Origin of the sequence: Rathayibacter sp. AY1D9 (genome assembly GCF_002932395.1) — a bacterium.
GTDB lineage: Bacteria > Actinomycetota > Actinomycetes > Actinomycetales > Microbacteriaceae > Rathayibacter.
On the sequence record NZ_PSVQ01000006.1, the window covers coordinates 1 to 57,671 of the forward strand.

Consider the following 57,671-nt stretch of genomic DNA (forward strand, 5'->3'; position numbering starts at 1 on the left):
GGCGGGGGCGCCGGGTCGGAGGGAGCCGGTGGGGTCGAGCAGGAGCGCGCCCTCGGCGGTGAGCGAGCCGGCGTCGGCGCCCGCGGGGAGCACGGCGGGCAGCAGCTCGCGCAGCGGCTTCACGGCGCCGGCCGCGCGCTCGTCGTAGAGGTCGACGACGCGCTGGTCGTAGTCGCGGGTCGCCGGGTCGGTCGGGACCATGCCGGAGGCGTCGCCGACTCCGAGGACCTTCTCGCCGGTGAGGCGCCAGTGCACGTAGCCGGCGAGGGTGGTGAGGAAGTCGATCCGCTCGACGTGCGGCTCGGAGTCGAGGACCGCCTGGTGCAGGTGCGCGAGCGACCAGCGCAGCGGGATGTTGGCGCCGAACAGCTCGGTGAGCTCGGCCGACGCGGGACCGGTGCTGGTGTTGCGCCAGGTGCGGAAGGGGACGAGCAGCCCGCCGTCCGCATCGAAGGGGAGGTAGCCGTGCATCATCGCCGAGACGCCGAGCGCCCCGACGGAGGAGAGCTGCACGCCGTGGCGCGACGAGGCGTCGGCGACGAGGTCCGCGTAGGCGGCCTGGAGGCCCGCGTGGACGGCGTCGAGGGAGTAGGTCCAGCGGCGGTCGACGAACTGGTTCTCCCACTCGTGGCTGCCGACGGCGAGGACCACGGACGGGTCGGCCGCGTCGACCAGGCACGCCTTGATCCGGGTGGAGCCGAGCTCGATGCCGAGGGCGGTGGCGCCGCTCGTGATCACGTCGGCGGGGGTGGGCCTGCGCTGGTCCATCATGCTCCTCGCTCGGGCGATGTGACCGTTCACAAAGCCCCGGGTCAGCGTAGGCGAAACGGCTCGGGGTCGGCAAGCGAGGGGCCGCCCGACGGGGTCCGACTGCTCCTCCTCCGCCGCAAGCCCCTTCCGCCGGGGCCGCCCGCTTGGTCGCATGAGGCATGCGTGAGATCGGACTCGTCAGACTCGTCACCCGCCTCGAGAACGCCGCCGCCCTCGATCCGCTCGTCGGCCGGGTGAAGCGGGCCGTGAACGCGGTGGTCCGGCCGCAGCCGGTGCGGGACGTGCTGCACGGCGTCCCGGTCGGCCACCCCGTCCATCCGCTGCTCGTCCTCGTGCCCACCGGCGCCTGGGTGTCGGCGGCGGTGCTCGACCTGCTGCCGGGGAACCAGCGCGCGGCGAGGACCCTCGTCGGCGTCGGCGTGATCAGCGTCCTGCCGACCGCCGCTTCCGGCTTCACCGACTGGTCGGAGCTGCACGAGCAGCAGACCCGCGTCGGGCTGGTGCACTCGGCGGCCAACGTGGTCGCGACGGGCCTCTACGCCGCGTCGTGGGTGCAGCGCCGCCGCGGGCGCACCACGAGCGGGAAGGTGCTCGGGATGCTCGGGCTCGCCGTAGTGTCAGGCGGCGGCTACCTGGGCGGCCACCTCAGCTACCGGCAGGCGGCGGGGGCGAACCACGCGGAGGACGTGCCGCACCGCTTCCCCTCCGGCTGGCAGGAGCTCGGCGCCCTGGCGGACCTGCCGGAGCGCACGCCGGTGAGGAGGGAGGTCGCGGGCCTCCCCCTGCTCGCCTTCCGGCGGGGCGAGCGGATCGACGTGCTCTCGAACGTCTGCAGCCACCTCTCGGGCCCGCTCGACGAGGGCGAGGTCTCGGCGGACGGCTCGGGGGAGGCGTGCGTCGCCTGCCCGTGGCACGGCAGCACCTTCTCGCTCGAGACCGGCGAGGTGCTGCGGGGGCCGGCCACCTCGCCGCAGCCGCGGTTCGAGACGCGGGTGCGCGAGGGGCGCGTGGAGGTGCTGCTGCCGCACGCGGGGTGAGGCGGGGGCCGGTGCTGCTCAGGCCTGAGCCGTCGACGCACGCTCCACCAGCACCGGCGGCACCGGGCGGTCGACGGCGGGCTCCTCGCTGCGCAGCTCCGCGAGCACGACGCCGATCGTGCGGCGGCCGACTTCCGCGAAGTCCTGGCGGATGGTGGTCAGCGGCGGCTGGTAGTGCGCCGCCTCGGGGACGTCGTCGAAGCCGACGACGCTGAGGTCCTCGGGCACGCGCAGTCCCCGCTCGGTGCAGGCGTGCAGGAGTCCGAGGGCCATCTGGTCGTTGCCGACGAACACCGCGGTCGGCAGAAGCGCGGCTCCGAGGAGGCGGAGGCCGGCGCGGTAGCCGGACTCGGCGCTCCAGTCGCCCTCCACGACGGCGACGGGGTCGAGGCCGGCCGCGCTCATCCCGGCGCCAAAGCCCTCGAGCCGCGCCTGCGCCTCCACCCAGTGCTGCGGACCGGCGAGGTGCGCGATGCGGGTGTGGCCGAGGCCGACGAGGTGCTCGGTCGCCAGTCGCGCTCCGGCCGCCTGGTCGACGAGGAGCAGGGAGTCGGCGCCGCGGTCCGTCGCGCCGAGCGTCACCGAGGGGACGCCGATCGCGAGGCTCTCGATCGCCTCCAGCGCGCGCTCCTGCGGGGCGAGGACCACGATCGCCTCCACCGACTCCCGCTGCAGGTGGGCGAGACCGTCGGCCAGCGACTCCGCGTCCGGCGCCGCGTTCACGACCGGGACCCGGTAGCCCGCGTCGCGCGCCGCCTGCTCGATCGCGGCCATCGCGGTGGCGGTGCCGTAGAAGCTGTGGCTCTCGGCGGCGAGGATCCCGATCAGGCCGGAGCGGCTCGTCGCCAGGGCGCGGGCGGCGGCGCTGGGGCGGAAGCCGAGGTCCTCGATCGCGGCGAGCACGCGCTCCCGGGTGCGCGGCCGCAGCTGGGGGCTGTCGTTGAGCACGCGCGAGACCGTCTGGTACGACACTCCGGCCCGCACCGCGACGTCGCGGATGGTCGGCGCGCGGTCGAGGGGCATGGCGACACCGTAGCGGTGCGTGCGCCCCCGCCCCCTCCCGCGAGACGCCTCCCGGGTGCGGGTTCGTCGGCGGGTCGCGTACCGGAGTGGCGTCCCGCGGGCGCGGGTCAGGGGCCGCCGAGCCAGTGGTCGATGCGGTGGTGGTCGGGGGTGAAGCCGTGGTCGACGCCCCAGAGGACGGCCTGCGTGCGGCTGGTCGCGCCGATCTTGCCGTAGACGCTGCGGATGTAGGACTTCACCGTGTTGGGGCTGAGGTAGGTGAGCGCGGCGACGTCGGCGTTGCTCTTGCCCTGCGTGATGAGCGCGAGGATCTCCGACTCCCGGTCGGTGATGCCCTCGTGGCGGCCCGGCCAGTCGAGGCCCGGTGCGCTGCCCGCCCGCCGCGGAGGATCGCTGACGACGACCTCGCCCGCCGCCACCCGCTCGAGCGCGGCCACCAGCTCCCGCGCCGGCAGGGTCTTGGAGAGGTAGCCGTGGACGCCCTGCTCGAGGGCGTCCGCGATGAGCGTCGGCGCGAAGTTCCAGGTGTAGACGACCACGTGCTCGGCCCGCTCGTTGCGCACCAGCTCCGCGATCTCGTGGTGGTCCGACTCCGGCTGGGCGAACGAGTCGTAGAGGACGACGTCGATCCGATCGGAGAGGGAGGCGTTCGCGTCGATCTCGGCGACGACCACCCGATCGCGGTAGTGGTCGAACATGTGCGCGAGGCCCGTGAGGACGACGTCGTAGTCGTCGACGAGCGCGACGGTGAGGGGCGCGCGGCGGGTCATGGTCGGACGCTACCGCACGACTCGTCGGGGCGAGCACACCCCCAGGGGTGTACCGCCGCCTCCTCCGGGGTGGTTGCGTAGCCACCGGTCCCGCAACCGCGGAACCGATCAGCGGGCCCCCGCCCGCACAACGGAAGGACGACCGCCATGCTCGGTCTCATCATCAGCCTCATCGTCGTCGGACTCATCGCAGGAGCGCTGGCCCGGCTCATCGTCCCCGGGAAGCAGAGCATCAGCATCGGCATGACCATCGTGCTCGGCATCGTCGGCTCGTTCGTCGGCGGCTTCCTCGGCTTCCTGATCTTCCAGCACGACCCGATGGACGGCTTCTTCCAGCCCGCCGGCATCATCGGCTCGATCATCGGAGCGATCATCGTCCTGCTCGTCTACACCCGCTTCGCCGGCCGCTCCGCCGCGCGACGCTGACCCGCAGTGCACGGCGACAGCGAGGTCGCTGCCGACCCGCCCTCCGCGGGCGTGCAGGCACCACGCTGACCGGCGGCCCCGGCCCGGCTCCCTCCACGGGCCGGGCCGTCGTGCTGTCCGCGGGGTGCCCGGGCGTCGTCCGCGGTCTCCGACGCTGCGTCCGCGGGTGCCGACGCTCCGTCCGCGGAGCCCGCGCCGCGTCCTCCGACCTCCGCGGATCAGCGGCGGAGTCCGTGACTGTCGCGTCGGTGGCTGCCGAGGCCGTCGCCGCAGAGTCCGCAGCCGCGCAGTCCGTCGCCGCCCAGCCGCCGCGCACCGGGGTGCGCGATGCTCGGGCGATGCCGCTCGTCGTCCCCGATGCCCTCGTCCCGCTCGCGCTCCGGCTCGCCCGCGCGAACCGCACCTTCGTCAGCGCGGAGGGAGCCCGTCGCCGCATCCGGGAGCGCGCGCTCCGTCCCGCCTCCTACGGACCGCCGCCCCGCCTCCGGCCCGGCGTGCGCGTCGACGTGGAGCAGGTCGGCTCCTGGCCGGTCTACACGATCCGCCCGCGGGTGATCCGCGGCGGCGTCGTCTACGTCCACGGCGGCGGCTGGGTGAACGAGATCGCGCCCCAGCACTGGTGGCTCGCCGCCCGCATCGCCGACGAGGCCTCCGTCGCGGTGACCCTCCCGATCTACCCGCTCGTGCCCTTCGGCATGGCGCTCGAGGCGCGCGACGGTGTCCGCGCCCTGGTGCTGCGGAGTCTTGAGCGGCACGGGGCGACCTGCCTCGCCGGCGACTCTGCGGGCGGCCAGATCGCCCTCTCGACGGCCCTCGCCCTGCGCGATGAGGGGGTGGTCCTGCCGCGCACGACCCTCGTCTCGCCCGCGCTCGACCTCTCCTGGAGCAACCCGCGGATCCCCGAGGTGCAGCCGACCGATCCCTGGCTCGGCACCCCGGGCGGTCGCGTCCTCGCCGAGAGCTGGCGCGGCGCCCTCGACCTGCTCGATCCCGTGGTCAGCCCGCTGTTCGGCGACCTGGCGGGCCTCGGCCCCCTCACCGTCTTCACGGGCACACGTGACGTCCTCAATCCGGACGCCCACGTGCTGGCCGAGCGGGCGGCGGCCGCCGGGGTCCCGTTCGAGCTCCACGAGGCCGTCGGGCAGGTCCACGTGTACCCGCTCGTGCCCACGCGGGCCGGCCGCGAGGCGCAGCACGACCTGGTCGAGGGGCTCCGCGCGGCGGTCTGATCGGAGGCTCGCCCGGGCGTCCGGCAGGCTCCTCTCAGTCCGTCTTCCGGACGGCGGACGGCGCCTCCGCCCGCTCGTCCACGACGTCGAGGCGAGCCAGCGCGTTCGCCGTCCCCCGGCGGCCCCGCGTCGCGACCAGGCCGATCAGCGCGGCCGCCGCGAGGACGAAGGCGAGCAGCGACCAGAACCCGCCCTCGACGGCGAGGAGGGTCGACCAGCCGCCCGATCCCGCCGCCCAGCGCACGAGCCGCTGCCAGAGGAACGGTCGCGGCTCGGGACGCAGGCGCACCACCGTCTCGCCGAGGGTCCGCCCGGACCGCAGCACGATCACCAGCTGGAGCAGCGGAGCGACGAACGGCAGGGCGCCGAGAACCACGTCCCCGGGGCTCGAGCGCGTGTCCACCCCCGCGAGCACGAGGCCGACCCCGGTGATCGAGACGAGCGCGCCCGTGATGAGGCTCAGCGCGAGCACGTCGCAGAACATGCCGAACGCGCGGCGGCGGATCGTGACCGGGCGGGCCCGCTCCGGCACCGCGCCCTCGGTCCGGCGGGTGAAGACGACGAGCACAGGGGAGAGGAGGGTGCCGAGCAGGGCGCCGGCCGTGTTGGCCAGCAGGTCGTCGACGTCGAAGAGCCGGTAGGCGCACGGGTAGAGGAACCAGTCGCCCGTGAGCTGCGTGACCTCGATGAGGAGCGAGACGGCGAAGCCGGCGACGGTGCCGCCGATCAGCCCGGCGACGAGGCGCCCGCGCAGAGCGAGGTGTCGGACGAGCATCCCGAGGGGGACGAAGAAGACCACGTTGAGGAGCACCTGCGCGGACGCGGGGTTCGTCAGCAGCGCGCGGGGCCCGTCGATCCCGCCCTCCTTCGCGATGTCCCCGACGAAGGCGAACAGGCGCAGCTGCGGACCCGATCCGGTGCGGCAGGCGGCGGCGACCGTCGCCTCGTCGGGCAGGGGGAGGAGCGTGTAGGTGACGAGGGCGAGCGCGTAGACCACGGCGGCGAAGGCCAGCACCGCGTTGCCGATCCCGAGGACGCCGCGGCGCCGGTACTGCAGGGCGGCCCAGGGCACGAGGCCCACGAGGGCGACGGCGGAGCCGAACAGGAGGGCGAGCACGGCGGAGGTCATGCGTCGACAGTAGGAGAGCGGAGGCCGATCCCCACCGACAGGCGCTCCGGGGATCTCCGCCAGCGCGATTCATCCCTCCCCAGCGCGGGATCCGGGCGCTCCTCCAGGGATCCGAGCGATCCCCGCCCGCCGCCTCCACGCCCTGCTAGCGTTTCCTGGGTCGCGTCCAAGAAACGCCTGCACCCCCGACCCCTCCACGAAAGACGTCATGCCGCTGCGCTCCCGCCTCCTCGCCCTCCCCGCCGCCGTCGCGGCCGCCGCGCTCCTGCTCAGCGGCTGCACCGCCGAGACGCCCGACGCCTCCAGCACCCCCGTCGACGGCGGGACGCTGACCTACGCGTCCGGCGACGCCGAGCCCACCTGCCTCGACCCGCACGTCGGCGGCAACTACCCGCAGGCGCTCCTCGCGACACAGGTGCTCGAGTCGCTCGTCTCGCGCGACGCCGACGGCACCATCACGCCGTGGCTGGCCGAGTCGTGGACCGTCTCGGACGACGCGCTCAGCTACGACTTCACCCTGCGCGAGGGTGTGACCTTCACCGACGGCACCGCCCTCGACGCGGAGGCGGTCGCCGCGAACATCGCGCACCTGCAGGACCCGGCGACCAAGTCCTCCACCGGCTACCTCGCCGTGGCGAAGGTCGCCTCCGTCACCGCGGTCTCGCCGACCGTCGCCCGCTTCACCCTGACCGCGCCGGACAGTGCGCTGCTCGAGTCGCTCGCGCAGCCGTGGACCGCGATCGAGTCGCCCGCCGGCATCGCCCGCGGCGAGGAGGCGAACTGCGAGGCGCCCGTCGGCACCGGCCCCTTCACCGTCTCGGAGTGGGTCAAGCAGGACCACGTGACCCTCACCCGCAACGAGGCCTACGACGCGTCGACCGGCCCGACCGGGGACGGCCACGAGGGCCCCGCGCACCTGGCGAGCATCACCTGGCGCTTCATCCCCGACTCCGCCACCCGCTACGCGGCGCTGCAGTCGGGCGAGGTCGACGTGCTCGACAACGCCCAGCCCGACACTCTGAAGGCCGCGACCGGAGCCACGGACCTCGTCGAGCTCGACGCGCCCCGGCCCGGCTCGGTCAACCGCCTCGAGCTCAACTCCGGCCAGGCGCCGTTCGACGACGAGTCCGTCCGCGAGGCGTTCGTCCGCGGCGTCGGCGTGAACGACGCGATCGACTCGCTCTTCTTCGGCACCGCCGAGCGCTCCTACTCCCCGCTGTCCAGCCGCGAGGCGACCGCGTACTCCGACCCGTCGCTCTTCGAGGACGCCGGGTCCGACTCCGAGACGGCCGCCGCCGAGGACCTGCTCGAGAAGGCCGGCTGGGTGGACTCGGACGGCGACGGCATCCGCGAGAAGGACGGCACGCCGCTGACGCTGCGCTTCCCCGTCAGCACCAACCAGTCGATCCCGGCCGAGCAGTCGCTGTTCGAGCAGATCCAGGCCTCGGCGAAGACCCTCGGCTTCGACGTGCGGATCAGCCTGCTCGACCTGTCGAGCTGGTACACCGCCCTCGCGTCGAACGAGTACGAGCTGGTGAGCGCCCCGTACACGAAGGTCGGACCCGACGTTCTGCGGATCCTCTACTCCTCCTCGGGCATCACCCCCGCGCCGAGCGGCTACTTCGCCAACCACGCGCAGATCGCCGACCCCGCGCTCGACTCGCTGCTCGAGCAGGCGAGCGCCACGACCGACGAGGACGCCCGCGCCGACCTGTACGAGCAGGCGCAGCGGATCGTCCTCGAGGGCTACTGGATCCTGCCGCTCTACGACCAGCAGAACCACTACCTGCACCGGTCGGCCGTCCAGGGCCTCGTCGCCCTCGACACCGTGTCGACCCCCTGGTTCGCCGACGCCTGGGTCTGACCCGGCCCCGGAGAGCCGCCTGCACCGATCGATGAGCGGACGCACGCCGGTCGAGTAGTCGCCGCGGCGGCGCATCAAGACCCCGCGATCGGGATGGGCGGAGCTCGAGACGCCCGCTCCGCGGGCTGCTCGATCAGCAGGGGTCCGTCCTCCATGCTGGTCGAGTAGCCGCCGTCGGTCGCGCATCGCGTGCTCCGGAGGGAGCGGACCTCGACGACGCCCCCCTCCACCGCCCCGACCAGAGAGGACGCCCGCCCGCATGATCCGTCGCGTGCTCCTCCGCCTCGGTGGCGCCCTCGTGGTGCTGTGGGCCGTCGCGACCGCCGTCTTCGTCCTCATCCGCCTCGTCCCCGGCGATCCGGCGCAGGCGATCCTCGGCGGTCCGGGCTCGCAGGCGTCGCCCGAGGCGCTCGCCGCGGTGCGGGAGCAGTACGGCCTCGACCAGCCGCTCCTCGTGCAGTACCTGGTGCAGCTCGGCAGGCTCGCGCGCGGCGACCTCGGCACCTCCTACTCCCTGCGCACTCCCGTCGCGCAGATCCTCGGCGAGCAGCTGCCCGGCACCCTCCTGCTCGCCGTGCTCGCGCTCACCGCCGCATGGATCCTGGCGCTCGCGACCGCCCTCTGGTCGACCCGGGGCGGCCGCCTCGCCGCCGCGGTCGGGTCCGGCCTCGAGCTCACGGCGGCCGCGCTCCCGCACTTCTGGCTGGCGACCGTGCTGATCGCCGTCTTCGCGACCGCGCTGCGCTGGCTGCCCCCGGTCAGCACAGGGTCGCCCGCCGGGCTGGTGCTGCCGACGCTCACCCTCGCGATCCCGCTGGCGGGCTTCCTCGGCCAGGTGATGCGCCGCTCCCTCCTCGACGCGCTGGAGTCGCCGTTCGTGCTCGCCGCTCGGGCGCGCGGCGAGGGCGAGCTCGGCGTCCGCGCCCGCCACGCGCTGCGCCACGCGGTGCTGCCAGGGGTCTCGCTCTCGGGCTGGGCGTTCGGCTACCTGATCGGCGGGGCCGTGGTGGTCGAGACGATCTTCGCGAGGCCGGGGCTCGGCCGGACTCTGCTCGCGGCGGTGACCGTCCGTGACGTGCCGGTGGTGACGGGTGTCGTGCTGGTCACGGCGCTGGCGTACATCGTCGTGACCCTCGCCACCGATCTGCTGACGCGCGTGATCGACCCGCGGCTGGCCCGGCGGGAGGCGGTCGCGTGAGCGAGCTCGAGCTGCGCGCCGCCCGCCCGCTCCGCCGGGGTCCCTCCCGCCTCCGCGCCGGCGAGGTGCTGGCCGCGGTCTTCGTGGTGCTGCTCCTGCTCGCCGCCGTCGCGCCCGGGCTGCTCGCCCCCTCCGATCCGCTCGCCGTCGCCCCGCGCGACGCCTTCACCCCACCGGGTGCCGCCCACCTGCTCGGCACCGACGAGTCCGGTCGCGACGTCCTCAGCCGCCTCATCGCGGGGGCGGGCGCATCCCTCCTGATCGGCGCCAGCGCCACCGCGATCGGCCTCGTCCTCGGCGCGGTGCTCGGGGTGGTCGCGGCGTTCGGCGGCCGCGTCGTCGACGGCGTGATCGGCCGCGTGCTCGAGGTGCTCTTCGCCTTCCCCGCGCTCCTGCTCGCGCTGCTCGTGATCGTGGTCACGGGTCCCGGAGTCGTCCCCGCCACCATCGCGGTCGGCCTCTCCACCGCGCCGGGGTACGCCCGCATCCTGCGCACGCAGCTGCTCGGCATCCGCGACTCCGGCTACGTCGAGGCGGCGCGCGTGCTGGGGCACGGGCCCGTCCGGATCCTCGTCCGGCACGTCCTCCCCAACACCTTCGGGCCGCTCGCCGTGCTGGCGACCCTCGGCGTCGGCCAGGCGATCGTCTGGGCCTCGGCCCTCAGCTACCTGGGCCTGGGCGCCGAGCCGCCCGCGCCGGAGTGGGGCGCGATGCTCTCGGCGGGCCGCACCTACCTCTCGAGCGCGTGGTGGCTGACCGTGTTCCCGGGGCTGGCGATCGTGCTGACCACGATCGCGACGACGGTCCTCGGCGGGCGTCTGCGGGGTGCGCGGTGAGCGCGGTCGTCGTCGAGGGGCTCCGGGTCGCCTTCGACGGAATCGAGGTGGTGCACGGGGTCTCGTTCCGCGTGGAGCCGGGGGAGTGCGTCGCGATCGTCGGCGAGTCCGGGTCGGGCAAGAGCGTCACCGCGCGAGCGCTGCTGGGGCTGAGCGGAGGCGCCGTGACCGGGAGCGTCCGCGTCGGCGGGACCGAGGTGGTCGGAGCGGGCGAGCGGGAGCTGCGGCGGCTGCGCGGCGGATCCGTCGGCTTCGTCCCGCAGGACGCGCTGCTCTCGCTCGACCCGCTGCGCCCGATCGGCCGCGAGATCGGCGACGTGCTCCGCCTCCACGGCCGCCTCCCCGCGGCCGAGCGCGCGCAGCGGACGGTCGAGGCCCTGGCGAGCGTCGGCATGCCGGAGCCGGCCGAGCGGATGCGGGAGCGCTCCGGCGACCTCTCCGGCGGTCTCCGCCAGCGCGCCCTCCTCGCGGCGGCCGTGGCGCTCGATCCGCCGCTGCTCGTCGCCGACGAGCCGACCACCGCGCTCGACGTCACCGTCCAGGCCCGCGTGCTCGAGCTCTTCGCCGAGCAGAAGGCGCGCGGCCGGGCGCTCGTCCTGGTCTCGCACGACCTCGCGGTGGTGGCGGGCCTCGCCGACCGCATCCTCGTGCTGGCCGACGGCCGTGTGGTGGAGGAGGGGACCGGGGCCGAGGTGCTGCGCGCGCCCCGCAGCTCCGAGGCCCGCGCGCTCGTGGCCGCCGTCCCCGCCGGGCGCCCGCGCGGCTCCCGGCTCACCGACCCGACCGCACCGGCGACCCCGCCCGAGACTCCCGGCGAGGTCGTGGTCGCGGCCCGCGGACTCGCCGCCCGCTTCCCGCTGCCCGGCGGAGGAGTGCGGGTCGCGGTCGACGACGTCGACCTCCGGCTGCGGCGCGGCGAGACCGTCGGGCTCGTCGGCGAGTCCGGGTCGGGCAAGAGCACGGTGGCCCGGCTCGTGCTGGCGCTGCGGCGTCCGGACGCGGGCGCCGTCGAGCTGTTCGGCGAGCCGTGGTCGGCAGCGACCGAGCGCTCCCGCCGTCCCCGCCGCCCGCGGATCGGCGCCGTCTACCAGGACAGCCTCTCCTCGTTCGACCCGCGCTGGAGCGTCGGCCGCCTCCTCCGCGACGCCGGCGCCGCCTCCGTGCCCGCGCTGCTCGAGAGCGTGGGGCTCGACCCCGCCCTGGAGCGGCGCTCGCCGCGGACCCTCTCCGGCGGTCAGCGCCAGCGCGTCTCGATCGCCCGGGCGCTGGCGACGCGCCCCGACGTGCTGATCTGCGACGAGCCCGTCTCGGCCCTCGACGTGTCGGTGCAGGCGCAGATCCTCGACCTGCTCGACGACCTGCAGCGCCGTCACGGCCTCGCCCTCCTCCTCATCTCGCACGACCTCGGCGTGATCGCGCACATGAGCGATCGCATCGCGGTGATGCGCGAGGGCCGGATCGTCGAGGCTGGGCCGGCCGCGTCGCTCCTCGCCGCACCGCAGGAGGAGTACACGCGCCGCCTGCTCGCCGCCGCCCCTCGCCTCGAGCGCTGAGCCGTCCGCGGCGCGGCCCCCGCGCAAGCCCGCGCCGCGAATCCGCCGCACCTCCACCACGTGTCGGACCTGCGGCGTAGCGTTGCCGAGGTGATGCGCCCGACGACCCAGACCCTCGGCCAGCTCCGTGCCTCCGGGCACGTGCAGAAGAGCCTCCGCACCGAGATCCGCGACAATCTGCTCGACGCCCTGCGCGAGGGCCGCGATCCCTGGCCGGGCCTGCACGGCTTCGCCGAGACGGTCATCCCGCAGGTCGAGCGCGCCGTCATCGCCGGTCACGACATCGTCCTGCTGGGCGAGCGCGGCCAGGGCAAGACCCGCCTCCTGCGCACCCTCGTCGGCCTGCTCGACGAGTGGACGCCCGTCATCGAGGGGTCCGAGCTCGGCGAGCACCCCTACGAGCCGATCACCACGGAGAGCCGCCGCCGCGCGGAGGAGCTGGGCGAGGACCTGCCCGTCGCGTGGAAGCCCCGCGAGGAGCGCTACGTCGAGAAGCTGGCCACCCCCGACACCAGCGTCGCCGACCTCATCGGCGACGTCGACCCGATGAAGGTGGCCGAGGGCCGCAGCCTGGGCGACCCGGAGACCATCCACTTCGGCCTCATCCCGCGCAGCCACCGCGGCATCGTCGCGATCAACGAGCTGCCGGACCTGGCCGAGCGGATCCAGGTCGCCATGCTCAACGTGATGGAGGAGCGCGACATCCAGATCCGCGGCTACGTCCTCCGCCTCCCCCTCGACGTCCTCGTCGTCGCGAGCGCGAACCCCGAGGACTACACGAACCGCGGCCGGATCATCACGCCGCTGAAGGACCGCTTCGGCGCCGAGATCCGCACCCACTACCCGACGGCTCTCGTCGACGAGGTCGCCGTCATCCGGCAGGAGGCGGACCTCGTCGCGACCGTGCCCGATGCGCTCATCGAGATCCTCGCCCGCTTCACGCGGGCCCTGCGCGAGTCGAGCTCCGTCGACCAGCGCAGCGGCGTCAGCGCCCGCTTCGCCATCGCCGGCGCCGAGACGATCGCCGCCGCCGCCCTGCACCGCGCCACCCGCCGCGGCGAGGAGGAGGCGGTCGCCCGCCCCATCGACCTCGAGACCGCCGTCGACGTGCTCGGCGGCAAGATCGAGTTCGAGTCGGGGGAGGAGGGCCGCGAGGACGAGATCCTCGACCACCTGCTCCGTCAGGCCACCGCCGAGACCGTCCGCGCCCACCTGCGCGGCGTCGACCTCGGGCCGCTCGTCGAGGCGGTCGAGAACGGCGCGATGATCACGACCGGCGAGCAGGTGACCGCCCGCGAGTTCCTGGCCGGCCTGCCGCTGCTGGGCGAGGCCCGCGTGTACGACGAGGTCGCCGAGCGCCTCGACGCCGTGGGGGAGGGGCGCCGCGCCGGAGCGGTCGAGCTCGCCCTCGAGGGCCTCTACCTCTCGCGCAAGCTGAGCAAGGAGACGGGCGGGGGCGAGGCCGTCTATGGCTGATGCTCCGCGCGGCAACCGGCGGCTGAAGCGCGACGCGCGCTACGCGAAGTACGACGGGGGACCCGATCCGCTCGCTCCTCCGGTCGACCTGAAGGAGGCCCTCGACGCGATCGGCGAGGACGTGATGGGCGGCACCTCGCCCGAGCGCGCCCTGCGCGAGTTCCTCCGCCGGGGCACCCGCGACCGCGAGGGCCTGGACGACCTGGCAGCCCGCGTCGCCGAGCGGCGTCGCGAGCTCACGCAGAGGAACAACCTCGACGGTACGCTCCGCGAGATCCGCGAGCTCCTCGACAAGGCCGTCCTCGCCGAGCGCAAGCAGCTCGCCCGCGACACGCAGATGGACGACGGCGACCGCGCGCTCGCCGAGATCCAGCTCGACAGCCTCCCGCCCTCGCCGGCCGCGGCCGTCTCGGAGCTCCGCGACTACCGCTGGCAGAGCCCCGAGGCGCGCGCCGACTTCGAGCGGATCCGCGAGCTCCTGGGCCGCGAGATGCTCGATCAGCGCTTCGAGGGGATGAAGCAGGCCCTCGAGAACGCGAGCGACGAGGACCGCGCCGCGATCGACGCGATGCTCCGCGACCTGAACGAGCTGCTCGAGGCGCACGCGCGCGGCGAGGACACCCCCGAGCAGTTCGACGCCTTCATGGAGCAGCACGGCGAGTACTTCCCCGAGGGCCCGGAGTCGGTGGACGAGCTGATCGACGCGCTCGCCGCCCGCGCGGCCGCGGCTCAGCGGATGCGCAACTCGATGACCGCCGAGCAGCGCGCCGAGCTCGACGCCCTCGCCCAGGAGGCCTTCGGCACGCCGGAGCTCATGCAGTCCCTCGGCCGCCTCGACGAGACCCTGCGGGGGCTCCGTCCCGGCGAGGACTGGGGCGGCTCCGAGCGGATGGACGGCGAGCAGGGGCTCGGCCTGGGCGACGGGACGGGCGTGTTCCAGGAGCTGGCCGACCTCGACGCCCTCGCCGACCAGCTCGCGCAGACGGACCGCTCCTCCCTCGACGACCTCGACCTCGACCTGCTGGCGAAGCGCCTCGGCGAGGACGCCTCCGTCGACGCGCAGACGCTGAAGCGCCTGGAGCGGGCCCTGCGCGACTCCGGGACTTTGCGCCGCGGCTCCGACGGCCGCCTCGCCCTCAGCCCGAAGGCCATGCGCCAGCTCGGCAAAGCGCTCCTGCGCGACATCGCCGAGACCGTCTCCGGCCGTCAGGGCGCCCGCGACGTCCGGCGCACGGGCGCGGCGGGCGAGCGCTCCGGAGCGACGCGCTCGTGGGAGTTCGGCGACACCGAGGCCTGGGACATCCCCCGCACGGTGACCAACGCCCTCACCCGCACCGCCGGCGAGGGCCGGCCGGTCGGCTCGGGGGTGCGCATCCTGATCGACGACGTCGAGGTGCAGGAGACGGAGGCGCGCACGCAGGCCTGTGTCGCGCTCCTCGTCGACACCTCGTTCTCGATGGCGATGGACGGCCGCTGGGTGCCGATGAAGCGCACCGCGCTCGCCCTGCACACCCTGATCAGCAGCCGGTTCCGCGGAGACGCGCTGCAGCTCGTCGCCTTCGGCCGACGCGCCGAGGTGATGGACGTCGAGCAGCTGGTGGGCCTGGACGCCGAGTGGGACAAGGGCACGAACCTGCACCACGCGCTGCTGCTGGCCAACCGGCACTTCCGCAAGCACCCGAACGCGCAGCCGGTGCTGCTCATCGTCACCGACGGCGAGCCGACCGCGCACCTCGAGCCCGACGGCGGCGTCTTCTTCGACTACCCGCCGGACCCGCTGACGGTCGCCGTCTCGGTCCGCGAGCTCGACGCGTCGCTCCGCCTCGGCGCGCACACCACGTTCTTCCGCCTGGGCGACGACCCGGGCCTCGCGCGCTTCATCGACTCGCTCGCCCGCCGGGTCGGCGGCTCGGTGGTGAACCCGGAGGCGGAGGACCTGGGAGCGGCCGTCGTCTCCTCCTACCTCGGCGCTCGCGGCGCGGGTCCGGGAGGCGGCGGAGCGCCGGGCGAGGAGCTGTTCGGCCGCGGCTGGAGCTTCTGAGCCGCTCAGGATGCAGGAGGGATCCGCTCCCGCGCCTGAGGATCAGCGCGTCTCCGCCGCACCGGAGGCGTTCGTCCTGAGTTCTGACCGCGCCCGGCTCAGAACAGCGGCCAGGGCACCGCGGGCATCCCGCCCCGCGGGCCCGGGAAGCGGCCGAAGGAGCCGAGCCGCTCGCAGCGCTTCGCGAACGCGGCGACCTCGTCCTCGGTGAGCAGCTCCGAGAGCGCCTCGCCGAGCGGTCCGTCGATCTGCGCGCGCAGGAGCGCCAGCGCCGTCAGCTCCTCCTCGAGCAGCGGTTCGCCGATCCAGCCCCAGAGGACCGTGCGCAGCTTGTGCTCGGAGTGGAAGGTGAGGCCGTGGTCGACGCCGTAGCGGTGGCCGTCGGGCAGCGCGAGCACGTGCCCGCCCTTCCTGTCCGCGTTGTTGGCGACCACGTCGAACACGGCCATCCGGCGCAGCGCCGTCGAGTCCTCGTGCACGAGGGAGATGTCGCGGTCCTCCTCGTCGCTGCCGTCGAGGACGTGCCGCCATCCGTCGGGCACGGCGTCGGCGGGCACCAGGTCGACCGCGTCCTGGTCCGGATCGATGTCCTGCCAGAGCTGGACCATGCCCGGCCCGAGCGGACCGTCGCGGAGCCACGTGCGCGGCACCACGTTCCAGCCGAGCGCCTCCGAGACGAGGTAGGCGGCGACCTCGCGGCCCGCGAGCACGCCGTCCGGGAAGTCCCACAGCGGCTTCTCGCCCGAGATCGGCTTGTAGACGACGGACGTCTCGCCGAGCTGCGCGAGGAACGTCGCGTTCGAGGCGATCGTGATCCGGCCGGCCAGCTCCAGCTCGCCGTCGAGCCCGCCCGGGTCGCTCATGCGAGCGGGCAGTCGTGCCCGTCGGGATCCATCGGCTCGCCGCAGCGGGGGCAGAGCGGACGTCCGGCGCCGACGACCTCGAGGGTTCGCTTCGCGAAGGCGCGCGCCGTGCCGACCGGGATCTTCACCTGCAGCATCTCGGTGGGCTCGGGCTCCTCCTCGGAGTCGTCCTCCGCCTCGGTCAGCGGGTAGGCCTCGATCACGATCTGCGCGGTGGACGGGTCCCAGCCGAGGCTGAGACCGCCGACGCGGAACTCGGGCTCCACGGGCTGGTCGAGCGGGTCGTTGTCGACGAGCTCCGGGGGAGTGCCGGCGGGGACGCTGACCGGGTTGCCCTGGGCGGTCATCAGCTGGTCGAGGATCTCGTCGATCTTCTCGGCGAGGAGGGCCGACTGCTGCTTCTCGAGGCCGACGCTGACCACGCGGGGCCCGGTCTTGGCCTGGAGGTAGAAGGAGCGCGAGCCGGGTGAGCCGACGGTCCCCACGACGACGCGATCGGGCCAGTCGAATCCGTGCACGATCGGAGGCATGCCCCCAGTCTACGAGCGCCCGCCTCCGCAGTGGCTGCGCGCGTCGGGCTCGGGCGGCCTGCTGATCGAGCAGCCGTCTCTTCTGCTGGCCGAGCCCCCCGCGGAGCGGGCGCATCGAGATCCATCGTCGGCGAGCACCCGCATCCCTGCCGCTCGATCGAGCCCTGAAGCGGCCCTACTGAACCGCGCCTACTCGTGCCCCGCCCCGCCCCCCACGGCGGCGTCCGCCACGGGGGCCGCCTTCCGCAGCCAGCCCAGGTCCCCGGCGTCCGTGTTCATCGAGACGACCTCGGGCCGCCCCGCGCCGTAGCGGATGATCGACACCGACGCCGGTCCGACGCTGAGCCTCTGGAAGAGGTCGAGGTGCATGCCGAGCGCGTCCGCGAGGATCGCCTTGATCGTGTCTCCGTGGCTGACCGCCGCCCACACCGCGCCGGCCCCGTGCTCCTCCGCCACCGCCGCGTCGTGCCGGCGGATCGCCGACACGGCCCGGGCCTGCATCGCGAGCATCCCCTCGCCGCCGGGGAACACCACCGCGGAGGGCTGGTTCTGCACCGTCGCCCAGAGCGGCTCCGTCGCGAGATCCCGCAGCGAGCGCCCCGACCAGTCGCCGTAGTCGCACTCGGTGATGCCCTTGTCGATCACCGTCGCCGGCGATCCCGTCTGCCGCTCGAGGACGAAGCGCGTGGTCTGCCGGCACCGCTCGAGCGGGCTCGACACCACGGTCGCGAGCTCGACCGCCGCCAGCCGCTCCCCGGTGCGCGCCGCCTGCGTGCGTCCGACGTCGTCGAGCCGCACTCCCGCGGTGCGTCCGGCGAGGATCCCCGCGGTGTTCGCGGTGGTGCGTCCGTGCCGGACGAGGAGGAGCGTGGGCATGGGGCCAGCGTAGGCGGCCGTGCTCCGCCCCGCCCCGTCGGACCACCGGGGCCGCACCGGCGCGTTCAGCGCGACTCCATCGCGGGACGGATGCCCCGGCCGCAGCGCCTGCCTAGGGTGGAGGAGCGGCCGCCCACCGCGGCCCGGAAGGGACACACATGGACGGGACGACGCCCCCCGGCATTCCCCAGGACGGCACGGACACCGAGAGCCCCGCCGCGCGCACCGCCGCCGACGGCACCGCTGCCGAGCACACCGACTCCGCGCTCACCGACTCCGCGCTCACCGACTCCGCGACCCCCGCGTGGGCCGCCCCCGAGGCCTCCGGCCGCCACGGCGAGGTCGCCCTGCGGATCCGCGGCCTCCGCAAGCGCTTCGGCGACAAGGAGGCCGTGAAGGACATCGACCTCGACGTCCCCGCCGGGTCCTTCTTCGGGCTCGTCGGCCCCAACGGCGCGGGCAAGACGACGACCCTCTCGATGGCCACGGCCCTGCTCCGCCCCGACAGCGGCGTCGTCACGATCCACGAGGTCGACGTCTGGAAGGACACCCTCGAGGCGAAGCGGCTGATCGGCGTCCTCGCCGACGGCGTCAAGCTGTTCGACCGCCTCACCGGTCTCCAGCTCGTCACCTACTACGGCCTGCTCTGCGGGCTCGAGCGCTCCGTCGTCGTCGAGCGGACCGACGACCTCCTCGCCCTGCTCGGCCTCGATCCGGCCGACCGCACGCTCGTCGTGGACTACTCCGCGGGCATGACCAAGAAGATCGCGCTCGCCTGCGCGCTCGTGCGCGCCCCGCGCCTCCTGGTGCTCGACGAGCCGTTCGAGTCGGTCGACCCGGTCTCGGCGGCGAACATCCGCGACATCCTGACCGGCTTCGTCGCGTCGGGCGGCACGGTCATCGTGTCGTCCCACTCCATGGACCTCGTCGAGCGGATGTGCGACCGGGTCGCCGTCATCGCCGACGGCCGCGTGCTCGCCTCCGGCACCCTCGAGGAGGTCCGCGCCGGCTCCAGCCTCGAGGAGCGCTTCGTCGAGCTGGTCGGCGGCCGCACCCACCAGGAGGGACCGGCATGGTTGCGCATCTCCTGAGGCTGCGGCTGCTCCTGCTCCGCAACTCGCTGACGCGGAACGTGTGGCAGCTGATCGGCGTGATCCTCGGCGGTCTCTACGCGATCGCGGTGCTCGGCCTGGTCGCGGCCGGCCTGGTCGCGCTCGGAGGCACGGACCCGGCGTTCGCGAACGTCGCGATCGTCCTCGGCGGCTCCGCTCTGATCCTCGGCTGGGTGCTCGGGCCGATCTTCCTGTCCGGCTCCGACCAGAGCCTCGACCTGCCCACCCTCGCGACGTTCCCGATCCCGCTGCGGACCCTCCTCCTGGGGCTCGCCGCCGCGGGCCTCGCGGGCATCCCCGGCGTGGTGACCACGCTCGGGGCGCTCGCCTCCGCCGCCGCCTGGTGGAGCCGTCCGATCGGCATCCTGCCCGGCCTCGTCGCCGCGGTGATCGGCGTCGCGACCTGCGTGGTCGCGTCCCGCCTGATCGGCGCGCTCACCACGGGCCTGGGCTCGAGCCGCCGCTACCGCGAGGTGATCGGCGGCGTCGTGCTCGTCGTCGTCATCCTGCTCGGACCGCTCTTCTTCGGCCTGACCAACGTGATCCGCGACGGCCTGGACGTCCTGCCCGTGATCGCGGGCGCCCTCGGCTGGTCGCCGCTCGGCGCGATCTGGGCCGTCCCCGGATCCGTCGTCGCGGGCGACTGGGTCGCGGCGATCGCGCGCCTGCTGATCGGGCTCGCGACGCTGGCCGTCCTCGTCTGGGCGTGGGCCCGGGCGCTGCGGCACGCGCTCGCGGAGCCCGCCGCGTCCGGCGCGCACTCCGCCTCCGGATCCGCGGGCCTCGGCCTGTTCGGGCGCTTCCCCGGCACCCCGACCGGCGCCGTCGCCGCGCGTGCCCTCGGCTACTGGTGGCGCGACCCGCGCTACAGCCGTGGGCTCCTCGTCATCCCCGCCGTCGTCGTCCTCGCGGTGTTCTACTCCGCGATCGGCAGCGGCGGCGACACCTTCGTGCTGCTCTCGGCCGTGCTCGTCGGCCTGATCTTCGGCGTGACCCTCTGCGCCGACGTGTCGTACGACGGCACCGCCTGGGCGGCGCACGTCAGCTCCGGAGTGACGGGGTCGGCCGACCGCGCCGGTCGCGTCGTCGCCGCCGCGATCATCGGCGTCCCTGCGGTGGTCGCCGTGGCGGTGGGCACCGCGCTGTACGCGGGACGCGCCGACGCGATCCCGGCCGTGCTGGGCATGGCGCTGGCCCTCGTTCTCAGCGGGTTCGGAGTGTCGAGCGTCGCCTCGTCGCTCGTCGTCTACCCCGTGCCCGGGCCGGGGGACAGCCCGCTGAAGACGCCGCCGGGCTCCGGGATGATCTCGAGCGTCGTGATGCTGGGGAGCATGGCCGCGACCGGTCTGCTGGCGCTCCCGTCGATCGTCCTCGGCGCGATCTCGCTCATCGGCGGCGACCCGGCCTTCGGCCTGATCGGACTGGCGGCCGCCCTCGTGCTGGGCACCGTCTTCGCGCTGGTGGGCATCCGCGTCGGCGGTCGGATCGTCGACCGCCGAGCGCCGGAGCTGTTCGCCGCCCTCGTGACGATCGGCTGACGCGGGTGGCGGGGCGCGGGTGGGCGGTGCCCGCCCGCTCCCCGTCTCCGCCCCGCTCCCCGCCACCGCGAGTGCGCGGAAGTCGTCGCACTCGAGCTCGAGTGCGACGACTCCTGCACACTCGCGGGAGCCGGCGAGGACCGCGCGCACCCCGCGAGTGGCCGCGCGCCCGCGAAGGCCCGCACACGGGAGCCGCGGCAGAATGTGGACATGCGCAGCCTCGAAGTCCTCCTCGATCCGGAGTCGGAGGCTCGCGTCCGCAGCCAGTGGGAGGCGCTCGAGGCGGCCGGCATCCCGAGCCTCGCGCTGCACACGTCCGCCAGCAACCGCCCGCACCTCACCCTGGTCGCCGGGCTCGAGCTGACCGCCCCGGAGCCGGGCGCGCTCGGTCCGCTTCCGGCGACGGTCGACCTGGGTGCTGTCCTCCTCTTCCCGCACGCCGGGCGCTTCGTCCTCGCCTGGGGAGTGGTCCGCTCGCCCGCCCTCGACGCTCTGCACGACCGGGCCACGCGCCTCGTGCCGGGCGGCGTCGACACCTCGCTGCCGGACGCCTGGACGCCGCACATCAGCGTCTCGCGCCGCCTCCGCGCCGAGCAGCTCGGCGACGCCGTCCCCCTCCTCGGCGAGCCGTTCACCGTCGGCCTCGCGGGCGTCCGCTTCTGGGACGGCGACACCCGCACCCTCACCGACCTCTGATCCGGGCGCCGCAGAAGACCCCCGACCTCCCCGCAGCCGCCTCCCCAGCTCCCTCCCTGCGGCCCTTCTCCACAGTTCCCCGGACCCCCGGGGCGGCGTCGGAGGCGGCGGGTAGAGTTCCCCGGGTGACAGAGCCCACCGCGACAGCCCTCCCCGCCCCGCCGCTCGCCGACCCCTCGGCGGAGTCCCGCGGCGGCGTCCGGAGCGACGCGGCGAGCGGCGCTGCGGGCTCCGGATCCTCCGAGGCGCAGGCGATCCTCGAGAAGGTCTTCGGCTACGGCTCCTTCCGCGGCGAGCAGCAGGCCATCGTCGAGCAGGTCATCGGAGGCGGCGACGCCGTCGTCCTGATGCCCACCGGCGGCGGCAAGTCGCTCTGCTACCAGATCCCCGCCATCGTGCGCCCCGGCACCGGCGTGGTCGTGTCCCCGCTCATCGCGCTGATGCAGGACCAGGTCGACGCCCTCCGCGCGAACGGCGTCCGCGCCGAGTTCCTCAACTCCACCCAGGACGCGGGCGAGCGCAGCCGCGTCGAGCGCGCCTACCTCGACGGCGAGCTCGACCTGCTCTACGTCGCCCCGGAGCGCCTGGGCAACGAGGGCATGAAGCAGTTCCTCGCCCGCGGCCGGATCGCCCTCTTCGCGATCGACGAGGCCCACTGCGTCAGCCAGTGGGGCCACGACTTCCGCCCCGACTACCTCGCACTGGGCGAGCTCGCCGAGCGCTGGCCCGACGTCCCGCGCATCGCCCTCACCGCGACCGCCACCGAGGCGACGCACCGCGAGATCACCTCGCGCCTGCACCTCGGCGCCGCCCGCCACTTCGTCTCGAGCTTCGACCGCCCGAACATCCAGTACCGGATCGTCAACAAGGTCGAGCCGCGCAAGCAGCTGATCGACTTCCTGCGGCGCGAGCACGCGCACGACGCGGGCATCGTCTACGCCCTCTCCCGCAAGAGCGTCGAGGCGACGGCCGAGGCGCTGCGCTCGGCGGGCTTCGACGCCGTCGCGTACCACGCGGGCCTCGACTCGCGGGTGCGCGCCGCCGCCCAGTCGCGGTTCCTCCGCGAGGAGGGCGTCATCGTCTGCGCGACCATCGCCTTCGGCATGGGGATCGACAAGCCGGACGTGCGGTTCGTCGCGCACATCGACCTGCCCAAGTCGGTCGAGGGCTACTACCAGGAGACGGGTCGCGCCGGCCGCGACGGACTGCCGTCCACCGCCTGGCTCGCCTACGGCCTGCAGGACGTGGTGCAGCAGCGCCGGATGATCGACGAGTCGCCGGGAGACCTGGCGCACCGTCGGCGGATGTCCGCGCACCTGGACGCGATGCTCGCGCTCTCCGAGACGGTCCAGTGCCGCCGGGTGAACCTGCTCGCCTACTTCGGCCAGGAGAGCACCGCCTGCGGCAACTGCGACACCTGCCTCGAGCCGCCCGCCTCCTGGGACGGCACCGTCGCGGCGCAGAAGTTCCTGTCGACGGTCGTCCGCCTCAAGCGGGAGCGCAACCAGCAGTTCGGCGCCGGACACATCATCGACGTCCTCCGCGGCAAGACCACGCCGCGCACCACTCAGCACCAGCACGACGGCCTGGCCACCTGGGGCATCGGCGCCGAGCTCAGCGACACCCAGTGGCGCGGAGTCGCCCGCCAGCTCCTCGCGCAGGGCCTTCTCGGCGTGAACGACGACGGCTTCGGCACGCTCGTGCTCACGCCCGCGTCCGGCTCCGTCCTCAGCGGCGAGCGGAAGGTCGAGCTGCGGCAGGAGCCGGAGAAGCCGGCCCGCTCCAGCGGATCCTCCCGCTCCGGGCGGTCCACCGTCGCCGAGCTGTCGGGCGAGGCTCAGCCGCTGTTCGAGCGGCTCCGGGAGTGGCGCGCCGCGCAGGCCCGCGCGCAGGCGGTCCCGGCCTACATCGTCTTCAACGACGCGACCCTCCGCGAGATCGCGACCGCCGAGCCGGCGACGATGGACGCGCTCAGCATCATCGGCGGCGTCGGCCAGAAGAAGCTGCTCACCTACGGGGAGGCAGTGCTGGCCGTCGTCGCGGGGGAGAGCCCCGAGATCGCCGTCCCGGAACCGGGTGAGGAGGCTCCCGCTCCCCGCCGCGCGCCGGCCGCCCGTGGCGGGGCGTCCCGCTCGCAAGGGGCGAAGCCCTCGTTCGGCCGCGAGTCGTCCGGTCCGCCGGTGTCCGCCGCGCAGCCGCCGGAGGACGACTGGGTGCCGCCGGACGAGCCCGACTGGGAGCCCGGCTGGGACAGCTACTGATCCGTCGCTGAGGCGCGCGATTAACCGCCCGCGACGGAGGCGGGCGCCGGCGCGGGCGATCGTGTTCCGGGCTCCGCGTCGACGATCGTGCCCACCTCGGCACCGACGCGAGCGTCCTCGGTCCGAGGCGCCGGCGAGCGCCCTCAGCCGCCCGCGCCCGTCGACGCCATCCACCCGCCGAGCAGCGTGCAGCAGAACGACACCGCGAGACCCGCCACCGGCACCCAGAACGCGATGCGCCGCCGCACCAGCAGCACGATCGAGACGACCAGCGCCGCGAGGAACGGCACCCACACTCCTCCTGCGGCGAGGACCATCCCGCCCTCGATCAGCCCGATGTCGCAGGCGTTCGATCCGCCGCACGAGTCGCTGGCCATCGCGAAGAACAGCCCGAAGAACGACAGCAGCAGCGTCACCGCGGAGGCCACGAGGATCAGCACGATCGTCAGCACCAGGTCCCAGACGCGGACCGGACGCCGATGCGGCACCCCGGATCCCGGAGTCCTGGTTTCCGGCACCCGGTATTCCGGCGCGGCGGGAGGCCCTGCCGCGACGTCCGAGGGCGGCGCACCCGGAGTCCCGAGAGACGCGGGCGAGCCGACCACGGGCGGCCCGGCCGCCGGCTGTCGGGCGGGCGGAGGGGGAGGCAGCGGCGGCTCGCTCATGCCGAGAGACTAGCGAGGCGGCCTTCGGTGCGGCGTCGCTCCTCTGCTGGGATCCGCAGGGACAGTCCGTTCAGCACACGGACGAGCCGCCCCCTCCTCCGCTCCCGTCGGCAGGGACAGCCCCAGCGCACAGACGAGGCGCCCCGCCCCCGCCTGGTCGGTTCCGACAACGCGCTTCCGCCTCCGCCCGGCGCTGTTTGTGCCCGGGCGACGGAACGTTTCCGCCGCGCCGCCGCGCGACCTACCGTGCGAGGACCGCCTCCGCTGCCGCGCCCGTCGGCACACGACGCACCGGGAGCGGCCCGAACCGCAGACGGTCGAAGGGACACGAACACCATGGTCAGCACCGCTCCCCACCCCCGCTCCGCCGCCGACGCCGCCGACCGGGCGGCCACCGGACGCACGCGGGCCCGGCGCTCCCGCTCGGGCTCCATCGCGCCCACGCCGCCGGTGGACTCCCTCGGCTCCGAGGTCGACGCGCGCCTGGACGAGGACGGCGCCCCCGCCGTCGACGTCGCCGCCCTCGGCGAGACCCTGCTCGGCGCCTGGCGCGAGCAGCGCCTCGCCAGCCGCGCCCTGACCGCCCGCCCCGAGCTGCACCGCACCGACGGCCTCCCGATGAAGGAGCACCGCCTCCGCGTCTCGGAGCAGATGCGCGTGCTCGCGGCCGAGGGCGGCGTGCACCGCGCCTTCCCGGTCGACCTCGGCGGCGAGGCCGACCACGGCGGCAACATCGCCGGCTTCGAGGAGCTGGTCACCGCCGACCCCTCGCTGCAGATCAAGTCCGGCGTGCAGTGGGGACTCTTCGGCGCCGCGGTCCTGCACCTGGGCACCCGCCCGCACCACGAGAAGTGGCTGCCGGGGATCATGAGCCTCGAGATCCCGGGCGCCTTCGCGATGACCGAGACCGGGCACGGCTCCGACGTCGCGTCGATCGCCACGACCGCCACCTACGAGGACGGCGAGTTCGTGCTGCGGACGCCGTTCCGCGCGGCCTGGAAGGACTACCTCGGCAACGCGGCGGTGGACGGGCGTGCGGCGGTCGTCTTCGCGCAGCTGGTCACCCTAGGGGTGAACCACGGCGTCCACGCCTTCTTCGTCCCGATCCGCGACGAGCAGGGCGCGTTCCTGCCCGGCGTCGGCGGGGAGGACGACGGCCTCAAGGGCGGTCTGAACGGGATCGACAACGGCCGCCTCCACTTCGACGGGGTCCGCGTCCCGCGCGAGAACCTGCTGAACCGCTACGGCGACGTCGCCGCCGACGGCACCTACTCCTCGCCGATCGCGAGCCCGGGCCGCCGCTTCTTCACCATGCTCGGCACGCTGGTGCAGGGCCGCGTCTCGCTCGACGGAGCCTCGGTCGCCGCGGCGAAGATCGCGCTGACGGTCGCCGTCACCTACGGCGACCAGCGCCGCCAGTTCACCGGCGGCGGCGAGCGGGAGGAGGTGCTGCTCGACTACCAGCGGCACCAGCGCCGCCTCCTGCCGCGCCTGGCCACCACCTACGCCGCCGCCTTCGCGCACGAGAAGCTGCTGACGGCGTTCGACGAGGTCTTCTCCGGCGCGAACGACACCGAGCAGTCGCGGCAGGACCTCGAGACCCTCGCCGCGGGGCTGAAGGCGCTCTCGACCTGGCACGCTCTCGACACGCTGCAGGAGGCGCGCGAGGCCTGCGGAGGCGCGGGCTTCCTCGCGGAGAACCGGCTCACGCAGCTGCGCGCCGACCTCGACGTGTACGCGACCTTCGAGGGCGACAACACCGTGCTCCTCCAGCTGGTCGCCAAGCGCCTGCTGACCGACGTCGGACGCCGCTTCAAGGGCGCCCAGCCCGCGGAGCTCGCGCGGTACGCCGCCTCGCAGGTCGCGGGGGCGACCGTCGACAACTCGGGTCTGCGCCGTCTGGCCCAGGTCGTCGCCGATCGCGGATCGACGGCCCGCTCGGTCGGCCAGCTGCGGGAGGACCAGCGCGAGCTGCTCACCGGCCGCGTCGAGAGCATGGTCGCGGGGATCGCCTCACGGCTGCGCCCGGCGTCGAAGCTGCCCTCCGACGAGGCGGCCCGCCTGTTCAACGCGCACCAGAGCGAGCTCATCGAGGCGGCGCGCGCGCACGCCGAGCTGCTGCAGTGGGAGGCGTTCACGGAGGCGCTCGCCGGCGTCGAGGACGCGGGCACGCGCACCGTCCTCACCTGGCTCCGCGACCTGTTCGGCCTGGGCCTGATCGAGAAGCACCTCGACTGGTACCTCATCCACGGGCGCCTGTCGTCGCAGCGAGCGGTCGCGGTGACGTCCTACATCGACCGGCTGCTCGCCCGCATCCGCCCGCACGCCGCCGACCTGGTCGCGTCGTTCGGCTACGGGCCCGAGCACGTGCGCGCGGCGATCGCGACCGGCGCCGAGGCGGAGCGCCAGGAGGAGGCGCACGCCTGGTACGAGGCCGCCCGCGCCTCCGGCACCCTCCCCACTCCGGAGAAGCGCCGCTGAGCCCCTCCTCGAGATGCCGCTCCGGTACGCGACACGTCGCGCGAGGCGCACCGGAGTGGCATCCCGTGGCGACAGGACGGGGAGGGGCGCGTCAGGACGCGAGGAACGCCAGCGCCTGGTCGCGCTCGGCGCGCAGCTCGAGCACGGACTCGTCGATCCGCGCGCGGGAGTGCGCGTCGATCTCGAGCCCCTCGATGATCCGCCACTCGCCGTCGACGGAGCGGACCGGGAACGAGGAGATCAGCCCCTCCTCCACCCCGTAGGAGCCGTCCGACTCGACGGCGGCCGAGGTCCACGACGTGCCGTCGACCCAGTCGCGCACGTGATCGATCGCGGCGGAGGCGGCGGACGCGGCCGAGGAGGCTCCGCGGACCTCGATGATCTCGGCGCCGCGCTTGGCGACCCGCGGCTCGAACTCCGTGTGCAGCCACTCCGCGTCGACCAGCTCGGGCACCGGCCGTCCGCCGACGGTGGCGTGCGTCGCGTCGGGGTACTGCGAGGCGGAGTGGTTGCCCCAGATCGCGACGCCCTCGATCGCGTCGACGGGGGCGTCGAGCTTCGCGGCGAGCTGCGCGACCGCCCGGTTGTGGTCGAGGCGCGTCATCGCGGTGAAGCGGCCGGCGGGGATGTCCGGGGCGCTGCGCCGCGCGATCCAGGCGTTGGTGTTGGCCGGGTTGCCGACGACCAGCACGCGGATGTCGGAGGCGGCGTGCGCGTTCAACGCGGCGCCCTGGGGCCCGAAGATGCCCGCGTTCGCGGCGAGCAGGTCGGCGCGCTCCATGCCCGCGCTGCGCGGCCGGGCGCCCACGAGGAGGGCGACGCTCGCGCCGTCGAACGCCGCGGCCGGGTCGTCCGTCGCCTCGATCCCGCGGAGGAGGGGGAAGGCGCCGTCCTGCAGCTCGAGCGCCGTGCCCGCGGCCGCGCGGAGGCCGGAGGGGATCTCGAGCAGGTTCAGGCGGACGGGGACGTCCGGCCCGAGGAGCTGACCCGAGGCGATGCGGAAAAGGAGCGCGTAGCCGATGGCGCCTCCCGCTCCCGTGACCGTGACCGTGACCGGAGTGCGCTGCTGGTTCATGCGCCGAGCGTATTCCCGCCGGCTGGGGGAGGGGGAGGAGTCAGCCGGACGGCGGGCCCTCGGCGGGAGGCGCCGTCGACCCGCGGAGCACGAGCTTGTTGCGCAGCCGCACGTGCTGCTCGGCCACGCTCCCGCCGTCGATCAGCGTCAGGAGCGCCCGGGCGGCCGCGCGCCCCACGCGGTGCAGCGGCTGCCTCACCGTCGTGAGCGCGGGGACCACCCGGGAGGCGTCGGGCACGTCGTCGTAGCCCACGACCGACAGCTGCCCCGGCACCGAGAGGCCCAGCGCCCGGGCCGCCTCGATCACGGCGATGGCGGAGGCGTCGTTCGCGGCGAGGACCGCCGTCGGGCGGTCGGGCAGCAGCAGCAGCTCGTGGGCGGCGGCGAGGGAGGGGTCGTGCCGGTAGTAGCCGACCCGCACGAGCGCGGGGTCGTAGGGGAGGCCGGCGTCCGCGAGCGCCCGCTGGTAGCCGGCGCCGCGCCGGTGCGACGACTCCAGGTCGGGGCGGCCCGCGACGAAGCCGATGCGGCGATGGCCGAGCCCGATCAGGTGGCTCGTCGCCAGCTGCGCTCCGCCGAAGTCGTCGGTCGCCACCGAATGCAGCTCGGTCTGCGCGGTCAGCGGATCCACGACGACGAGCGGCAGGTCCGACGAGGGGATCACGCCGGAGGGAGTCACCAGGATCGCTCCCGCTACGTGCGCCTCGGTGAGGCGCCGCAGGGACTCCTGCTCCCAGCCCGCCCGGCCCCGGCGGCTCGCCCCGCTGCCGGCGAGGAGGTCGAACCGGGTCCCCCGGAGCGCCGTCGCCACTCCCTGCAGCACCTCCGTGCCGAACGGCTCGAAGTCGCCCAGGAGCACGCCGATGACGCCCGAGCGCTCCGCGCACTCCGTCGTCACGACCTCCTGCTCGGCCTCCGCCGTCGCCGCCCCTGCGGACATCCTCGTCCCCTCCCGCCGTCCCCGCCCGGCCGCGGCGGAACGCGGTGATCGCCTCGCTGCGCTGCTCCGGACGGTTGAGAACACGTCCTTGCAATCGGGAATGTTCCCGGTAACATTGCCCGCAAGACTAGCTGAGGGAAAGCTCAGCAGTCGAGAGAGACGAGTGTCGGGCAGCCTTTCTCCCCTCAGTGCTGAGGGGGTCGAGAGCTGGAGCTCGCGTGGCCACGCTGTGGAAGCCGCCGCGCACGAGCCGTCCGCCGCTCTCCGCGCGTCCTGCGCTCCAGGCGCGGCCGAACGCCCCTCGGGCTGCGCCGCGCTCCGTCCTCTCGCGGCCTCGGGCCGCGCCACCACTCCGCGCCGTCCGGCGCTCGACCTGATCGGCGACGATGCCGATCGAGTGAGGAACACCATGTCCACGCGACGCACCCCCCGACCCCTCTGGCTCGTCCGCTCGGGCGCAGCTCTCGCCGGCTGCCTGCTCCTGTCCGGCGTCGCGGCCGCGGCCGCGGCCGCCGACACCGAGTACGGCTCCGACGACGTCGACGTGAACGTCAGCATCGAGGAGCTGGAGCAGCCCGGCGCCCTCTCGATGTCGATCGACGGCACCTCCGCCACGCTCGCCGAGGAGGGCTCCACCCCGACCGTGCGCGCCTTCACGGGGCAGCTGCCCGACGTGACCGTGACGGACACCCGGACCGTCGACGAGATCCCGGCCGGAGCCGGCTGGTACGTCCTCGGCTCGGCGAGCGCCTTCACCGGCGACGCGGACCAGGAGGACATCTCCTCCGACCACCTCGGCTGGACGCCGGTCCTCGTGGACGGCGGCGAGTCGGGCCTCGTGTCCGAGGGCGACCCGGTCGACACGATCCTCGACGAGGGTGCCGACGCCGTGGGCCTGTTCGACCAGGAGCTGCTCGCGCTGTCGCTCGACTCGCAGGAGACCGCGACGGACGGGTCCTGGACCGTGTCCGCGGGCCTCACCCTGAAGACCGAGGCCGACGTCGCCCCCGGCGACTACTCCTCCGTCCTGACGCTGTCGCTGTTCGAATGACCCCGATGCGCGCAGTCGCCTCCACGGCGATCGGCGCCCTCCTCGCGGCGGGCCTGCTCGCCTCCGGCGCGGCTCCGGCGACCGCGGCCGGCGCCTGGTCGCCGAAGGCCTCCTACACGTCGACGGACCGCGGCGACGGCACCTACTCCGTGCCGCTGCTGAACGCCGACGTGCCCGACGTCAGCGTCGAGCGCGTGCCCGCGTCCGAGAACGACGAGGGCCGCGACATCTACTACATGATCAGCACCACGATGCACCTCAGCCCGGGCGCCCCGATCATGAAGTCCTACGACCTCGTCAACTGGGAGATCGTCAACTACGTCTTCGACCGGCTCGAGATCGGCGACCGCTTCTCGCTCCGGAACGGGCAGAACTCCTACGGCAACGGCCAGTGGGCCTCGTCGCTCCGGTACCACGACGGCCGCTACTACGCGGTCTTCAACACCAACAACCTCGGCGGCTCCTACCTCTACTCGACCGACGACATCGAGGACGGAGCCTGGACCCGCACGGCCCTCGGCCGCGCCTTCCACGACCCGTCGCTCTTCTTCGACAACGCGGACGGCGGCACGCCGTACATCTTCTACGGCTCCGGATCCACCAGCGCCGTGAAGCTGAGCGAGGACCTGACGACCGTCGTCGCCGAGTACCCGAACATCCTCCGCACCTCGGACTACCCGGGAGCCGGCTACCTCGGCGGCCTGTTCGAGGGCGCGCAGGTGCAGTACATCGACGGGCAGTACTACATCGTCATCATCACGTGGCCCTCGGGCCAGGGCCGCCAGGTGTCGCTGTTCCGCTCGTCCGAGCTGCTGGGCCGCTACGCGACCGCCGACGGCAGCAACCCCTACGAGGGCAAGGGCGTGCTGAACTCCAGCGGGTTCGCCCAGGGGAGCCTCGTGCCGATCGCGAAGGAGGACGGCTCGACCGCCTGGCACGGCATGTTCTTCCGCGACAGCTTCCCGACCGGCCGCATCCCCGGGCTCATCCCGGCGACGTGGAAGGACGGCTGGCCGACGTTCGGGACGAACGGCTCGGTGCCGGTGGGCGGGAGCTTCCCGAAGCCGATCCGCCTCAGCCCCGAGGAGGAGCTGTTCGAGCGGCAGAAGAGCATCGTCGTCTCGGACGACTTCGACAACGACGCCCCGGTGAAGGCCTACCAGGACGAGTCGTGGACGATCCCGCCCGCGCCCGCCTACGACGCGTCGCTGCTCGGCGTGCAGCTGCTCCAGAACCCGGGAGCGGAGTCGGGGACGGCGCCGTGGGCAGGCCAGTTCGGCGCGACGCTGTCGGCCGACACGACCGACCCGGCGTCCGGCACCGCCGCGCTCCGCGTGGGCACCCGCACGCTCAACGGCTCAGGCCCGAGCCAGGTGCTCGCGAACAAGCTGCAGCGCGGCGTGACCTACACCGTGTCCGCGAAGGTGAAGTACACGACCGGCCCCGCGTCGGTCCGCTTCAACCTCTGCGCCGACTTCGGCGCGGGACCCGTGACGATGGCCTCCGCCGCCGTCACGCAGGGGCAGTGGACGACGATCACGGGGACCTACACGGTGCCCGAGACCGCGAACGTCGGCAGCGTGAAGTTCGCCGTCGAGACGCCGTGGGGCAATCCGCAGCCGGCGTCCTCGAGCACCGAGTACCTGCTCGACGACGTCTCGCTCGTCGGCGCCGCTCCCACCCTCGAGCGCCCGACGGCCGCCGAGATCGAGCCGAACGGCTCGACCCTCGCCCTCCCCTGGCAGTGGAACCACGCCCCCGACAACCGCTACTGGTCGCTGACCGAGCGCGAGGGCTGGCTCCGCCTCACCAACGGGAAGGTGCTCAGCGGAACGGCCGCGCACACGCGTCTCTCGGGCTCGCCCGAGATGACGTACCTGGAGGAGGCGCGCAACACGCTCTCCCAGCGCATCGTGGCTCCGAAGCAGTCGGCGGAGGCGGCGTTCGACGTCTCCGGGATGAAGGACGGCGACGTCGCCGGGCTCGCGGCCTACAACCGCGGCTTCTCCTACGTCGCGGTCAAGCGCGTGGACGGCGTCACCACCGTCGGCGTCGTGAACCGCAGTCAGCCGTTCGCGACCACGTTCGACCAGGCGGCCGTGGAGTCCTTCCTCCCCGGCACCGCCGCCGCCCTCGGCGACGCCTCGCAGGTGCGCCTGAAGGCCGACCTCGAGCTCTCGGCCCCGGCCGGACAGCTCTGGACGACCTTCTCGTACAGCCTCGACGGGACGAGCTGGACGAAGCTCGGCAGCCGCGTCGGCCCGCAGACCCTCGACGGTCAGCTCACGCACTTCATGGGCCACCGCCTCGGGCTGTTCAGCTACGCGACGAAGACCGCCGGCGGCCACGTCGACGTCGACGAGTTCCTCCTGAGCGACACCCTCTCCTCGGAGGGGAAGGCGCTCGACCGCTCGCAGCTCGACGCGGCCGTCGCTCACGCGGCGACGCTCCGCTCCGACGACTACCCGGCCGACGCCTGGTCCGACCTCCAGTCGGTCCTCGCGAAGGCGCAGGCGGTCGGCACCGCGGGATCGCAGAACCAGATCGACGCCCCGGAGCGCGCGCTCAGCTACCAGCTGGCCCGCCTCGGGACGCTGAAGGAGGCGTCGCTCGATGTGACCGCCGCCGCCGCGACCCGCTGCATCGCGGGGAAGGTCGTCGTGACCGTGCGGGCGACCAACGCCGACGACGTGCCCGTCGCCCTCCGGATGGAGAGCGCCTCCGGCACGAAGACGGTCGCCGCGCTCGCACCCGGCGCCACGACGAGCCACGCCTTCACCACGCGGGCGGCCTCGGTCCCCGCCGCCGAGGTGGTCGTGACCGCGACCGCCACCCTCGACGGCGAGCCGGTGACGACCACGGTGAGAGCGCCCCACCCGGCCGCGTCCTGCGGCTGAGCACTCCGGGGGCGGCCCGCGCGGCCGCCCCCGCCCCCGAACGCGTCAGCGGCACCCGTCGCCGACGATCTCCTGCACGACACGATCAAGGAGGATCCGTGAGATCACCACAACGAGAAGCCGCTCCGAAGGGGCGGTTGCGGCTGAGGCTGCTGGCCACGGCCGCGCTGACCGCGCTCCTGGTGGCCCCCTTCGCCGCCCAGACCTCGTCCGCCGCTGAGGCGGAGCTCATCGTCAACGGCGGCTTCGAGAGCGGCATCAGCAGCTGGTTCGTCAACAACGGCAACGCCGCCGACGCCGGCACCATCGCGACGACCACGGACGCGCGCACCGGCACCGCCGCAGCGCTCGTCACCGGCCGCACGACCACCGGCGCGGGCGCCATGCAGGACCTCAGCGGCAAGGTCGTCGCCGGCCAGACCTACCAGGTCAAGGCGCAGATCAAGTACGAGAACGCCGCGAGCCCCGCGACCAAGCAGTTCTTCGCCACCATGCACTACGGCGGAGGCACCTACACGAACCTCGCGAGCGTCACCGCCACGAAGGGGCAGTGGGCGACGATCAACGGATCGTTCACCATCCCCGCCGGGCAGAGCGTCGCCACCGCGCGCCTCTTCTTCGAGACGCCGTGGACCGCGACTCCCTCGGCCGCGCCCGAGACGCACCTCATGGACTACAAGCTCGACGACGTCTCGCTGGTCGGAGCGGCGCCGCCCGCGCCCGCCTCGCGCACCATCGAGGTCGTGGGCAAGATCCCGGGCGACCACAACCCGCTCATGGGCTGGAAGTTCGGCGCCGACGGCTTCGGCTTCGTCGAGAACGGCCGCGTGTACATGTACATGACGAACGACACCCAGGGCTACGCTCCGAACCCCGCCACGGGCGTCTCGGCGGGCATCGACTACGGCAAGATCAACCAGATCACCGTGATCTCCTCGGACGACCTCGTCAACTGGACCGACCACGGCGAGATCCAGGTCGCCGGCTCCACCGGAGTCGCGCCCTACACCGGCAACTCGTGGGCTCCCGGCATGGCGAAGAAGACCGTGAACGGCGTCGACAAGTACTTCCTCTACTACGCCAACGGCGGCGGCTCCAGCAACGTGATCACCGGCGACTCGCCGGTGGGCCCGTGGACCAGCCAGCGGACCTCCACGCTCATCAACGCGTCCACCCCGGGCGCAGAGGCGGTCGCGTGGAAGTTCGACCCGGCACCGCTCGTCGACGACGACGGCCAGGGCTACCTGTTCTTCGGAGGCGGACCCGCCTCGACCGCGCTCCCCGCGGCCGAGCGCTTCAACAACCCGAAGAACATCCGCGTGATCGAGCTCGGCGACGACATGATCTCGACCCAGGGCACTTCCGCCGTCGTGGACGCGCCCGTCGCGTTCGAGGCGGCCCAGGTGTTCAAGCGCCAGGACAAGTACTACCTCTCGTACTCGTCCCACTTCGGCGGCAACGACTTCGGCGGCAACCAGACCCGCGAGCCCGGCTACCCGGGCGGCGGCGAGATCGGCTACATGATCTCGGACGACCCGATGTCCTGGCCCAAGGAGAACTACGCCGGCGTGATGTTCCCGAACCAGAGCCGCTTCTTCGGAGCCGGCACCGGCGGCAACAACCACCAGTCGGTCTTCGAGCTGGGCGGCAAGTACTACTTCACCTACCACGCGCCGACGCTCAACAAGCGGATCAACGGCGACACCACCCAGGGGTACCGCAGCCCGCACATCCAGGAGCTGCAGTTCAACGCCGACGGCACGGTGCAGCAGGTGGTCGGCGACTACAAGGGCGTCGACCAGGTGAAGGACTTCGATCCGTACCGCACCTTCCCGGCCGAGACCATCGGCTGGAGCAAGGGCATCGCGACGGCGCCGCTCGGCACCCCCGCCGCGGGCGCGACCCAGAACCTCGTGCTGAAGGACCTCGACAACGGCGACTGGACCGCGCTGTCGGCCGTCGACTTCGGGGACACCGGAGCCGCGACGTTCACCGCGAAGGCCAAGGCGCTGCAGGCCGGCGGCACCGTCACCGTCCGCCTCGACTCCGAGACCGGGCCCGTCGCGGGCACCGTCGCGGTGAACGGGACGACCGGTGAGTGGACCGACGTCAGCGCAGCGCTGACCGGAGCGACCGGAGTGCACGACGTGTTCTTCAGCTACTCCGGACCCTCCGGCGACCTGTTCGAGCTCGACACCTTCGCCTTCACCGAGGGCGAGGCGGCTCCGGCACTCGACATCACGGCGAGCGCGGCGACCCGCTGCATCGCGGGCAAGGCGATCGTCACCGTCCAGGCGAGCAACGGCTCCGACGTCCCCGTCGGCGTGACCTTCACGTCGACGTCCGGCACGAAGTCGTTCACCTCGGTGGCGCCCGGCAAGACCGTGTCGCACGCCTTCACCACCCGTCAGGCGAACCTGCCCGCCGGTGCGGTGACCGTCGAGGCCACGGCCACGATGAACGGCGCCCCCGTCGAGACGGAGGTGAGCGCTCCGTACGCGGCGCGCCCGTGCTCGTAGCGCACGGCTGAACCACCGGGGAGCGCCCCCGGCCCTGCGGGGCCGGGGGCGCTCCTGCGCGTGCGGGGGAGATCTCGATACGCCTCCGGGGCTGCTCGATCAGCATGTTCGCCGTACTGCTGGTCGAGCAGCGGCGCCTCGAGACTCCAGCTCGGTCAGCGGGCGTCGGCCAGGCGCATCGTTCCGCCGGCCTGGGCGGCGAAGGCGCGGGCGGTCGCCGCGATGGTGCGCTGCATGACCCGCGCCGCGGCGGTCGGCGCGAGGTCCGCCGGGCGCGCGAGGCTGATCGTCCGGGTCAGCGTGGGCTTCTCGAGCGTCGGCTCCTCGATGCGGATCGAGCGCAGCCCCGGGCGCCCCTGCAGCACCATCGCCGGGACGACCGCGACGCCCAGGCCCCGCTCGGCGAAGCGCAGCACCGCGTCCATCTCGGCGCCCTCCAGCACCACGTCCGGCTCCAGGCCCGCGGCGGCGAACGCGGCGTCGGTCGTGCGGCGCAGGTCGTAGCTGGAGTTGAAGACGATCTGCGGGAGGCGGGCGACCGCGGCCAGGTCGAGCGCGCCGGTCGCGGCGAGGGGAGGCTCTGCGGCGGAGGAGACCACGACGAGCTCCTCGACGAGCAGCGGGGTCACCGTGAAGGCGCCGGGAGCGGCCGCGGTCGAGGTCGTCACCAGCGCCAGGTCGAGCTCGCCCCGGGCCAGCCGGTCGAAGAGGCTCCGCGACCCGTCCTCGGCGAGGTGCAGCTCCACGGCGGGATGCACGGAGTGGAAGGCGTGCAGCACCTCCGCGACGAGGCTGATGCAGAGCGTCGGCGTCGCGCCGAACCGCACCCGGCCGCGCTCGAGCCCGGCCAGCTCGGCCAGCTCGCGGCGCACCGATCCGGCGTCGGCGAGCATGCGCCGGGCGAGCGGCAGCAGCAGCTCGCCGGCCGGTGTGAGGGTGCTGCCGGAGCGCGCCCGGTGGAAGAGCTCGGAGCCGAGGTCCTGCTCCAGCGCGGCGATCCGGCGGCTCAGGGAGGGCTGCGCGAGGTGCAGCTCCTCGGCGGCGCGGGTGAAGCTGCCGAGGCGGGCGACCTCGACGAAACCGGTGAGCTGCTCGAGATCCACGTGCATACCCTACGCGCATGTCCGTGCCCAGCATTATGCATTGGAGTAATCGAAGCGCCGTGCCTAGCGTGGAGGCATGACCACTTCAGAGACCACCGCACCGGAGCGCCGGATCTCCACCTCCGTCCTCGTCATCGGCACCGGCGGATCGGGCCTGCGCGCCGCGATCGAGCTCGCCGAGGCGGGCGTCGACGTCCTCGCGCTCGGCAAGCGCTCGAAGTCGGACGCGCACACCTCCCTCGCCGCCGGCGGCATCAACGCCGCCCTCGCCACGATGGACCCCGACGACAGCTGGCAGCAGCACGCGGCCGACACCATCACCGAGTCCTACCAGCTCGCCAACCCGCACACGGTCGAGATCGTCACCTCCAACGCCGCCCGCGGCATCCAGGACCTCGAGCGCTACGGCATGCCGTTCGCCCGCGAGGACGACGGCCGCATCTCGCAGCGCTTCTTCGGCGCGCACACCTACCGCCGGACCGCCTTCGCGGGCGACTACACCGGCCTCGAGATCCAGCGCACGCTCGTCAACCGGGCCGCCCAGCTCGAGATCCCGATCCTGGACACCGTGTACGTCACCCGCATCCTCGTCAACGAGGACGGAGCAGTGTTCGGCGCCTACGGCTTCGACCTCGTCGACGGCACCCGCTACCTGATCCATGCGGATGCGGTGATCCTCGCCGCGGGCGGCCACAACCGCATCTGGCGCCGCACCTCCTCCCGCCGGGACGAGAACACGGGCGACTCGTTCCGCCTGGCCGTCGAGGCCGGCGGCCGCCTGCGCGACCCCGAGCTCGTCCAGTTCCACCCGTCGGGCATCATCGAGCCCGAGAACGCGGCGGGCACGCTGATCTCCGAGGCCGCGCGCGGCGAGGGCGGCATCCTCCGCAACGGCCTCGGCGAGCGCTTCATGGGCAAGTACGACGCCGAGCGCCTCGAGCTCTCGACCCGCGACCGCGTCGCCCTCGCCTGCTACACCGAGATCAAGGAGGGTCGCGGCACGCCGAACGGCGGGGTCTGGCTCGACGTCTCGCACCTGCCGCGCGAGACGATCATGACCCGGCTGCCGCGGGTGTACCAGACGATGCTCGAGCTGCAGATGCTCGACATCACGAAGGACCCGATCGAGATCGCGCCCACGGCGCACTACTCGATGGGCGGGGTCTGGGTGCGCTCGGACGACCACAGCACCGACGTCCCCGGGCTCTACGCGATCGGAGAGGCCTCCAGTGGACTGCACGGCGCGAACCGCCTCGGCGGCAACTCGCTGATCGAGCTGCTGGTGTTCGGCCGCATCGTCGGGCAGGCGGCGGCGGAGTACTCCGCCTCACTGACCGCCCAGACGCGCTCGGCCGCGTCCGTCCAGGTCGCCCGCGACGAGATCGCCGGCCTGCTCGCGGCCGACGGCACCGAGAACGTCCGCGCCCTGCAGCGCGCGATCCGCAACACGATGACCGAGCACGCCGGAGTCGTCCGCGACGAGGAGGGCCTGCTCGCCGGGCTCGCCGAGCTGGACGCGATCGAGGCGCGCATCGCCGACATCGGCGTGCACCCGGACATCGCCGGCTTCCAGGACCTCGCCCACGCCTTCGACCTCAAGTCGGCCGCGATGGCCGCGCGGGCCACCCTCGAGGCCGCCCTCGAGCGCCGGGAGAGCCGCGGCTGCCACAACCGCAGCGACTACCCGGACATCGACCCGGCCCTCCAGGTGAACCTCGTCTGGTCGCCCTCCACGGGGATCACCCGCGAGGAGATCCCCGCGGTGCCGGAGGAGATCCAGGCGCTGATCAGCGGCGAGGTCGCCACCGCGGGCAAGCTGCTCGAGTAGCAGGAACCGCGAGGGCACGACGCCGGCTCCCTTCCGAGGGGCCGGCGTCGTGCTGTGCGCGGCGCTCGCCGTCCTGATCGTCACCGCTGACCCGCCGGCGCCGCGCCGGTCCACGGTGAAGCCGCGGAGCATCCGTCGAGGAGGAGCGGACGATGCAGCCCGGAGGCCGGCGCCCGCGTCCGCGCGGGAGGCGGCAGCGCATCCCCGCCGGACGCCCGGCCCCTCTCGACTCGCCGACGGCGCGGTCCTACAGTGGCTGCGACGACCCTCGACTCCCGCCGCGGGACCGACGGCGCCGTCGCGAGCGGAGGGAAGCCGTGTCCTCGACCGCCCCCGTGCCCGGAGCCGACGCCGACACCTCGACGAGGCTCCGCGACTTCCACCAGATCCTCCTCAACACCGCCGTCGCGAACGTGACGACGAGCTTCCTCTGGTTCGCGCTCACGTTCTGGGTGTACCTCGAGACGCGCTCCGTCCTGGCGACCGGGATCATCGGCGGCGCCTACATGCTGCTCGTCGCGGTCTTCGCGATGGCCTTCGGCACGATCGTGGACCGGCACCGCAAGTTCCGCGTCATGGTGTTCGCCGGCGCGGTCACGCTGGTGTCCTTCGGCGTCGCAGGCGGTCTCTTCCTCGCGCTGCCCGAGGCGGCGCTCCTGGACTTCCGCGCCCCGTGGTTCTGGGTGTTCTCGGGCACGATCCTCTTCGGCGCCGTCATCGAGAACATGCGCAACATCGCCCTGTCCACGACGGTGACCCTGCTGGTCCCGGTGGAGGGGCACGCCCGCGCGAACGGCCTCGTCGGCACGGTCCAGGGCCTCGCCTTCGTGGTGACGAGCGTCTTCAGCGGGCTCGCCATCGGCCTGCTCGGCATGGGGTGGACGCTGGTGATCGCGATCGGCCTCTCCACCGCCGCGCTCCTGCACCTCCTCTTCCTGCGCATCCCGGAGGACCGGCCCGCGCCGACGGGGGAGAGGGCGCCGCTGATCGATCTCCGCGGCAGCATCACCGCGGTGCGGGCGGCGACCGGGCTGTTCGCGCTCATCGTCTTCTCGACGTTCAACAACCTGATCGGCGGCGTCTACATGGCGCTGATGGACCCGTACGGCCTCGAGCTGTTCCCGGTCGAGCTGTGGGGCGTGGTGCTCGGAGTGACGGCGACCGGTTTCGTCATCGGCGGTCTGCTCGTCGCGAGGTTCGGTCTCGGGAGGAACCCGATCCGGACGATGCTGCTGCTCGTGATGGCGATGGGCCTGATCGGCGCGGTCTTCACCCTCCGCGACTGGTGGTGGCTCTACGCCGGCGGCATCTGGATCTACATGACCCTGATCCCGGCGGTCGAGGCCGCCGAGCAGACGGTGATCCAGAAGGTCGTCCCCTTCGAGACCCAGGGGCGCGTCTTCGGCTTCGCGGCGGCGTTCGAGTCGGCCGCCGCTCCGATCACGTCGTTCCTCATCGCCCCGATCGCCGAGTTCGCGCTCATCCCGTACATGGAGTCGCCGGCCGGGCGCTCGGCGTTCGGCGGGCTGCTCGGCGACGGCATCGGCCGGGGGATCGCGCTGGTGTTCCTGGTCGGCGGAGTCGTCATGATCATCGCGGCCGGCGCGGCGATGCTCACCCGCTCCTACCGCGTCATGTCGGCGCAGTACCTGCGGGAGGCCGCGGCGAGCGGGGAGGCGGAGCCCGTCCGCACGGAGGCGCCGGAGACGCACCGGACCGCGCCGAGCACCGTCGAGCAGAACCGCTAGCGCCCGCAGACGCCGCCCGTCATGCGCCTCCGGGGGGTCCGGCGGACCGGACGGCGCGGACACGAGGGGGACGTGCCGGATGCCCCCTCCCCAGGGTGCGGCGTCCGGCACGTCGGCTGCGACCACCCGGTCGAGGGGCCCTCCTCGACTCCCGAGCGCTCCGCTGCCCCGCGCCTCCGGAGGGAGACATCGGGGCATGCGGCGCCGGCGGGGGGGGAGGGCTCTGGTTCCCCGCCCCGCCGGCGCCGGCCGCCCGCGAGGGGCGGCGAGGATGCTCGTTCGGGCGTGCCTCGAGTGACGGCTACATGCCGTCACTGAGCATGGACTGCACCAGCTTCACGTGGCGCTCGAGGTTCAGCTGGCTGAACTCGCTGTTGTAGTTGAGGCCGTAGTTCAAGATGTGACCCGGGGTGCACTGGATTGTCGCGTCCGGTCCGTCCCAGGTGCGCAGCAGTGCCAGGGCCGAGTCCCAGCTGCTGTTCTCGCAGTTCGTGTTGAAGGTGGTCGACGTGCCCAAGCCCACGGTGTGCGAGATCTCGTGCATGGCGGTGCCCTCCACCATGTAGACGCGCTCCTTGCCGAAGCGGATCTGGCCGTAGATGTTCGCATCGGCCGTCGGGGTTCCGGGGCTGTACGAGACGGTCAGGGAGCGGGAGATGTTGCTGAGGCGGTTGTAGCGCGCCACGGCGCGGTCCATCGCGTCGGTGATGCGGGCGTAGGCGTCGGCCTCGTCCGCGGTCGGGCTCGCGACGCGGTTCAGCGTCCAGGTGATCTTCTGCACGGTCGGATCGGTCAGTGCCCAGCGCTGGGCCTTGGAGCCGGTGCAGGTCCACTGCTGAATGGGGGAGCCGTCGATCTGGCGGAAGTCCTTGTTGTCGAGGCAGAGGTCGCTGTGCCGATTAGCGATCTCGGCGTAGCCTCCGCCGACGGAGGTGATCCGCCACTGCTGGGCGGTGCTTCCGTTGCAGCTCCACTGCCGCACCTCCGAGCCCGGAGTGGTGCCGAAGTCGAAGTTGTCGAGGCAGAGGTTGCTGAAGGTGTTCTTGATCTCGGCGTAGCCGGTGCCGAGGTCGGTGACCTGCCAGCGCTGGTTGCTCCCCTCGGTGCAGCTCCACTGCCGCACCTCGGCTCCGGGCTGAGTGCCGAAGTCGAAGTCGTCGAGACACATGCTGCTGTGCTGGTTGCGGATCTCCTGCGCCGATCCGAGGCCGACCGGGGCGGTGGCTGCAGAGGCGGGCGAGCTGATGCCGAAGGTCGTGATGCCGACGACGGCCGCGATCAGGGCGCCGATCAGGCGCTTGGAGGGGTGGGACTTCGTTGTCCGGGACATGGGTGCCTTTCACAGACATCCGGCGTCCCCGAAGGGACGCGGATGAGGGTCGCAGGAAGGAGCCGTGTCCGAAGGGATCGGAGCACGGCAGAGGATGCGCCGGAGCGACCGGGATGGTGATCCGGTCGTCCCGCCGCGGGACGCGTCAGCGCCGACGCTCCGAGTGGGATGGGAAGCTGATCACGACCTGCATGTTGACGTGGACAACCATCGACCGGTCGCGGAGCCGGTGTCAAGTGCCGGTCTCGAGCGGATCCGGTCCGAGCCCCGCCGGGCGAGGGTGATCCGTCCACGCGGATCCCCGTGCTCGCAGGGAGAGAGCGCTCACACCCGCCGTCGCTGCGGCATCGCCCGGGAATCCGCCATTGTTACCGTTAACAAAAGTCGGTACGGTGTCACCTGAAGTGGGCAAGCGCGTCCTCGCGCCTCGCGTCCCACTCCGACCGGTTCGAAGGCGAACCTGAGAGGAACGTCGATGATGACGACAGCACCACCCTCCCGCCGCACCCTCCCGCCGCAGGCCCACGCCCGGCCCCGATGACTGTCGGCCCGGCCGACACCTTCCACGCGGTGACCGCGGTCGGCGCCCGCAGCGCGCGACGTCTCGTCCTCGCACCCACGTCGACCTCCGCCTCCCGATCACGGGTCGCCAGGCCCGCGTCCCGGGCCGCCTTCCGGCGATTCCCTCCCCGCCAGACGGACGCCGGACTCACCACTCCGCCGGCCGATCGCGCGGGCTCCGTCCTCCCCCTCCGACCCCTCACCTGAAGGACCCCCCATGTCACGAACCCCCCGGCAGGAGCGCACCCGGCGCTCACGCCTCCCCCGAGCGGGCGCCGCGCTGACGCTCGCCATCGCCTGCCTCGGCGGCGTACTCGGACCGATCGGCGCCGCCGGCGCCGCAGAGACCGTCCCCGCTCCCGCGCTGCAGTACTCGTTCGACGGCATCGGCGCGACGCTCGCCAATGGAGCCGTCGTCGCCGACTCCGCTCCGGGCAACCACCCCGGCACCCTGATCAACTCCGGCGCGACCAGCGTCGCGGGTCCCTCCGGCGCCTCCACCGACCGCGCTCTCTCGCTCCCGGGCGGATCGAGCACGTCGGCCGCGCCGCACGTCCGGATCGCCCCGGGCCTGATCCCCGCCGGCACGCAGGACGTCACGATGTCCGCCTGGCTGCGCTGGAGCGGTGCTCCGGACTGCACCTGGCCCTTCACGCTCGGCTCCAGCGTCGACTCCCACGTCCTCTCCACCACGAAGTGCGGACCGGCCGGCTTCGGCGCGATCAAGAGCGGCTCCGAGGTGCGGGCCGCAGGCAACACTCCGATCGCCGCGAACCGCTGGGTGCACATGGCGGTCGTCGTCAAGGGCGGCCAGTCGGTCTCGACCTACTTCGACGGAGCTCTCGTCGGCCAGGGCAGCACGACCTTCACCGCCGCGTCCGCGATCGGCACGTCCACGTTCTCCGGCTTCCTCGGCAAATCGTTCTACGGCGCGGACGCCTACTGGGCCGGTGCCATCGACGACATGCAGGTCTGGACCTCCGCGCTCACCGCCGGCCAGGTGCAGCAGAGCGCCGCATCCGTGCACTCGGTTCTCGCGAACCAGGACGCCGCCGTCTCGCTCGGCGACACCTCGAACGTGACCTCGAACCTCGCCCTCCCCACGACCGGCGCCAACGGCTCCACGATCACCTGGACGTCGAGCGCCCCCGGCGTCGTCAGCACCAGCGGCGTCGTCACCCGGCCCGCCGCGGGCAGCCCGGACGCCACCGTCACGCTGACCCCGACCGCCGTCCACGGCGGCATCACCGTCGTCGGCCGTGCCACCACCGTGTTCGTCCCGGCGTACGCCGCCGGTGACAGCGCCGAGGCCGAGCTCGCCCGGGCCGTCGCCGACGGCATCAGCAACGATCCCGCTCTCGCCGGACCGGTGCGCGGCAGCCTGAACCTGCCCTCGACCGGAGCCGACGTCGCCGCCACCGCCGCGCGCGCGAACAGCTCCAGCGCCGTGGTCAGCTGGACCTCGTCGAACGAGGCCGTCATCACCTCCGCCGACAAGGGCACCGCGCCGAACGTCGTCGCGAAGGGCTCGCTCACGCGCCCGTCCGCCGACACCACCGTCACCCTCACCGCGACGGTCACGGTGCCCGGCACCACGCCCCTCGTGCGGACGCTCACGCGCACCGTTCCGGCCGCGGCTCCCGTGGCCGCGAGCGACCTCGACGCGTACCTGTTCGCGTACTTCACCGGCGACAGCATCGAAGGCGAGAAGATCCGCTTCGCGACCTCCGACGGCAACGACTCGCTCACGTGGAAGACCCTGAACGACGCCCAGCCGATCCTCACCTCCACCATGGGCACGAAGGGGCTGCGCGACCCGTTCGTCTTCCGCTCGAAGGAGGGCGACCGCTTCTTCCTGATGGCCACCGACCTCTCCGTCGGCACCACCGGCTTCGGCGGATCGACCAACCGCGGCAGCCGCTACCTCGAGATCTGGGAGTCCACGGACCTCGTCAACTGGGGCCAGCAGCGCCACGTCGAGGTCAACCTGCCCAACGCGGGCATGACCTGGGCACCGGAGGCCACCTACGACCCCACCATCGACGCCTACGTCGTCTACTGGACCTCGGCCCTCTTCACCGACAGCACGCGCAACGTCGAGGACGGCAACGGACCGCAGATCCTCACGTCCACCACCCGCGACTTCCGCGACTTCACCACCCCCGAGGTCTGGTTCAAGGCCGCTGACGTCCCCTCGCTCAACAAGAGCAACGGACTGATCGACGCCACGATGCTCAAGGACGGCGACACCTACTACCGCTTCACGAAGGCGACCCAGACCAGCGGCTGCCCCTCGCCCGACATCATCGGACAGAAGTCGACGAACCTCCGCGCCACCACCGCCTCCGGTGCGTGGAGCCTCATCGACACCTGCATCGGCCGCACCGCCGGAACGCCGGAGGTCGAGGGTCCCGAGATCTTCAAGACCAACGAGGGCGACCGGGCGGGGTACAAGTACTTCCTCTGGACCGACAACTACGGCGGACGCGGCTACATCCCGCTCGGCACGAACTCGCTCGAGGGCGACATCCAGTGGACGATCCCCAGCAGCTTCTCGCTGCCGACGTCGCCCCGCCACGGATCCGTCGTCTCCATCACTGCGAAGGAGCGCGACGGGCTCGCCGCGAAGTGGAACCCGTCGCTCCTGGTGACCTCGATCGACGCCGTGGCGCGGACCGTTCAGGCCGGATCGACCACCGTCGACCTGCCCGCCACGGTGGGCGCGACGTTCAAGGACGGCCACCGTGAGACGGTCGCCGTGACGTGGGCGACCGCCGATCTCAGCTCGCTGAAGAAGGCGGGCGACACCGTGCAGGTGCGCGGACAGCTCGCCAACTCGGCAGCGACGCCGGCCATCGCCACCATCACCGCCACGGCTCCTCCCGGACCGTCGCTGACGGCCTCGGCCGCGAGCCGCTGCGTCGCCGGCAAGGTGACGGTCACCGCGACCGGCACCAACACGAGCGGCTCCACGGTCGAGATGACCGTCGGCTCGCAGTGGGGGAGCAGGACCTTCGCCGGGGTCGCTCCCGGCAAGTCCGTGTCCGCCGCCTTCACCACCCGGGCGACCTCGGTCACCGCGGGCGAGGTGAGCGTCGCCTCGAAGGACGCGAACGGCACCAGGACGGCCACCGCGCCGTACTCGGCGCTCACCTGCCGCTAGGCCGGTGACAGGGGAGGGGCGGCGTCCAGCCGCCCCTCCCCTGACCTCCTCCGTTCCGGGGCCTCCGGCCACCGGAGCAGGGGAGCATGGACCCTGGGTCCGTGCTCCCCGCATCCACCTCTCCCACGGAAGTAGACGAACAATGCGGTTCCGACGCACGACGGCCCTCCTGGTCGCCGCGAGCCTGACAGCGGGAGGGGCTGCGCTCGGCGCGGCACCCGCACAGGCCGCGGTGCCCAGCCCGGTCCTCTCCTACGACTTCTCCTCGTCCGCCGCCGTCGGCTCCGCCGTGGGCGCGGGCACGACCCTGACCGACTCCGCTGCCGGCCGCTCCGCCACCGTGCGCGGGACCGGAGCGACGACCGTCGCCGGTCCGCGCGGCGGCACCGACCGCGCACTCCGCCTCCCCGGCGGCGCCGCAGGCAGCTCCGCCGCCTACGCCGAGATCGCGCCGGGACTGACCACGGCGGCCACCACCGACGTGACCATGTCGGCCTGGCTGCGCTGGGAGGGGAACCAGAACTGCAGCTGGGCGTACGCGCTCGGGCAGTCGACCGAGCGGTACCTCTTCACCACGCCCCAGTGCGGAAGCAGCCTGATCGGTGCCGTGAAGAACGGCTCGGAGCAGCGCGCGGCCGACTCCGGTCCCGCCGCCACCGGCCGCTGGAGCCACGTCGCCGTGGTCCTGCGCAGCGGCGTCAGCGTCTCGACCTACGTCGACGGCCGGCTCGCCCAGACCACCCCGACCTCCGCGACCGGAGCGGCGACTGTCGGCACCTCCGCCTTCTCCGGCCTCCTCGGCAAGTCGTTCTACGGCCCCGACCCTCTCTTCGGCGGGGCGATGGACGACGTGCACGTCTACTCCTCCGCACTGACCCAGGACCAGGTGCGCGAGGACGCGGCTCCGGCCGCTGCCGCGATCGCTGCATCGGACGCCGCCGCGGCGACCATCGCCGTGACCGGACCCGTCACCAGCGACCTCTCCCTCCCGACCCGCGGCGCGGGCGGCTCCGTCCTCACCTGGGCGAGCAGCGACCCCGCGGTGATCGGCACCGACGGCTCCGTGCGCCGCCCGGCACCCGGCTCGGCGAACGCCACCGTGACCCTGACCCCGACCGCGACGTTCGCCGGATCCGCCGCCACCGGCACCGCGCGAACCGTCACCGTCGCCGCCGACACCGAGGCCGACGCCACGGCGCGCCTGCGCACCGCCCTCGTCGTCCCGCCGACCGTCGCCTCCGGAACCGCTCTTCCCACGGTCGCCGGCTACACCGTGTCGTGGAGCGCGGACGGTGCCGGCCTGTCCGGCAGCCGCCTCGTGAACGACTCGGCGACCGACCGGGCACTCGCGCTCACCGCCTCCGTGAAGGTCGGCGCCACCACGCTGACGAAGACCTTCCGCACCACCGTCCTCAGCGCCTCCACGGCGAAGACCGTGGTGTCGTACACCCGGACGCCGACCGGCGAGGACAAGGCGAACCAGGACACGATCGCCCGCGGCCTCCACCTGGCACTCGGCTCGTCCGTCGCCGACGCAGCACCGCTCTCGGGCAACTCGGGAGTCCTCTTCGCCGACGGGGTCTTCCTCGGAACCGACAAGGCCGACAACCGCGGCCTCGCGAACCCCTCGCTGTTCACCTTCGCCGACGGCACCGTCGGCGTGATCGCCACGCGCGTCCTGCAGTCGGGCGCGTCCGACGGCACCGGGGCCTCGAGCGCTCTGATCTTCAAGGCCACGGACGCCACCGCGTCCGACTTCACCGAGCTCGGCGTCATCGACCTCGGCACCACCGGCGGCGTCGTCGCGCCGAAGGCCGTCTTCGACACGGACCAGAACCGCTACCTCGTCTCCTGGACCGATTCCTCCGGGGCGGCGAAGTACACGACCGTCACTGACCTCGCCCGCACCGAGCTCCGCGCGCAGGCGTTCTGGCCGAAGGACGGCGGCCGTCGCAGCGTCGTCGTGACCGACGGGAACCGCGGTGCGGTCCTCGGAGGAAGCCCCGCCACCGTCGCCGCTCCCGACCTCTCCGGAGTCCCGGGCCGCGTCGCCGACGCTCTGCCGGGCGGCGCGCTGACGGTCTCCGGCTCCGTCGCCGACTCGCTCGTGAAGAAGTTCGGCCGCACGGTCAACACCGGATCCTCGGTCGCACCGCAGACGATCGATCAGGGCGACACCTCCGCCCTGTCCGGAGTGAAGGCGCAGCTCTCCTACAACGACGGCTCGACCGGCAGCCTCGGCATCGACTGGAACCAGCAGCAGCTCGCCGACCTCGCCGCGAAGGGCCCGGGAACGTACGACCTCTCCGGGACCGTCCGCCAGCGGCAGTACAACGAGCCGTTCGCCTACAACCGCGCGGATCCGACGATCTACCGCTACGAGCGCAACGGGAAGACGCAGTACCTCTTCACCGCCACGGACGACACGAACAACAACAACGTCGCCTCGCAGCACCTGCCGATCCGGGTCGCCGACAGCATCGACCAGCTCAGCGACGACAACGGCGGACGAGCCCGTGAGGTGGACCTCCTCAACCGCACCACGCGGATGGACCGCACCGCCGAGGGCAAGGTGATCGCGGGCTGCTACTGGGCCCCCGAGATCCACGAGATCGGCGGCAAGCTCTCCATCCTGTTCGCCCCGTGCTTCAACCCGGACAACGACCAGTCGAACCAGAACGGTCAGTGGTTCACGGTGCAGGCGCACATCATGCAGCTGCGCGACGGCGGGGACCCCGCGAACCCCTCCGACTGGAGCGCGCCGCGCGCCGTCGTGAAGAGCGATGGGAGCGCCCTCGGACGCCCCGGCACGGGACGCAACATCAGCCTCGACATGACCTACTTCGAGTCCGGTGGAACTGCGTACTACGCCTGGTCCCAGCGCTACGTCGACAACGGAGTGAGCGACCCGGCGACCTGGATCGCCAAGGTCGATCCCGCCAACCCCACCCGCGTCATCGGCGAGCCGACCCCGATCATCGTGCCCTCGCTGACGTTCGAGGACCACCTGTCCGAGGGAGCGTTCGCGATCCAGCGCGACGGGAGGATCACGCTCGTCTACTCCAGCAGCGGCGTCAGCCCGAAGTACATCGTGGGCGGCGCCTGGGCGAAGGAGGGCAGTGACCTGACCGACATCGCGAGCTGGACCAAGTACGACGCCCCGCTCCTGCAGAGCGTTCCCATGCCCGACGGCGTCCTCGACTACCGCACCTACGAGCAGGGTCCCGGCCACGGAGCCGTCACCCAGGACGAGGACGGCAACGACGTGTACGTCTACCACACCTGGGGCAACGGAGTCGGGGGTGACGGCCGCGACACCCGTCTCGCCCGCATCCACTACGCCGCCGACGGCCGGCCGGTCTTCGATCTGACGCCGACGGAGGAGGTCGCACCCGCGAACCGGACTGTGACCGCGAAGGTCACCGTCACGTCGCCGCTGACCGTGACCGCCACGGCGTCGACCCGCTGCGTCAGCGGGAAGGTCGTCCTGACCACTGTGGTCAAGAACGACAGCCGCTCGATCATGGACATCACGACCGTCACCGCCTTCGGCTCGAAGACCGTGACCGGAGTCGCTCCGGGATCGTCCGCGTCGAGCGCCGTCACCACCCGAGCGGTCTCGATCCCCGCGGGGTCGGTGGCCGCGACAGGAAAGGCCGTCGTCGACGGGAAGACCATCAGCACGCAGACGAGCGTCGACTACTCGGCACGCAGCTGCCGTTGAGAAGGCGGGGGAGCGGGCGCCACGATCGCCCGCTCCTCCGCTGTCCCGCCCCGACCGGCACTGCGCCCGACCTGCAGCGCCGCCACCTCTGGAGGACGACCGACGAGATGCACCACAGAGTGAGAACCAGGACCGTCCCGACCACCGGGCTCGTGCTGACGAAGGTCGTGCAGTCGCACCCCCTCACCGAGGAGAAGGACGACGGAGCGGCCGGGAGCGCAGCTGCCGTCGGAGGACACGACCTCCTGCTGATCAACGGCAACGCCCTCCCTCTCTCCTGAGCCCCCCTGCGCCGTACGGACGGGTCCTCGACCCTGATCGCCCGACGATCCCGCCGCGGCGGCATCACCACCGGCTGCGGACCGGGGCGGCGATCGGGCCGGATCCTGCTGTCCGGACCGATCGCTGATGTGCGAACCTCTCCTGAGCGGACTCCCGGATGCGGGCCGACCGTGACCGGTCCGGCCCGTTCCTCTCGTTGCAGCAGGAGACCGCCGTTCCCCAGGAGACACCCGTGATGCGCCTCGATCGATTCCTCGTGTCCCTGGCACGCTCTGCGCGGTGCACGAACCGCTGCGGAGCCTGCGGGCTCGACTGCAGCATCGACGTCTTCATCCTGATCGCGCTCGCGACCGGAGAGAACCGCGACGAGACCCGCCTGCGAGCAGTCCTCGACCTCCGCTCCGGCGACCGTGTCGAGGTCCTCGAGGTGCGCAAGCGGCTCCTCCGGCTCTCCCGCCGGGGCCTGGTGCTCCTGGAGAGAGGCAGGAGGACCGCACTGCAGCGCATCGAGCGCTTCTCGATCACGCGCGACGGCCGGGCCTTCCTGGCGTCCCACGCGAGAGCGCTGGACCTCCTCGCCGAGGAGATCCACGTCGCGCTGCTGTCCCGCTGACGAGCGGAGTGCCTGTGCGGGCGCACGCGGGACGTCTCCTGGTCGGCCGTCGTCGGACCGGTCGTGTCGGTGACGCTCCAGGTGGAGCGACTTCGACACGTGCGTCGCCTCCGACCGCGTCCCGAGCGCTCCGGGGCAGCACGAGGCATCGCCGACCGTCATGGGCGCCGCGCTCGCGACCGTGCTGCCGCGGCGCGAGGCGGTGGCGGCGCTCCTCGAGGACGCCGTCCCTGCTGCATCCTCAGCAGTGCGAGGCCGGCCTGGGGCTCGCCTCGACCCAGGAGCCGGGTCCGGGGACAGGCCTGTCCTGATCCTCGACCGCAGAAGGAAGAGTCTCGGTCCCGGTCGAGCTCCTCCGACCGGGATCCGCCTCACGCCGGAACGCGCCCTTCGTGCATCACCCCGTGCTGGAGAGCTGGATGATCTCGGAGATCACCGCGGCTCGAGTGTCGTCCGGTATCCGATCGCCTCCGAGGGAGTGGTGTGACCACAGGCCGTCAGCCGCAAGGCAGGCGATGAACTGGCGGAGAGTGATCGGATCGGTCGCGGTCTCCTCTGCGGGGGGCGTCCACCTTCGGCGCACCTCCGCTACCGGCGCTCGGAGAGCGGTGTCGCTGCCCGTGGCCTGGAGGAGTCCGATCTGCATGTGCGTCGACGGCGTCAGGGCGACGGTGACGTAGGCACTCACGCGCTCCGTCAAGGTGGCCTCGTCCGCCGTCTTCCCCGCGACGTCGATCAGCTGGGCTTCCCAGCCGGCCGCGACGTGCTCCTGGAGAGCATGGGCGAGATCGGCTCGATCGCGGAAGTGGTACATCATTCCGCCGCGTGTCAGCCCAGCCTCTTCGGCAGTCGCTTCGAGCGTGACGCGGACAGATCCTTCCCGCGCCGCGGCGCGTACCGTGGCGTCGAGGATCCGAGTCCGGTTGTTGGGTCGCGTCGCGCGAGGAGACGTCCGAGGAGAGGGCAGGACCTCCTCACCGCTGGGTGGGTTCGATTCCATGTCGTGATCGATTCCGCCGCTCCCTCGGTCCGAGTGAGCGGCTAGGGACGGCGGGTGCTGAGGCGGCCCGGAGGGTGTCGACGCGGCCGCACGAGCGGGTGCGACAGCGTCGGCCGCCAGTTTGCCATCCTCTCCTGCCGACGTCGGAAGGTGAGGCCCGACCCCCTCGGTGTCGAACTGTCCTGACGACGGCGCTGGTGCCTCTTCGTCAACCTGGTCTTCGTCGCCTTCGGCCTCGTCGGCGGGGCTCTCGTGCTCCGCGAGAGCAAGGCGGAAGGAGACAACCGCTACGACGTCTGGGGAACCGTCACGGTGACCCTGGGACTGGGCGCGATCGTCTACGGGTTCACGCGGGCTGAGCACGGATGGGGCGCGATCGACACCGTCGCCTTCCTCGCACTCGGCATCGTCCTGCTGACCGTCTTCGTGCTCATCGAACGCAAGGTCGACCAGCCGTTGCTGCCCCTGCGCGTCATCCTGCGTCGTGTGCGAGGCGGCGCGATCCTGATCCAGGCCGCCAATGGCGCCGTGATGATCGGGGCCATCCTCTAGCTCGCGTTCTACTTCCAGATCGTGCTCGGAATGGGACCGCTGATGGCAGGGCTCGCGAACCTCGCCATGACCGTCGCGATCATGGCGTTCTCGCCCGTCACCACGAAGATCCTCAACACGTTCGGCCCCCGACCCCTGATGATCGTCGGGCCGCTCGTCTCGGCAGCAGGGATCTTCCTGCTCCTCGGCATCACCCCGGACGGAAACTACTTCCTCCAGGTCCTGCCCGCCCTGGTCGTGCTCGGAATCGGACTCTCCATGCTCTTCGTGCCCGTCCAGAACCTCGCCCTTCTCGGGGTCGAGAACGAGGACGCCGGAGTGGCCTCCGCCGTCGTCAACTCCGTCTTCCACATCGGCGGGTCCATCGGTCTCGCGGTGTTCACCGTGTTCTACGCGAGCACCGCGGACTCCGCCATCGCGTCCGGAACGGCCGAGCTCACCGCATTCACCGACGGCTACAAGGCCGTGTTCCTGGCCGCAGCAGTGACCATGGTCGCCGCCTCTCTCACCGGATTCCTCCTCATCCGAGGGAAGAAGGAAGATCTGAACCCCGCCTGGGACGAGGCGGAGGCCGCCCTCGTCCACTGAGACGATGCCGAAGGGGCGGGCCGGTTCGTGCAGCAGCGGCAGACCGGCTCGCCTCTTCCCGTCCGACTCACGACACCCCGTACGTCGCCGACCGACGACCTCCCCTCGATGGGGAGTCGTTCGTGGATCGCAACGGTCCGGTCGTCCGACGCGGCCGCGTCATCCGGTGGGTCTTCTCCCGCGATGCCGGCTGCACCGCCGAGATCATCGAGGGTCGCGACCCGGTCGCCCGGCACATCACCGCAGACCGGAACGACGACGCCCGGCCGCCCTCAGGTGAGAGGCGGCCGGGCGTCGTCGGTCGGAGGACCCGGTCAGGTCAGCCGCAGCGGAGCGCCGGGTAGGCGGCGCTCACGGGAGCGGAGGCGCTGCCGACGGTGGCGACCCCCTGGACGGTGCCGGCGGCGACCGAGGCGGCCCGCGTGGTCACGGCCAGCGAGGCGGTCCGGCCCGCATCGATCTGCTGCGTCTTCGCGCCCCACAGGGTGTTCCAGCGGAGGTCTGCGGTCGACGCGGCCTTGTTGACAGTGGTCAGCGTGACGACCACCTTGCCCGCGACGCAGCGAGCCGCTGCAGTGGCGGTGACGGGCACAGCCGGCGCCTTCACGGTGATCGTCGCCGTGACGGTGCGGTTGGCCGAGGCCACCTCCTGCTCCTTCGAGAGCGAGAGGTCGAGCCGGCCGCTCGCGCGGATGTTCACGCCCTTGAACCAGGTGTTGCGGTCCGAATCGAACAGGCCGCCCGCGTTCTGCGGATCGGTCGCCGTGTGCGGGTCCGGGTAGGGGCGGGCGTGGTAGGCGAGGAGCAGGTTGCCCGACTCGTCCTCGACGAACGAGTTGTGCCCGGTGCCGGCCTGCTGGCGCGAGAAGTACTGCGTCTCGTCCGCGCCGAGGCGGCCCAGGTAGGTGTCCTCGGTGTCCAGCACGGGGAACGCGGTCTGCGTCCACGTCGCGGGGTTGAGGAGGTCGGCACTCGCGTCGGCCGTGAGCAGGCCGAGCGAGTAGTACTTGTCGACCGTTCCGCCCGAGTAGGTGAGGTACATGCGTCCTCCCTTGGACACGATGAACGGCGCCTCGACGACGCCCTGGTCGTTGCCCTCGGTGGTGTCGGACGGGGTCGGCGAGCGCTTGCCCGACTCCCACGGCTGGCTCTCGCCGTAGATGCGGGTGACCGCACCGGTGACCAGCGGGACGGTGCCCTTGGGCCCCATCGTCGCCTTGGCGAGGGAGAGCGTGTTGCCGTTGGGCAGGACCCAGTAGCCCTGGGTGGCGCCGTTCTCCTGGCGGTCGATGTAGCTGACGTCGAAGGCCGCGCCCTCGAGGACGACCGGCTCGCCCCACTTCGTCTGGTCGAGGAATCCGCCCTCGGCGATCGAGGCGTCGGTCCCGGTGTAGGGGATCAGGACGGTGTTGTCGCACCAGCCGCCCACAGGCGCGTAGCCCTTGTTCATGCCGGCGACGATCCACCAGGTGCCGTTGATCTTGTGGAACTCCTGCGCCCAGATGTATCCGCCCCAGCCGTAGAAGGTGTTCGGGTACTGGCTCTGGCGACCGGGCGTGCCGGCGTCGGGGTCGATCACGATCTGCTCGGGAGCGGAGTCGAGACCGGCGATGGTCTTCGAGCGCTTGAGGCCGATCTTGCGGTAGCTGGAGCTCTCCTCGATCGGGCCGAGCGAGTCCTGACCGTAGTGCGAGCCCGTGAGGTAGTAGTAGCCGTCGTCCTCGTTGAAGAAGACGTGCGGATCCGCGCGGGCCTCGTTGACCATCGCCTCGGGGTCCTGCTGGACGGAGCCGGTGACCCGGTAGGTCCCGGGACGCGAGGTGTCGACGGCGGTGGTCAGATCGTCCTGCCAGTCGACGTTGAGCGACTTGGTCGAGCCGTCGTTGTACTCCATCACGGCCTGCCCCGGGAGCGCTGCGGCGATCGCAGCGGATCCGGCGCCGGAGTCGACGGAGCCGCTGAGCGACTTCACACCGGTGTTCTTCAGGTCGACGTACTCGCGGTAGAACGTGCTGAACTCGGTCGAGGTCAGCGCCGTCTCTCCGGCCTGGCCCTGGGTGAACCCGGCGGGGAGACCCGAGCCCTGGACACCGGGGACGCGGGCGTCGGCGCGGGTGGTCGCTCCGGGAGCGGTGCCGGAGGCGAGGTCCGTGAACAGCGTCACGCGGCCCTCCGTGGTGAGCAGATCGGTCCAGAACAGCTTGTAGACGCCGAGGGCGGAGTCGAAGACGATCCGCGGGTCGGTCACGACCGAGCCCGGCGCGACCCGGAGGACGCGCTGGTCGCGGAACGTGCGGCCGTCGGCGGAGCTCCAGAGGTAGACGGAGTCCGTGGCGTTGTTCTGCGACGAGACCGCGCCGAGCGAGCCGTCCTTCGAGCGGAACAGCAGCGGCGAGCCCATCTGGGCGTTCGGGCGCTGCGCCTGATCGCCGTCCTTGAGGACGGAGAGGATCGACTGCGAGCGGTTCAGCGGCTCCCAGGTGGTCGCGCCGGCGGGCAGTGCGGCCGTGAAGAGCGAGTCCGCGCGGCGGTCGTCGTTGTACGCCAGCGGGTCGTCCTTCACTCCGTTCGTCGTGGTGACGGTCTTGACGGAGGTGGCGATGCGCCCGCCGGGCACGGCGAGGGTGCTGTCCCACGCGTAGGTCTGCCCGGCGACGGCTGCCTGGAGGCGGACGGCGACGGGAGCGGTGAGGCCCGAGAGGTTCACGGCGCCGGTGGAGGAGACGCGCGCGGCGCCGGCGCCGGAGGCGGTCCACGTCACGGTGTTCCCGAGGACCTGCGCGGGCAGGTCGCCGAGCACGGTCGTGGGGACGTCGAGTGCGGCGCGCAGGTCGGTCGCCACGGTGCTGCTCGTCGCGCCCAGCTCGGCCCCGGTCAGGGCGCGGTCGTAGACGCGCAGATTGTCGAGGAGTCCGGTGAAGTACTCCCCGCCGCCCCAGTTGGCCTTGCCGATCTGCAGGACTCCGCCGGTCGATCCGAGGACCGTCGCGAGCGAGGGGCCGGCCGTCGTGACGGCGACGGGCTTCGCGTCGACGTAGAGGCGGGCGGTGCCGGCGCTCAGCACGAGATCGACGTGCTTCCACTCCGTGCTGCTCGGGCCGGTGAGGTTGCCCGAGGAGTCGCGGGCGCCGCTGTTGGCGTACCGCTCGACGGTGATGCCGTTCGTCCTGTCGAGGACGCCGACGTACTTCTCCTGGGCGTAGTCCTGGGTCGCGGCCGAGCGAGCGGCGAAGACCGACCAGCCGACGTTGTCCGCGGCGGCGGGCTTGGAGTCGTACGACAGAGTGACGGAGTCGCGACCCTTCAGCAGCGGCTGCCCGTCGGTCGCGGTGAGGTCGAGCCAGAACGAGGACGACAGCGAGACGGCGCTGCCCTGCCCGGTGCGGCCGGCGACGAGGGTCGGCGTGCCCTTCACGGCGGCACGGGTCGACCTGTCGGTGAAGGCGCCTCCGCTCGGGGCGGTGTCGAAGGTGAAGTCCGCGAGCAGGCTCTGCGCGGGAGTGGTCGCCGCTGTCGCGGCGACGGCGACCGGCACGGCGGCGCCGGCGGCGAGGGCGATCGTCGCGGATGCGGCGAGGGTGGCGGCGAGCAGGCGCGAGGGCCTGCCTCCGCCCGGGGGTCGTGACGTCATCGTCGACGTGTCCTCTCGGGTTCTGCAGCGAACCGGTGGGCGGACGGGGGATCCCGCCTGCGGTGTGGTCTTCGCACGGTACCGGCGATTGTTCACGGTAACAAGGGAGCACGACCGACAGTTGCGAAATTCCCACACCCGTCGGTCGGCCCTTTCATGCAGAAAGCCGTAGCGGGCGGACCGACAGCTCCGCGCCCGCCCCCGCCCCGCCCGGTCAGTGCCCGCGCGCGATCCACTGCTCGCGGTGCGGCGCCTCCGCTCCGATCGTCGTCGAGTCGCCGTGGCCGGTCCGGACCACCGTCGTGGCGGGCAGCGTCAGCAGGCGCTCCGTGATCGAGTCGATGATCGTCGGGAAGTCGCTGTACGAGCGGCCGGTGGCCCCCGGCCCGCCCTGGAAGAGCGTGTCGCCGGTGAACACCGTGCCGAGCGCCTCGGCGACGAAGCAGACGGCGCCGGGGGTGTGGCCCGGGGTGTGCCGCACCTCGAGCTCGACGCCGGCGACGGGCACGATCCGCCCGTCGACCAGGGCGCCGCTCGGGGCCGTACCGGGGTGCACGGCGTCCCACAGCATCCGGTCGGCCTCGTGGAGCAGCACCGGGGCGCCGGTCGCAGCGCGGACTCCCTCGACCGCGTCGAGGTGGTCGTCGTGCCCGTGGGTCAGCAGCACGGCGAGGAGCCGGCGCTCGCCGACGGCCGCGAGGATCGCGTCCGCGTCATGGGCCGCGTCGATGACGACGCACTCGGAGTCGTCGCCGACGATCCAGACGTTGTTGTCGACGTCCCAGGTGCCGCCGTCGAGGCTGAAGGTGCCGCTCGTGACGAGCTGCTCGATCCGCGCGCCCATCAGAGCACCACCACCGAGCGGAGCACGTCGCCGCCGGCCATCGTGGCGAAGGCCTCCTCGATGTCCTCGATCCCGATCCGCTCGCTCACGAACTCGTCCAGGGGCAGGCGGCCCTGGAGGTAGAGGCCGGTCAGCATCGGGAAGTCCCTCTCCGGCAGGCAGTCGCCGTACCAGCTCGACTTCAGCGAGCCGCCGCGGCCGAAGACGTCGAGCAGGGGGATCTCGAGCGTCATCTCAGGAGTCGGCACCCCGACCAGCACCACGGTCCCGGCGAGGTCGCGGGCGTAGAACGCCTGGCGCCAGGTCTCGGGGCGGCCCACGGCGTCGATGACGACGTCCGCTCCGAAGCCGTTCGTCAGGGCCTGCACGGCGGCGACGACGCCCGCCTCGTCGAGGCCGCTGGAGTCGATGACGTGCGTGGCGCCGAGCTTCTCGGCCGCGACCAGCTTCTTGGGGTCCCGGTCGATCGCGATGACCGTGCCGGCGCCCGCGAGAGCGGCGCCGACCACGGCGGCCGTGCCGACTCCTCCGCAGCCGATGACCGCGACGGAGTCGCCGCGCGTCACGTTCCCGGTGTTCATCGCCGCGCCGAGGCCGGCCATGATCCCGCAGCCGAGCAGGCCCACCGCGGCGGGGTCCGCCTCCGGATCGACCTTCGTGCACTGCTTCGCGTGCACGAGGGTCTTCTCGGCGAAGGCGCCGATCCCGAGGGCGGGGCTGAGCTCGGTGCCGTCCTCCAGGGTCATCCGCTGAGTCGCGTTGAAGGTGTCGAAGCAGTACCAGGGCTCGGCCCGGGTGCAGGCCCGGCACTCGCCGCAGACCGCGCGCCAGTTGAGGACCACGAAGTCGCCGACCGCGACATGGGTGACTCCCTCTCCGATCGCGCTGACCCGTCCGGCCGCCTCGTGACCGAGGAGGAAGGGGAAGTCGTCGCTGATCCCGCCCTCGCGGTAGTGGAAGTCGGTGTGGCAGACACCGCAGGTCTCGATGTCGACCACGGCCTCGCCCGGGCCCGGATCGGGGACGACGATGTCGACGAGCTCCACGGGAGCGCCCTTCGACCGGGCGATGACGCCGCGCACAGTGGTGGGCATGGGGGCTCCTTCGACGGGGGCGTGCAGGTCCGCTCCACAGTAACGACCGCGGGAGGCGGGTGCGCCGGGTGGACGCGGGCGCTCCCGCCCACTCCGGGGCCGGGCCGCCCGCCTCGCGGACCGCGACCCTGACAGTCGGTAGGGTGCGGGCCATGCGCACTCTGTACCCCGAGATCGAGCCCCACGACTCCGGCATGCTCGACGTCGGCGACGGCCACTCGCTCTACTGGGAGGTCTCGGGCAACCCCGAGGGCAAGCCCGTCGTGTTCCTGCACGGCGGCCCCGGAGCCGGCACCTCGCCCGCCCACCGGCGGCTGTTCGACCCCGAGAAGTACCGCATCGTGCTGTTCGACCAGCGGATGTGCGGCCGCTCCACCCCGCACGCCGGCGAGCCGGAGGCCGACCTCTCGACCAACACCACCTGGTACCTGGTCGCCGACATCGAGCGCCTCCGCGAGCACCTCGGCGTCGAGCGCTGGCTCGTGCTCGGCGGCTCCTGGGGCTCGACCCTCGCCCTCGCCTACGCCGAGACCCACCCCGAGCGGGTCAGCGAGATCGTCCTCCGCGGGATCTTCACCCTCCGGCGCGCCGAGCTCGAGTGGTTCTACGAGGGCGGCGCCGCCGCGGTCTACCCGGACCTCTGGGAGGGCTACACCTCCGTCGTCCCGGCCGGCGAGCGGGGCAGCCTCATCGAGGCGTACTACCGCCTGCTCCACGACGCGGACCCCGCCGTGCACGGCCCCGCCGGTGTCG

Annotated in this window: 42 protein-coding genes (1 of these 42 running past the window's edge); 26 read left to right on the forward strand and 16 right to left on the reverse strand. The window is 72.9% G+C overall.

What is annotated here, in order from left to right; translation table 11 throughout:
* Window positions 1-771: FGGY family carbohydrate kinase (locus C5C50_RS04460; RefSeq protein WP_374954492.1), on the reverse strand; the 771-nt coding region annotated here is incomplete at its 3' end.
* Between the two features lie 158 nt (window positions 772-929).
* Here C5C50_RS04460 and C5C50_RS04465 point away from each other — a divergent pair.
* Complete coding sequence (locus C5C50_RS04465; RefSeq protein ID WP_104272947.1) at window positions 930-1,808, forward strand: Rieske 2Fe-2S domain-containing protein; 879 nt, start codon at window positions 930-932, stop codon at window positions 1,806-1,808.
* An 18-nt stretch (window positions 1,809-1,826) separates the two neighbouring features.
* Here the strand turns inward: C5C50_RS04465 and C5C50_RS04470 are convergent, their stop codons facing one another.
* Together C5C50_RS04470 and C5C50_RS04475 are read right to left on the reverse strand one after the other, a co-directional pair.
* Window positions 1,827-2,831, reverse strand: a complete 1,005-nt coding sequence (locus C5C50_RS04470) for a LacI family DNA-binding transcriptional regulator (RefSeq protein ID WP_104272948.1) — start codon at window positions 2,829-2,831, stop codon at window positions 1,827-1,829.
* A gap of 107 nt (window positions 2,832-2,938) precedes the next feature.
* Window positions 2,939-3,601 carry a response regulator transcription factor gene (locus tag C5C50_RS04475; RefSeq protein ID WP_104225041.1) on the reverse strand — a complete coding sequence of 221 codons (663 nt, stop codon included), beginning with the start codon at window positions 3,599-3,601 and terminating at the stop codon, window positions 2,939-2,941.
* A gap of 147 nt (window positions 3,602-3,748) precedes the next feature.
* Here C5C50_RS04475 and C5C50_RS04480 point away from each other — a divergent pair, with 147 nt between their 5' ends.
* Together C5C50_RS04480 and C5C50_RS04485 are read left to right on the forward strand one after the other, a co-directional pair.
* Complete coding sequence (locus C5C50_RS04480) at window positions 3,749-4,027, forward strand: GlsB/YeaQ/YmgE family stress response membrane protein (RefSeq protein WP_104225042.1); 279 nt, start codon at window positions 3,749-3,751, stop codon at window positions 4,025-4,027.
* A 248-nt stretch (window positions 4,028-4,275) separates the two neighbouring features.
* Complete coding sequence (locus C5C50_RS04485) at window positions 4,276-5,256, forward strand: alpha/beta hydrolase (RefSeq protein ID WP_258067653.1); 981 nt, start codon at window positions 4,276-4,278, stop codon at window positions 5,254-5,256.
* Between the two features lie 34 nt (window positions 5,257-5,290).
* Here the strand turns inward: C5C50_RS04485 and C5C50_RS04490 are convergent, their stop codons facing one another.
* Window positions 5,291-6,385: a VanZ family protein gene (locus C5C50_RS04490; RefSeq protein ID WP_104272949.1), complete on the reverse strand. Its 1,095-nt coding sequence runs from the start codon at window positions 6,383-6,385 to the stop codon at window positions 5,291-5,293.
* A 208-nt stretch (window positions 6,386-6,593) separates the two neighbouring features.
* On the opposite strand from C5C50_RS04490, the gene C5C50_RS04495 reads away from it, so the two are divergent.
* The 6 genes from C5C50_RS04495 to C5C50_RS04520 all read left to right on the forward strand — a co-directional run bounded on the left by C5C50_RS04495 (window position 6,594) and on the right by C5C50_RS04520 (window position 15,353).
* The gene (locus C5C50_RS04495; protein WP_104272950.1) at window positions 6,594-8,249 is read left to right on the forward strand and encodes an ABC transporter substrate-binding protein; all 1,656 of its coding nucleotides are present in this window, start codon (window positions 6,594-6,596) and stop codon (window positions 8,247-8,249) included.
* A 259-nt stretch (window positions 8,250-8,508) separates the two neighbouring features.
* The gene (locus C5C50_RS04500; RefSeq protein ID WP_104225045.1) at window positions 8,509-9,447 is read left to right on the forward strand and encodes an ABC transporter permease; all 939 of its coding nucleotides are present in this window, start codon (window positions 8,509-8,511) and stop codon (window positions 9,445-9,447) included.
* Window positions 9,444-10,283, forward strand: a complete 840-nt coding sequence (locus tag C5C50_RS04505; RefSeq protein ID WP_104226047.1) for an ABC transporter permease — start codon at window positions 9,444-9,446, stop codon at window positions 10,281-10,283. The genes C5C50_RS04500 and C5C50_RS04505 overlap by 4 nt, the downstream gene beginning before the upstream one ends.
* A complete protein-coding gene (locus C5C50_RS04510; RefSeq protein ID WP_104272951.1) occupies window positions 10,280-11,836 on the forward strand; it encodes an ABC transporter ATP-binding protein in 1,557 nt (518 codons plus the stop codon). The genes C5C50_RS04505 and C5C50_RS04510 overlap by 4 nt, the downstream gene beginning before the upstream one ends.
* A gap of 93 nt (window positions 11,837-11,929) precedes the next feature.
* On the forward strand, window positions 11,930-13,312 hold the full coding sequence (locus tag C5C50_RS04515; RefSeq protein WP_104262318.1) for a magnesium chelatase: 1,383 nt from the start codon (window positions 11,930-11,932) through the stop codon (window positions 13,310-13,312).
* Complete coding sequence (locus tag C5C50_RS04520; protein WP_104272952.1) at window positions 13,305-15,353, forward strand: VWA domain-containing protein; 2,049 nt, start codon at window positions 13,305-13,307, stop codon at window positions 15,351-15,353. Before C5C50_RS04515 ends, C5C50_RS04520 begins: the two co-directional genes overlap by 8 nt.
* A gap of 98 nt (window positions 15,354-15,451) precedes the next feature.
* On the opposite strand, the gene C5C50_RS04525 is transcribed toward C5C50_RS04520, so the two are convergent.
* The 3 genes from C5C50_RS04525 to C5C50_RS04535 all read right to left on the reverse strand — a co-directional run bounded on the left by C5C50_RS04525 (window position 15,452) and on the right by C5C50_RS04535 (window position 17,622).
* Entirely contained in the window at window positions 15,452-16,216 is a 765-nt protein-coding gene (locus C5C50_RS04525) for an SCO1664 family protein (RefSeq protein WP_104226043.1), read from the reverse strand.
* A complete protein-coding gene (locus C5C50_RS04530) occupies window positions 16,213-16,746 on the reverse strand; it encodes a DUF3090 domain-containing protein (protein ID WP_104225051.1) in 534 nt (177 codons plus the stop codon). The genes C5C50_RS04525 and C5C50_RS04530 overlap by 4 nt, the downstream gene beginning before the upstream one ends.
* Before the next feature lie 189 nt (window positions 16,747-16,935).
* Window positions 16,936-17,622 (reverse strand): histidine phosphatase family protein, encoded by a 687-nt coding sequence (locus C5C50_RS04535; protein ID WP_104238837.1) that lies wholly within the window; start codon window positions 17,620-17,622, stop codon window positions 16,936-16,938.
* A gap of 158 nt (window positions 17,623-17,780) precedes the next feature.
* Here C5C50_RS04535 and C5C50_RS04540 point away from each other — a divergent pair, with 158 nt between their 5' ends.
* The 4 genes from C5C50_RS04540 to recQ all read left to right on the forward strand — a co-directional run bounded on the left by C5C50_RS04540 (window position 17,781) and on the right by recQ (window position 23,229).
* On the forward strand, window positions 17,781-18,713 hold the full coding sequence (locus C5C50_RS04540; RefSeq protein WP_104226041.1) for an ABC transporter ATP-binding protein: 933 nt from the start codon (window positions 17,781-17,783) through the stop codon (window positions 18,711-18,713).
* Complete coding sequence (locus C5C50_RS04545) at window positions 18,695-20,272, forward strand: transporter (protein WP_104262323.1); 1,578 nt, start codon at window positions 18,695-18,697, stop codon at window positions 20,270-20,272. Before C5C50_RS04540 ends, C5C50_RS04545 begins: the two co-directional genes overlap by 19 nt.
* A gap of 210 nt (window positions 20,273-20,482) precedes the next feature.
* Window positions 20,483-20,968 (forward strand): 2'-5' RNA ligase family protein, encoded by a 486-nt coding sequence (locus C5C50_RS04550; RefSeq protein WP_104272953.1) that lies wholly within the window; start codon window positions 20,483-20,485, stop codon window positions 20,966-20,968.
* Between the two features lie 125 nt (window positions 20,969-21,093).
* Entirely contained in the window at window positions 21,094-23,229 is a 2,136-nt protein-coding gene (gene recQ / locus C5C50_RS04555; RefSeq protein ID WP_104272954.1) for a DNA helicase RecQ, read from the forward strand.
* Window positions 23,230-23,372: 143 nt separating this feature from the next.
* On the opposite strand, the gene C5C50_RS04560 is transcribed toward recQ, so the two are convergent.
* Complete coding sequence (locus C5C50_RS04560) at window positions 23,373-23,894, reverse strand: DUF6264 family protein (RefSeq protein WP_219814072.1); 522 nt, start codon at window positions 23,892-23,894, stop codon at window positions 23,373-23,375.
* A 336-nt stretch (window positions 23,895-24,230) separates the two neighbouring features.
* On the opposite strand from C5C50_RS04560, the gene C5C50_RS04565 reads away from it, so the two are divergent.
* Window positions 24,231-26,375: an acyl-CoA dehydrogenase gene (locus C5C50_RS04565; protein ID WP_104255511.1), complete on the forward strand. Its 2,145-nt coding sequence runs from the start codon at window positions 24,231-24,233 to the stop codon at window positions 26,373-26,375.
* Window positions 26,376-26,466: 91 nt separating this feature from the next.
* Here C5C50_RS04565 and C5C50_RS04570 read toward each other — a convergent pair whose 3' ends face one another.
* Window positions 26,467-27,450 carry a malate dehydrogenase gene (locus C5C50_RS04570; RefSeq protein WP_104224379.1) on the reverse strand — a complete coding sequence of 328 codons (984 nt, stop codon included), beginning with the start codon at window positions 27,448-27,450 and terminating at the stop codon, window positions 26,467-26,469.
* A 40-nt stretch (window positions 27,451-27,490) separates the two neighbouring features.
* A complete protein-coding gene (locus C5C50_RS04575; protein ID WP_104226034.1) occupies window positions 27,491-28,390 on the reverse strand; it encodes a LacI family DNA-binding transcriptional regulator in 900 nt (299 codons plus the stop codon).
* 409 nt (window positions 28,391-28,799) lie between these two features.
* Between C5C50_RS04575 and C5C50_RS04580 the strand changes: the two genes are divergently transcribed.
* The 3 genes from C5C50_RS04580 (at window position 28,800) to C5C50_RS04590 (ending at window position 34,857) form a co-directional block, all read left to right on the forward strand.
* Entirely contained in the window at window positions 28,800-29,441 is a 642-nt protein-coding gene (locus C5C50_RS04580; protein ID WP_104233676.1) for a hypothetical protein, read from the forward strand.
* Between the two features lie 5 nt (window positions 29,442-29,446).
* Entirely contained in the window at window positions 29,447-32,338 is a 2,892-nt protein-coding gene (locus tag C5C50_RS04585) for a family 43 glycosylhydrolase (RefSeq protein WP_258067656.1), read from the forward strand.
* A 98-nt stretch (window positions 32,339-32,436) separates the two neighbouring features.
* A complete protein-coding gene (locus C5C50_RS04590) occupies window positions 32,437-34,857 on the forward strand; it encodes a family 43 glycosylhydrolase (RefSeq protein ID WP_219812654.1) in 2,421 nt (806 codons plus the stop codon).
* Window positions 34,858-35,012: 155 nt separating this feature from the next.
* Here the strand turns inward: C5C50_RS04590 and C5C50_RS04595 are convergent, their stop codons facing one another.
* Entirely contained in the window at window positions 35,013-35,966 is a 954-nt protein-coding gene (locus tag C5C50_RS04595; protein ID WP_104233660.1) for a LysR family transcriptional regulator, read from the reverse strand.
* A gap of 70 nt (window positions 35,967-36,036) precedes the next feature.
* Here C5C50_RS04595 and C5C50_RS04600 point away from each other — a divergent pair, with 70 nt between their 5' ends.
* Together C5C50_RS04600 and C5C50_RS04605 are read left to right on the forward strand one after the other, a co-directional pair.
* Window positions 36,037-37,788 (forward strand): L-aspartate oxidase, encoded by a 1,752-nt coding sequence (locus C5C50_RS04600; protein WP_104224384.1) that lies wholly within the window; start codon window positions 36,037-36,039, stop codon window positions 37,786-37,788.
* Between the two features lie 317 nt (window positions 37,789-38,105).
* Window positions 38,106-39,536, forward strand: a complete 1,431-nt coding sequence (locus C5C50_RS04605; protein WP_374954493.1) for an MFS transporter — start codon at window positions 38,106-38,108, stop codon at window positions 39,534-39,536.
* Window positions 39,537-39,837: 301 nt separating this feature from the next.
* Here the strand turns inward: C5C50_RS04605 and C5C50_RS04610 are convergent, their stop codons facing one another.
* Entirely contained in the window at window positions 39,838-40,866 is a 1,029-nt protein-coding gene (locus C5C50_RS04610) for an RICIN domain-containing protein (RefSeq protein WP_104226029.1), read from the reverse strand.
* Window positions 40,867-41,644: 778 nt separating this feature from the next.
* Between C5C50_RS04610 and C5C50_RS04615 the strand changes: the two genes are divergently transcribed.
* The 4 genes from C5C50_RS04615 (at window position 41,645) to C5C50_RS04625 (ending at window position 49,209) form a co-directional block, all read left to right on the forward strand.
* Window positions 41,645-44,590 (forward strand): immunoglobulin-like domain-containing protein, encoded by a 2,946-nt coding sequence (locus tag C5C50_RS04615; protein WP_104272958.1) that lies wholly within the window; start codon window positions 41,645-41,647, stop codon window positions 44,588-44,590.
* A 142-nt stretch (window positions 44,591-44,732) separates the two neighbouring features.
* Window positions 44,733-48,314 (forward strand): family 43 glycosylhydrolase, encoded by a 3,582-nt coding sequence (locus C5C50_RS04620; RefSeq protein ID WP_104272959.1) that lies wholly within the window; start codon window positions 44,733-44,735, stop codon window positions 48,312-48,314.
* 119 nt (window positions 48,315-48,433) lie between these two features.
* Window positions 48,434-48,595, forward strand: a complete 162-nt coding sequence (locus C5C50_RS16870; RefSeq protein WP_181027229.1) for a hypothetical protein — start codon at window positions 48,434-48,436, stop codon at window positions 48,593-48,595.
* Window positions 48,596-48,828: 233 nt separating this feature from the next.
* Window positions 48,829-49,209 carry a hypothetical protein gene (locus C5C50_RS04625; RefSeq protein WP_104249689.1) on the forward strand — a complete coding sequence of 127 codons (381 nt, stop codon included), beginning with the start codon at window positions 48,829-48,831 and terminating at the stop codon, window positions 49,207-49,209.
* A gap of 397 nt (window positions 49,210-49,606) precedes the next feature.
* Here the strand turns inward: C5C50_RS04625 and C5C50_RS04630 are convergent, their stop codons facing one another.
* Window positions 49,607-50,209: a TetR/AcrR family transcriptional regulator gene (locus tag C5C50_RS04630; protein WP_104272961.1), complete on the reverse strand. Its 603-nt coding sequence runs from the start codon at window positions 50,207-50,209 to the stop codon at window positions 49,607-49,609.
* Between the two features lie 252 nt (window positions 50,210-50,461).
* Between C5C50_RS04630 and C5C50_RS04635 the strand changes: the two genes are divergently transcribed.
* Together C5C50_RS04635 and C5C50_RS04640 are read left to right on the forward strand one after the other, a co-directional pair.
* Window positions 50,462-50,761, forward strand: coding sequence for a hypothetical protein (locus C5C50_RS04635; protein ID WP_104272962.1), 300 nt, complete (start codon window positions 50,462-50,464; stop codon window positions 50,759-50,761).
* A gap of 30 nt (window positions 50,762-50,791) precedes the next feature.
* A complete protein-coding gene (locus tag C5C50_RS04640; RefSeq protein WP_104272963.1) occupies window positions 50,792-51,349 on the forward strand; it encodes an MFS transporter in 558 nt (185 codons plus the stop codon).
* A gap of 319 nt (window positions 51,350-51,668) precedes the next feature.
* Here C5C50_RS04640 and C5C50_RS04650 read toward each other — a convergent pair whose 3' ends face one another.
* The 3 genes from C5C50_RS04650 to C5C50_RS04660 all read right to left on the reverse strand — a co-directional run bounded on the left by C5C50_RS04650 (window position 51,669) and on the right by C5C50_RS04660 (window position 56,918).
* Window positions 51,669-54,980: a family 43 glycosylhydrolase gene (locus C5C50_RS04650; RefSeq protein WP_104261158.1), complete on the reverse strand. Its 3,312-nt coding sequence runs from the start codon at window positions 54,978-54,980 to the stop codon at window positions 51,669-51,671.
* 214 nt (window positions 54,981-55,194) lie between these two features.
* Entirely contained in the window at window positions 55,195-55,824 is a 630-nt protein-coding gene (locus C5C50_RS04655) for an MBL fold metallo-hydrolase (RefSeq protein ID WP_104272964.1), read from the reverse strand.
* A complete protein-coding gene (locus C5C50_RS04660; protein ID WP_104226021.1) occupies window positions 55,824-56,918 on the reverse strand; it encodes an S-(hydroxymethyl)mycothiol dehydrogenase in 1,095 nt (364 codons plus the stop codon). Before C5C50_RS04660 ends, C5C50_RS04655 begins: the two co-directional genes overlap by 1 nt.
* A gap of 152 nt (window positions 56,919-57,070) precedes the next feature.
* Here C5C50_RS04660 and pip point away from each other — a divergent pair, with 152 nt between their 5' ends.
* Window positions 57,071-57,671: the 5' portion of a prolyl aminopeptidase gene (gene pip / locus C5C50_RS04665; RefSeq protein ID WP_104226020.1), read on the forward strand. 356 nt of this gene lie beyond the right edge of the window; only the first 601 of its 957 coding nucleotides appear in the window; its start codon is at window positions 57,071-57,073; its stop codon lies off the right edge, out of view.

Coding starts and splice junctions, on each gene's coding strand:
- C5C50_RS04465 (WP_104272947.1), top strand. CDS start 930: ATGCGTGAGATCGGACTCGTCAGACTCGTCACCCGCCTCGAGAACGCC.
- C5C50_RS04470 (WP_104272948.1), bottom strand. CDS start 2,831: ATGCCCCTCGACCGCGCGCCGACCATCCGCGACGTCGCGGTGCGGGCC.
- C5C50_RS04475 (WP_104225041.1), bottom strand. CDS start 3,601: ATGACCCGCCGCGCGCCCCTCACCGTCGCGCTCGTCGACGACTACGAC.
- C5C50_RS04480 (WP_104225042.1), top strand. CDS start 3,749: ATGCTCGGTCTCATCATCAGCCTCATCGTCGTCGGACTCATCGCAGGA.
- C5C50_RS04490 (WP_104272949.1), bottom strand. CDS start 6,385: ATGACCTCCGCCGTGCTCGCCCTCCTGTTCGGCTCCGCCGTCGCCCTC.
- C5C50_RS04495 (WP_104272950.1), top strand. CDS start 6,594: ATGCCGCTGCGCTCCCGCCTCCTCGCCCTCCCCGCCGCCGTCGCGGCC.
- C5C50_RS04500 (WP_104225045.1), top strand. CDS start 8,509: ATGATCCGTCGCGTGCTCCTCCGCCTCGGTGGCGCCCTCGTGGTGCTG.
- C5C50_RS04515 (WP_104262318.1), top strand. CDS start 11,930: ATGCGCCCGACGACCCAGACCCTCGGCCAGCTCCGTGCCTCCGGGCAC.
- C5C50_RS04520 (WP_104272952.1), top strand. CDS start 13,305: ATGGCTGATGCTCCGCGCGGCAACCGGCGGCTGAAGCGCGACGCGCGC.
- C5C50_RS04525 (WP_104226043.1), bottom strand. CDS start 16,216: ATGAGCGACCCGGGCGGGCTCGACGGCGAGCTGGAGCTGGCCGGCCGG.
- C5C50_RS04530 (WP_104225051.1), bottom strand. CDS start 16,746: ATGCCTCCGATCGTGCACGGATTCGACTGGCCCGATCGCGTCGTCGTG.
- C5C50_RS04535 (WP_104238837.1), bottom strand. CDS start 17,622: ATGCCCACGCTCCTCCTCGTCCGGCACGGACGCACCACCGCGAACACC.
- C5C50_RS04540 (WP_104226041.1), top strand. CDS start 17,781: ATGGACGGGACGACGCCCCCCGGCATTCCCCAGGACGGCACGGACACC.
- C5C50_RS04545 (WP_104262323.1), top strand. CDS start 18,695: ATGGTTGCGCATCTCCTGAGGCTGCGGCTGCTCCTGCTCCGCAACTCG.
- C5C50_RS04550 (WP_104272953.1), top strand. CDS start 20,483: ATGCGCAGCCTCGAAGTCCTCCTCGATCCGGAGTCGGAGGCTCGCGTC.
- C5C50_RS04560 (WP_219814072.1), bottom strand. CDS start 23,894: ATGAGCGAGCCGCCGCTGCCTCCCCCTCCGCCCGCCCGACAGCCGGCG.
- C5C50_RS04565 (WP_104255511.1), top strand. CDS start 24,231: ATGGTCAGCACCGCTCCCCACCCCCGCTCCGCCGCCGACGCCGCCGAC.
- C5C50_RS04570 (WP_104224379.1), bottom strand. CDS start 27,450: ATGAACCAGCAGCGCACTCCGGTCACGGTCACGGTCACGGGAGCGGGA.
- C5C50_RS04575 (WP_104226034.1), bottom strand. CDS start 28,390: ATGTCCGCAGGGGCGGCGACGGCGGAGGCCGAGCAGGAGGTCGTGACG.
- C5C50_RS04580 (WP_104233676.1), top strand. CDS start 28,800: ATGTCCACGCGACGCACCCCCCGACCCCTCTGGCTCGTCCGCTCGGGC.
- C5C50_RS04585 (WP_258067656.1), top strand. CDS start 29,447: ATGCGCGCAGTCGCCTCCACGGCGATCGGCGCCCTCCTCGCGGCGGGC.
- C5C50_RS04595 (WP_104233660.1), bottom strand. CDS start 35,966: ATGCACGTGGATCTCGAGCAGCTCACCGGTTTCGTCGAGGTCGCCCGC.
- C5C50_RS04600 (WP_104224384.1), top strand. CDS start 36,037: ATGACCACTTCAGAGACCACCGCACCGGAGCGCCGGATCTCCACCTCC.
- C5C50_RS04610 (WP_104226029.1), bottom strand. CDS start 40,866: ATGTCCCGGACAACGAAGTCCCACCCCTCCAAGCGCCTGATCGGCGCC.
- C5C50_RS04615 (WP_104272958.1), top strand. CDS start 41,645: ATGTCACGAACCCCCCGGCAGGAGCGCACCCGGCGCTCACGCCTCCCC.
- C5C50_RS04620 (WP_104272959.1), top strand. CDS start 44,733: ATGCGGTTCCGACGCACGACGGCCCTCCTGGTCGCCGCGAGCCTGACA.
- C5C50_RS04630 (WP_104272961.1), bottom strand. CDS start 50,209: ATGGAATCGAACCCACCCAGCGGTGAGGAGGTCCTGCCCTCTCCTCGG.
- C5C50_RS04640 (WP_104272963.1), top strand. CDS start 50,792: ATGGGACCGCTGATGGCAGGGCTCGCGAACCTCGCCATGACCGTCGCG.
- C5C50_RS04650 (WP_104261158.1), bottom strand. CDS start 54,980: ATGACGTCACGACCCCCGGGCGGAGGCAGGCCCTCGCGCCTGCTCGCC.
- C5C50_RS04655 (WP_104272964.1), bottom strand. CDS start 55,824: ATGGGCGCGCGGATCGAGCAGCTCGTCACGAGCGGCACCTTCAGCCTC.
- C5C50_RS04660 (WP_104226021.1), bottom strand. CDS start 56,918: ATGCCCACCACTGTGCGCGGCGTCATCGCCCGGTCGAAGGGCGCTCCC.